73 protein-coding genes and 4 pseudogenes (2 of these 77 only partly in view) are annotated in these 53323 nt (G+C 71.6%); 34 read left to right on the plus strand and 43 right to left on the minus strand.

The window, feature by feature from the left end:
• Window positions 1-402, minus strand: partial view of an MFS transporter gene (locus ACIOHG_RS23805; RefSeq protein WP_400953607.1) — the 5' portion only. It extends 1128 nt beyond the left edge of the window; the window shows 402 of its 1530 coding nt (coding positions 1-402); the start codon lies at window positions 400-402; its stop codon lies off the left edge, out of view.
• Between the two features lie 417 nt (window positions 403-819).
• Between ACIOHG_RS23805 and ACIOHG_RS23810 the strand changes: the two genes are divergently transcribed.
• On the plus strand, window positions 820-1380 hold the full coding sequence (locus ACIOHG_RS23810) for a TetR/AcrR family transcriptional regulator (protein ID WP_400953608.1): 561 nt from the start codon (window positions 820-822) through the stop codon (window positions 1378-1380).
• 44 nt (window positions 1381-1424) lie between these two features.
• On the opposite strand, the gene ACIOHG_RS23815 is transcribed toward ACIOHG_RS23810, so the two are convergent.
• From ACIOHG_RS23815 to ACIOHG_RS23855, 9 genes and pseudogenes are all read right to left on the minus strand, one after another.
• Window positions 1425-2033 (minus strand): TIGR03086 family metal-binding protein, encoded by a 609-nt coding sequence (locus ACIOHG_RS23815; protein ID WP_400953609.1) that lies wholly within the window; start codon window positions 2031-2033, stop codon window positions 1425-1427.
• 89 nt (window positions 2034-2122) lie between these two features.
• Window positions 2123-2536, minus strand: a pseudogene (locus tag ACIOHG_RS23820) (DJ-1/PfpI family protein); the annotation flags it as partial.
• 150 nt (window positions 2537-2686) lie between these two features.
• Window positions 2687-2932, minus strand: coding sequence for a hypothetical protein (locus ACIOHG_RS23825; protein WP_400953610.1), 246 nt, complete (start codon window positions 2930-2932; stop codon window positions 2687-2689).
• 102 nt (window positions 2933-3034) lie between these two features.
• Entirely contained in the window at window positions 3035-3490 is a 456-nt protein-coding gene (locus tag ACIOHG_RS23830; RefSeq protein ID WP_400953611.1) for a GNAT family N-acetyltransferase, read from the minus strand.
• Complete coding sequence (locus ACIOHG_RS23835) at window positions 3487-4350, minus strand: protein kinase (RefSeq protein ID WP_400953612.1); 864 nt, start codon at window positions 4348-4350, stop codon at window positions 3487-3489. The genes ACIOHG_RS23830 and ACIOHG_RS23835 overlap by 4 nt, the downstream gene beginning before the upstream one ends.
• Entirely contained in the window at window positions 4314-4970 is a 657-nt protein-coding gene (locus ACIOHG_RS23840; RefSeq protein ID WP_400953613.1) for a hypothetical protein, read from the minus strand. Before ACIOHG_RS23840 ends, ACIOHG_RS23835 begins: the two co-directional genes overlap by 37 nt.
• The gene (locus ACIOHG_RS23845; RefSeq protein WP_400953614.1) at window positions 4967-5380 is read right to left on the minus strand and encodes a hypothetical protein; all 414 of its coding nucleotides are present in this window, start codon (window positions 5378-5380) and stop codon (window positions 4967-4969) included. The genes ACIOHG_RS23840 and ACIOHG_RS23845 overlap by 4 nt, the downstream gene beginning before the upstream one ends.
• Window positions 5381-5687: 307 nt before the next feature.
• Complete coding sequence (locus ACIOHG_RS23850) at window positions 5688-5948, minus strand: hypothetical protein (RefSeq protein ID WP_400953615.1); 261 nt, start codon at window positions 5946-5948, stop codon at window positions 5688-5690.
• Window positions 5949-6185: 237 nt separating this feature from the next.
• Window positions 6186-6404 (minus strand): hypothetical protein, encoded by a 219-nt coding sequence (locus tag ACIOHG_RS23855; RefSeq protein WP_400953616.1) that lies wholly within the window; start codon window positions 6402-6404, stop codon window positions 6186-6188.
• Between the two features lie 49 nt (window positions 6405-6453).
• On the opposite strand from ACIOHG_RS23855, the gene ACIOHG_RS23860 reads away from it, so the two are divergent.
• Window positions 6454-6696, plus strand: coding sequence for a hypothetical protein (locus ACIOHG_RS23860; RefSeq protein ID WP_400953617.1), 243 nt, complete (start codon window positions 6454-6456; stop codon window positions 6694-6696).
• Here ACIOHG_RS23860 and ACIOHG_RS23865 read toward each other — a convergent pair.
• Entirely contained in the window at window positions 6693-7259 is a 567-nt protein-coding gene (locus ACIOHG_RS23865) for a hypothetical protein (RefSeq protein WP_400953618.1), read from the minus strand. The genes ACIOHG_RS23860 and ACIOHG_RS23865 overlap by 4 nt on opposite strands.
• A gap of 151 nt (window positions 7260-7410) precedes the next feature.
• On the opposite strand from ACIOHG_RS23865, the pseudogene ACIOHG_RS23870 reads away from it, so the two are divergent.
• The 4 genes and pseudogenes from ACIOHG_RS23870 to ACIOHG_RS23885 form a co-directional block, all read left to right on the plus strand.
• Window positions 7411-7590: pseudogene (locus ACIOHG_RS23870) on the plus strand (helix-turn-helix transcriptional regulator); the annotation flags it as partial.
• An 87-nt stretch (window positions 7591-7677) separates the two neighbouring features.
• Complete coding sequence (locus ACIOHG_RS23875; RefSeq protein WP_400953718.1) at window positions 7678-8664, plus strand: transcriptional regulator; 987 nt, start codon at window positions 7678-7680, stop codon at window positions 8662-8664.
• A gap of 14 nt (window positions 8665-8678) precedes the next feature.
• Entirely contained in the window at window positions 8679-9038 is a 360-nt protein-coding gene (locus ACIOHG_RS23880) for a hypothetical protein (RefSeq protein ID WP_400953619.1), read from the plus strand.
• A 64-nt stretch (window positions 9039-9102) separates the two neighbouring features.
• A pseudogene (locus ACIOHG_RS23885) lies at window positions 9103-9394 on the plus strand (transposase family protein); the annotation flags it as partial.
• Between the two features lie 5 nt (window positions 9395-9399).
• Here ACIOHG_RS23885 and ACIOHG_RS23890 read toward each other — a convergent pair.
• Window positions 9400-9726 carry a hypothetical protein gene (locus ACIOHG_RS23890; RefSeq protein ID WP_400953620.1) on the minus strand — a complete coding sequence of 109 codons (327 nt, stop codon included), beginning with the start codon at window positions 9724-9726 and terminating at the stop codon, window positions 9400-9402.
• Between the two features lie 83 nt (window positions 9727-9809).
• Window positions 9810-9974: pseudogene (locus ACIOHG_RS23895) on the minus strand (DJ-1/PfpI family protein); the annotation flags it as partial.
• A gap of 313 nt (window positions 9975-10287) precedes the next feature.
• Here ACIOHG_RS23895 and ACIOHG_RS23900 point away from each other — a divergent pair.
• Window positions 10288-11088 carry a tyrosine-protein phosphatase gene (locus ACIOHG_RS23900; RefSeq protein WP_400953621.1) on the plus strand — a complete coding sequence of 267 codons (801 nt, stop codon included), beginning with the start codon at window positions 10288-10290 and terminating at the stop codon, window positions 11086-11088.
• Window positions 11089-11272: 184 nt separating this feature from the next.
• Here ACIOHG_RS23900 and ACIOHG_RS23905 read toward each other — a convergent pair whose 3' ends face one another.
• Window positions 11273-11947, minus strand: coding sequence for a VOC family protein (locus tag ACIOHG_RS23905; protein WP_400953622.1), 675 nt, complete (start codon window positions 11945-11947; stop codon window positions 11273-11275).
• Window positions 11948-12091: 144 nt separating this feature from the next.
• Here ACIOHG_RS23905 and ACIOHG_RS23910 point away from each other — a divergent pair, with 144 nt between their 5' ends.
• Window positions 12092-13039 carry a diiron oxygenase gene (locus ACIOHG_RS23910; RefSeq protein WP_400953623.1) on the plus strand — a complete coding sequence of 316 codons (948 nt, stop codon included), beginning with the start codon at window positions 12092-12094 and terminating at the stop codon, window positions 13037-13039.
• Between the two features lie 70 nt (window positions 13040-13109).
• Window positions 13110-14633 (plus strand): MFS transporter, encoded by a 1524-nt coding sequence (locus ACIOHG_RS23915; protein ID WP_400953624.1) that lies wholly within the window; start codon window positions 13110-13112, stop codon window positions 14631-14633.
• Window positions 14634-14691: 58 nt separating this feature from the next.
• On the opposite strand, the gene purB is transcribed toward ACIOHG_RS23915, so the two are convergent.
• The gene (purB, locus tag ACIOHG_RS23920) at window positions 14692-16131 is read right to left on the minus strand and encodes an adenylosuccinate lyase (RefSeq protein WP_400953625.1); all 1440 of its coding nucleotides are present in this window, start codon (window positions 16129-16131) and stop codon (window positions 14692-14694) included.
• Between the two features lie 148 nt (window positions 16132-16279).
• Between purB and ACIOHG_RS23925 the strand changes: the two genes are divergently transcribed.
• Window positions 16280-16636, plus strand: coding sequence for a DUF6204 family protein (locus ACIOHG_RS23925; protein WP_400953626.1), 357 nt, complete (start codon window positions 16280-16282; stop codon window positions 16634-16636).
• Between the two features lie 26 nt (window positions 16637-16662).
• On the opposite strand, the gene ACIOHG_RS23930 is transcribed toward ACIOHG_RS23925, so the two are convergent.
• The 4 genes from ACIOHG_RS23930 to ACIOHG_RS23945 form a co-directional block, all read right to left on the minus strand.
• Window positions 16663-17586 carry a DUF2797 domain-containing protein gene (locus ACIOHG_RS23930; protein WP_400953627.1) on the minus strand — a complete coding sequence of 308 codons (924 nt, stop codon included), beginning with the start codon at window positions 17584-17586 and terminating at the stop codon, window positions 16663-16665.
• Between the two features lie 46 nt (window positions 17587-17632).
• Window positions 17633-18088, minus strand: a complete 456-nt coding sequence (locus ACIOHG_RS23935; RefSeq protein ID WP_400953628.1) for a MarR family winged helix-turn-helix transcriptional regulator — start codon at window positions 18086-18088, stop codon at window positions 17633-17635.
• Between the two features lie 115 nt (window positions 18089-18203).
• A complete protein-coding gene (locus ACIOHG_RS23940) occupies window positions 18204-18620 on the minus strand; it encodes a DUF3037 domain-containing protein (protein WP_400953629.1) in 417 nt (138 codons plus the stop codon).
• Complete coding sequence (locus ACIOHG_RS23945; protein WP_400953630.1) at window positions 18620-19375, minus strand: HipA family kinase; 756 nt, start codon at window positions 19373-19375, stop codon at window positions 18620-18622. The genes ACIOHG_RS23940 and ACIOHG_RS23945 overlap by 1 nt, the downstream gene beginning before the upstream one ends.
• Before the next feature lie 207 nt (window positions 19376-19582).
• On the opposite strand from ACIOHG_RS23945, the gene ACIOHG_RS23950 reads away from it, so the two are divergent.
• Entirely contained in the window at window positions 19583-20941 is a 1359-nt protein-coding gene (locus tag ACIOHG_RS23950) for an NAD(P)/FAD-dependent oxidoreductase (protein WP_400953631.1), read from the plus strand.
• Between the two features lie 67 nt (window positions 20942-21008).
• Here ACIOHG_RS23950 and ACIOHG_RS23955 read toward each other — a convergent pair whose 3' ends face one another.
• On the minus strand, window positions 21009-22343 hold the full coding sequence (locus tag ACIOHG_RS23955) for an aminotransferase class I/II-fold pyridoxal phosphate-dependent enzyme (RefSeq protein WP_400953632.1): 1335 nt from the start codon (window positions 22341-22343) through the stop codon (window positions 21009-21011).
• 34 nt (window positions 22344-22377) lie between these two features.
• Here ACIOHG_RS23955 and ACIOHG_RS23960 point away from each other — a divergent pair, with 34 nt between their 5' ends.
• The 5 genes from ACIOHG_RS23960 (at window position 22378) to ACIOHG_RS23980 (ending at window position 26930) form a co-directional block, all read left to right on the plus strand.
• Window positions 22378-23121 (plus strand): pyridoxamine 5'-phosphate oxidase family protein, encoded by a 744-nt coding sequence (locus ACIOHG_RS23960; RefSeq protein ID WP_400953633.1) that lies wholly within the window; start codon window positions 22378-22380, stop codon window positions 23119-23121.
• 122 nt (window positions 23122-23243) lie between these two features.
• Window positions 23244-24647, plus strand: coding sequence for a sugar porter family MFS transporter (locus tag ACIOHG_RS23965; protein ID WP_400953719.1), 1404 nt, complete (start codon window positions 23244-23246; stop codon window positions 24645-24647).
• A gap of 57 nt (window positions 24648-24704) precedes the next feature.
• Window positions 24705-25250, plus strand: coding sequence for a GNAT family N-acetyltransferase (locus ACIOHG_RS23970; protein WP_400953634.1), 546 nt, complete (start codon window positions 24705-24707; stop codon window positions 25248-25250).
• An 81-nt stretch (window positions 25251-25331) separates the two neighbouring features.
• The gene (locus tag ACIOHG_RS23975) at window positions 25332-26594 is read left to right on the plus strand and encodes an MFS transporter (RefSeq protein WP_400953635.1); all 1263 of its coding nucleotides are present in this window, start codon (window positions 25332-25334) and stop codon (window positions 26592-26594) included.
• 81 nt (window positions 26595-26675) lie between these two features.
• The gene (locus ACIOHG_RS23980; protein ID WP_400953636.1) at window positions 26676-26930 is read left to right on the plus strand and encodes an HAD domain-containing protein; all 255 of its coding nucleotides are present in this window, start codon (window positions 26676-26678) and stop codon (window positions 26928-26930) included.
• Between the two features lie 20 nt (window positions 26931-26950).
• Here ACIOHG_RS23980 and ACIOHG_RS23985 read toward each other — a convergent pair whose 3' ends face one another.
• The 9 genes from ACIOHG_RS23985 to ACIOHG_RS24025 form a co-directional block, all read right to left on the minus strand.
• On the minus strand, window positions 26951-27217 hold the full coding sequence (locus ACIOHG_RS23985; protein ID WP_400953637.1) for a hypothetical protein: 267 nt from the start codon (window positions 27215-27217) through the stop codon (window positions 26951-26953).
• Window positions 27218-27219: 2 nt separating this feature from the next.
• Window positions 27220-27579 (minus strand): helix-turn-helix domain-containing protein, encoded by a 360-nt coding sequence (locus tag ACIOHG_RS23990; protein ID WP_400953638.1) that lies wholly within the window; start codon window positions 27577-27579, stop codon window positions 27220-27222.
• A gap of 105 nt (window positions 27580-27684) precedes the next feature.
• Window positions 27685-27870 (minus strand): hypothetical protein, encoded by a 186-nt coding sequence (locus ACIOHG_RS23995; protein ID WP_400953639.1) that lies wholly within the window; start codon window positions 27868-27870, stop codon window positions 27685-27687.
• 39 nt (window positions 27871-27909) lie between these two features.
• Window positions 27910-29184, minus strand: coding sequence for a tetratricopeptide repeat protein (locus tag ACIOHG_RS24000; RefSeq protein ID WP_400953640.1), 1275 nt, complete (start codon window positions 29182-29184; stop codon window positions 27910-27912).
• A 36-nt stretch (window positions 29185-29220) separates the two neighbouring features.
• Window positions 29221-30147, minus strand: a complete 927-nt coding sequence (locus ACIOHG_RS24005; protein ID WP_400953641.1) for a hypothetical protein — start codon at window positions 30145-30147, stop codon at window positions 29221-29223.
• A gap of 114 nt (window positions 30148-30261) precedes the next feature.
• Window positions 30262-30432, minus strand: a complete 171-nt coding sequence (locus tag ACIOHG_RS24010) for a hypothetical protein (protein WP_400953642.1) — start codon at window positions 30430-30432, stop codon at window positions 30262-30264.
• 129 nt (window positions 30433-30561) lie between these two features.
• Complete coding sequence (locus ACIOHG_RS24015) at window positions 30562-30711, minus strand: hypothetical protein (protein WP_158516498.1); 150 nt, start codon at window positions 30709-30711, stop codon at window positions 30562-30564.
• 305 nt (window positions 30712-31016) lie between these two features.
• Window positions 31017-31187 carry a hypothetical protein gene (locus ACIOHG_RS24020; RefSeq protein WP_266301552.1) on the minus strand — a complete coding sequence of 57 codons (171 nt, stop codon included), beginning with the start codon at window positions 31185-31187 and terminating at the stop codon, window positions 31017-31019.
• Window positions 31188-31234: 47 nt separating this feature from the next.
• Window positions 31235-31459, minus strand: coding sequence for a hypothetical protein (locus ACIOHG_RS24025; protein WP_043475196.1), 225 nt, complete (start codon window positions 31457-31459; stop codon window positions 31235-31237).
• A 467-nt stretch (window positions 31460-31926) separates the two neighbouring features.
• Between ACIOHG_RS24025 and ACIOHG_RS24030 the strand changes: the two genes are divergently transcribed.
• The gene (locus ACIOHG_RS24030) at window positions 31927-33168 is read left to right on the plus strand and encodes a hypothetical protein (protein ID WP_400953643.1); all 1242 of its coding nucleotides are present in this window, start codon (window positions 31927-31929) and stop codon (window positions 33166-33168) included.
• Between the two features lie 171 nt (window positions 33169-33339).
• Window positions 33340-33711 carry a GNAT family N-acetyltransferase gene (locus tag ACIOHG_RS24035; RefSeq protein WP_400953720.1) on the plus strand — a complete coding sequence of 124 codons (372 nt, stop codon included), beginning with the start codon at window positions 33340-33342 and terminating at the stop codon, window positions 33709-33711.
• A gap of 1458 nt (window positions 33712-35169) precedes the next feature.
• On the opposite strand, the gene ACIOHG_RS24040 is transcribed toward ACIOHG_RS24035, so the two are convergent.
• From ACIOHG_RS24040 to ACIOHG_RS24105, 14 genes are all read right to left on the minus strand, one after another.
• Complete coding sequence (locus ACIOHG_RS24040) at window positions 35170-35964, minus strand: DNA methylase (protein WP_400953644.1); 795 nt, start codon at window positions 35962-35964, stop codon at window positions 35170-35172.
• Window positions 35965-36026: 62 nt separating this feature from the next.
• Window positions 36027-36395: a hypothetical protein gene (locus ACIOHG_RS24045; protein WP_400953645.1), complete on the minus strand. Its 369-nt coding sequence runs from the start codon at window positions 36393-36395 to the stop codon at window positions 36027-36029.
• A 67-nt stretch (window positions 36396-36462) separates the two neighbouring features.
• Complete coding sequence (locus tag ACIOHG_RS24050; protein ID WP_400953646.1) at window positions 36463-37146, minus strand: hypothetical protein; 684 nt, start codon at window positions 37144-37146, stop codon at window positions 36463-36465.
• Between the two features lie 97 nt (window positions 37147-37243).
• A complete protein-coding gene (locus ACIOHG_RS24055; RefSeq protein WP_400953647.1) occupies window positions 37244-37756 on the minus strand; it encodes a hypothetical protein in 513 nt (170 codons plus the stop codon).
• Window positions 37757-37811: 55 nt separating this feature from the next.
• Entirely contained in the window at window positions 37812-38006 is a 195-nt protein-coding gene (locus ACIOHG_RS24060) for a hypothetical protein (RefSeq protein WP_400953648.1), read from the minus strand.
• Between the two features lie 107 nt (window positions 38007-38113).
• Window positions 38114-38350 carry a hypothetical protein gene (locus ACIOHG_RS24065; RefSeq protein ID WP_400953649.1) on the minus strand — a complete coding sequence of 79 codons (237 nt, stop codon included), beginning with the start codon at window positions 38348-38350 and terminating at the stop codon, window positions 38114-38116.
• Window positions 38347-38589 carry a hypothetical protein gene (locus ACIOHG_RS24070; protein ID WP_400953650.1) on the minus strand — a complete coding sequence of 81 codons (243 nt, stop codon included), beginning with the start codon at window positions 38587-38589 and terminating at the stop codon, window positions 38347-38349. The genes ACIOHG_RS24065 and ACIOHG_RS24070 overlap by 4 nt, the downstream gene beginning before the upstream one ends.
• A gap of 63 nt (window positions 38590-38652) precedes the next feature.
• Entirely contained in the window at window positions 38653-39072 is a 420-nt protein-coding gene (locus ACIOHG_RS24075; protein ID WP_400953651.1) for a hypothetical protein, read from the minus strand.
• 93 nt (window positions 39073-39165) lie between these two features.
• The gene (locus ACIOHG_RS24080) at window positions 39166-39498 is read right to left on the minus strand and encodes a hypothetical protein (RefSeq protein ID WP_400953652.1); all 333 of its coding nucleotides are present in this window, start codon (window positions 39496-39498) and stop codon (window positions 39166-39168) included.
• 109 nt (window positions 39499-39607) lie between these two features.
• Window positions 39608-39916 (minus strand): antirestriction protein ArdA, encoded by a 309-nt coding sequence (locus tag ACIOHG_RS24085; protein ID WP_400953653.1) that lies wholly within the window; start codon window positions 39914-39916, stop codon window positions 39608-39610.
• Between the two features lie 51 nt (window positions 39917-39967).
• Window positions 39968-40150 carry a hypothetical protein gene (locus ACIOHG_RS24090; RefSeq protein WP_400953654.1) on the minus strand — a complete coding sequence of 61 codons (183 nt, stop codon included), beginning with the start codon at window positions 40148-40150 and terminating at the stop codon, window positions 39968-39970.
• Window positions 40151-40203: 53 nt separating this feature from the next.
• Entirely contained in the window at window positions 40204-41037 is an 834-nt protein-coding gene (locus tag ACIOHG_RS24095; protein ID WP_400953655.1) for a hypothetical protein, read from the minus strand.
• A gap of 29 nt (window positions 41038-41066) precedes the next feature.
• Window positions 41067-41462, minus strand: a complete 396-nt coding sequence (locus ACIOHG_RS24100; RefSeq protein ID WP_400953656.1) for a hypothetical protein — start codon at window positions 41460-41462, stop codon at window positions 41067-41069.
• A gap of 31 nt (window positions 41463-41493) precedes the next feature.
• On the minus strand, window positions 41494-41805 hold the full coding sequence (locus ACIOHG_RS24105) for a hypothetical protein (RefSeq protein ID WP_400953657.1): 312 nt from the start codon (window positions 41803-41805) through the stop codon (window positions 41494-41496).
• Window positions 41806-42377: 572 nt separating this feature from the next.
• On the opposite strand from ACIOHG_RS24105, the gene ACIOHG_RS24110 reads away from it, so the two are divergent.
• The 16 genes from ACIOHG_RS24110 to ACIOHG_RS24185 form a co-directional block, all read left to right on the plus strand.
• A complete protein-coding gene (locus tag ACIOHG_RS24110; protein ID WP_400953658.1) occupies window positions 42378-42701 on the plus strand; it encodes an HNH endonuclease in 324 nt (107 codons plus the stop codon).
• Window positions 42698-43048: a hypothetical protein gene (locus tag ACIOHG_RS24115; protein WP_400953659.1), complete on the plus strand. Its 351-nt coding sequence runs from the start codon at window positions 42698-42700 to the stop codon at window positions 43046-43048. The genes ACIOHG_RS24110 and ACIOHG_RS24115 overlap by 4 nt, the downstream gene beginning before the upstream one ends.
• Before the next feature lie 12 nt (window positions 43049-43060).
• Window positions 43061-43291, plus strand: coding sequence for a hypothetical protein (locus ACIOHG_RS24120; protein WP_400953660.1), 231 nt, complete (start codon window positions 43061-43063; stop codon window positions 43289-43291).
• A 106-nt stretch (window positions 43292-43397) separates the two neighbouring features.
• Window positions 43398-45056, plus strand: a complete 1659-nt coding sequence (locus ACIOHG_RS24125) for a terminase (protein ID WP_400953661.1) — start codon at window positions 43398-43400, stop codon at window positions 45054-45056.
• Window positions 45056-46519 (plus strand): phage portal protein, encoded by a 1464-nt coding sequence (locus tag ACIOHG_RS24130; RefSeq protein WP_400953662.1) that lies wholly within the window; start codon window positions 45056-45058, stop codon window positions 46517-46519. The genes ACIOHG_RS24125 and ACIOHG_RS24130 overlap by 1 nt, the downstream gene beginning before the upstream one ends.
• Window positions 46440-47330 (plus strand): hypothetical protein, encoded by an 891-nt coding sequence (locus ACIOHG_RS24135; RefSeq protein ID WP_400953663.1) that lies wholly within the window; start codon window positions 46440-46442, stop codon window positions 47328-47330. The genes ACIOHG_RS24130 and ACIOHG_RS24135 overlap by 80 nt, the downstream gene beginning before the upstream one ends.
• Window positions 47331-47337: 7 nt before the next feature.
• Window positions 47338-47817 carry a hypothetical protein gene (locus ACIOHG_RS24140; protein WP_400953664.1) on the plus strand — a complete coding sequence of 160 codons (480 nt, stop codon included), beginning with the start codon at window positions 47338-47340 and terminating at the stop codon, window positions 47815-47817.
• Between the two features lie 113 nt (window positions 47818-47930).
• Window positions 47931-48908 (plus strand): P22 phage major capsid protein family protein, encoded by a 978-nt coding sequence (locus ACIOHG_RS24145; protein WP_400953721.1) that lies wholly within the window; start codon window positions 47931-47933, stop codon window positions 48906-48908.
• Window positions 48909-48917: 9 nt separating this feature from the next.
• A complete protein-coding gene (locus ACIOHG_RS24150; protein WP_400953665.1) occupies window positions 48918-49346 on the plus strand; it encodes a hypothetical protein in 429 nt (142 codons plus the stop codon).
• Window positions 49343-49726 (plus strand): hypothetical protein, encoded by a 384-nt coding sequence (locus tag ACIOHG_RS24155; RefSeq protein WP_400953666.1) that lies wholly within the window; start codon window positions 49343-49345, stop codon window positions 49724-49726. Before ACIOHG_RS24150 ends, ACIOHG_RS24155 begins: the two co-directional genes overlap by 4 nt.
• Before the next feature lie 10 nt (window positions 49727-49736).
• A complete protein-coding gene (locus ACIOHG_RS24160) occupies window positions 49737-49994 on the plus strand; it encodes a DUF5403 family protein (RefSeq protein ID WP_400953667.1) in 258 nt (85 codons plus the stop codon).
• Complete coding sequence (locus ACIOHG_RS24165) at window positions 49988-50419, plus strand: hypothetical protein (RefSeq protein ID WP_400953668.1); 432 nt, start codon at window positions 49988-49990, stop codon at window positions 50417-50419. Before ACIOHG_RS24160 ends, ACIOHG_RS24165 begins: the two co-directional genes overlap by 7 nt.
• 197 nt (window positions 50420-50616) lie before the next feature.
• Window positions 50617-51036, plus strand: a complete 420-nt coding sequence (locus ACIOHG_RS24170) for a hypothetical protein (RefSeq protein WP_400953669.1) — start codon at window positions 50617-50619, stop codon at window positions 51034-51036.
• Between the two features lie 44 nt (window positions 51037-51080).
• Window positions 51081-51413 carry a hypothetical protein gene (locus ACIOHG_RS24175; RefSeq protein WP_043477156.1) on the plus strand — a complete coding sequence of 111 codons (333 nt, stop codon included), beginning with the start codon at window positions 51081-51083 and terminating at the stop codon, window positions 51411-51413.
• Complete coding sequence (locus ACIOHG_RS24180; protein WP_400953670.1) at window positions 51374-51913, plus strand: hypothetical protein; 540 nt, start codon at window positions 51374-51376, stop codon at window positions 51911-51913. The genes ACIOHG_RS24175 and ACIOHG_RS24180 overlap by 40 nt, the downstream gene beginning before the upstream one ends.
• A 44-nt stretch (window positions 51914-51957) precedes the next feature.
• A protein-coding gene (locus tag ACIOHG_RS24185; protein WP_400953671.1) for a hypothetical protein crosses the window boundary here: on the plus strand, window positions 51958-53323 show its 5' portion. It continues 800 nt past the right edge of the window; the window shows 1366 of its 2166 coding nt (coding positions 1-1366); the start codon lies at window positions 51958-51960; its stop codon lies beyond the right edge, outside the window.

Genomic DNA, 53323 nt, shown 5'->3' on the forward strand with positions numbered 1-53323 from the left:
GCTGATGCCGCCGGGCACCTTCCGGGTCGGGAACTCGTCGCGGATGATGCCGAAGGAGAGCGGGAACAGCGCGCCGCCGATGCCTTGCAGGACGCGGCCGAGGATCAGCACGGTGATGTTCGGGGCGAGCGCGTCGACCAGGCAGCCGAGCAGCAGCGCGACCAGCGCGGCGACCAGGGTGCGCTTCTTGCCGACGAGGTCGCCGATCCGGCCGAGGATCGGGGTGAAGACGGACGCGGAGAGCAGGTAGGCGGTCATCACCCAGGTGACGGTGGACTGCGAGGTGTGCATCGCGTCCTGGACGATCGGCAGCGCGGGGGTGATCAGCGACTGGAGCAGGGCGTAGACGCCCGCGCCGGTGGCGAGCACGCCGAAGGTGCGGCGGGGGGAATGGCGGTTCATCGAACCTTCTCGGGACTCGGGTCGGGGCACGCGGCATCGCGGGCGCGCCCCGGCGGGGCGGTCGGCAGCGGACCAGGCCGGGGACGAACGGCGGTCGGGTCCGGGCCGAACGGCGGCAGGATCGGGGTGGAGCGGCAACGGAACAGCGGCAACGGAACAGCCGCACCGGAACAGCCGCAACAGAACGGCGGTGACGGAACAGCAGTGACGGAGCAGCGACAACGGAACGGCGAGAGGTGCGGCAGTACGGCGGCACGGGAACGGCAGGGGAACAGCCGGCGCATCACGGGCAGGCCGAGGAACGTGCCCCGGTGCTAAAGTCGAGGCATGCCTCCAGATTAGCGGAGGCGCGCCTCCGGTTCAATCCGGACGTGTCGAGAAGAGGTCACCGTGCCGGACCGACCGGATCAGATCGTCGTGAGCGAGTTCGTCGCCGCGCAGCGCCCGCGCCGTGCGGACGCCGCGCGCAACTTCGACGCGCTCCTGCTCGCCGCCCGCGCGGCGTTCGCGGAGCACGGCGCCGAGGCCTCGCTGGAGGACATCGCCCGGCGCGCGGGCGTCGGCATCGGCACCCTGTACCGGAACTTCCCGACCCGCCGCCACCTCTTCGAGACGGTCTACGCCAACGAGGTCGACGACCTGGGCCGGGTCGCCGCCGAGGTCGCCGACCAGCCGCCGTGGCCCGCCCTGACGGCCTGGCTGCGGCGCTTCGTCGAGTACGCGATGACCAAGCGGGCGATCCGCGAGGCGCTGGCGGGCGAGGAGTCGACGGTCTTCCTGGCCTGCCTGCAGTCGATGTACGACGCGGGCACCCCGCTGCTGCTGCGCGCCCAGCAGGCCGGCGAGGTGCGCACCGACATGAGCATCGACGACCTGCTGCGGATGGTCTCCGGCATCACCTCGGTCGCCTACCCGAGCATGGAGCAGCGCGACCGGGTCCTCGGCATCGCCCTGGACGGGGTACGTGTCCACCGCTGACGCCCCCGCTGCCGGAGAGCGCGGCCGGACGGACTGACGACCGGTCAGTGGGCGGCCCCGAAGGGGTGCGCGGGGTCGCGGCCGACCAGGCCGAGCAGCCGGTCCCCGGCGGGGGCGCCGGCAGGTACCGGGACGGGGGCAGCGAACAGGCCGGAGGAGGCCAACGCCTGGGCCTGCGGGGCGAGTTCGGCGAGCGCGAACTCGGCGGCGGCCGGGTCGATCCGGGCGTCGGCGCCGATGCCCTGCGCGAGGTCCCAGGCGTGCACGATCGCGTCCACCGTCATCTCGCGGGCGTACCCGTCGGCGCGGCGCGGGCCGTACGACAGTTGCACGGTGCGCGCCAGGGCGCCGGGCTCGGCGAAGGCGGCGCGGGCCGCCGCGGCGGCGGACGTCCAGGCGGCGACCGGGTCGGCGCCCAGCAGGTCGCCGTCGAAGCGGTCACCGACCTCGGCGACGCTCGCGCCGGACAGCAGCGGGGGCACCCAGAGCTGCTCCGAGACCAGGTGGCCGACCAGCTGACGGACCGTCCAGTCGGCGCAGGGCGTGGGCTGCTGCCAGCCGTCGGCGGGGACGGCGCGGACCAGCTCGCCGAAGTGCTCCAGCGCCCGGGCGTGCAGGGCGAGCAGGTCGGGGCCGTCGAGGTGTGCTGCCATGCGGAACACGCTTTCCCGCCGGTCCCCGGCAGGGCAAGCCGACACCCCGACGTCCGCCGAACCCACCCGCCCCTAACCAACTCCTCCTGCTACTGCTCCACCGGGGCCTTCTCGCGCAGCAGCCGCACGAAGGCACGCATCCAGGTCGGGTGGTCCGGCCAGGCCCGGGCGGAGACCAGGGTGCCGTCGACCACCGCGTCGCCGTCCACGAACTCGGCGCCGCCGGCCGCCACGTCGGGTTCCAGCGCGGGGTAGGCGGCGGTGCGGCGGCCGGTCAGCGCGCCGGCCCGCAGGGTGATCAGCGGGCCGTGGCAGATCTGCGCGAGCGGCTTGTCCTCGGCGGTGAAGTGCGCGACGATCCGCTGCACCTCGGGGTCGTTGCACAGGCACTCGGGGGCGCGGCCGCCGGGCAGCACCAGCGCGACGTACTCGGCGGGGTCGACATCGGCGAACGCCAGGTCGGCGGGCCAGGTGTAGCCAGCCTTCTCGGTGTAGAGCGAGTATACAGTCGTACACGTCGCTTCCTACCCGGGATAGCTCGGGAAGGTCACCGGTTACGCACCCTCGGGGAACGCATCGTTCTCCTGTGAGGCAACACAAGGCGGCAAGCGCTCTAGCCCCTCTTCGTAGAGAGGGCTGGAGGGGGCACAGAGTCAGGGCTCCACACTGCGGCGCGGGCACTCGCTGACCTCCATCCAGACCGTGTGCGTACGGGATGAGAAGCCGAAGGAAGTGCCCATGCACAGGACCGGGATCGTGGCGGCATCTATGAATTGGTCGCCGGTGGCCTGCCAGTGCAACCTGTAGCCGCCCTCATGCAAGCGGGACAGCCGTATCTCTTGCAGGGTGATGCTGCTCAACAGGCTTGCCACCTTGAACGCCCAGAGACGCGTATCCATCAGCCCCTCCGTATAAAGGGCCTCGCCCGGTGGCGGCCTGAGAAGACCACAGGGCGGGGCCTGAGCCCGCCGGAGGGGGAGGCCGGCGGGGGTGCGGGATGGTCAGGGTGTCCTGGCGACGTAGGTTCGGAAGCCGCCGCGTTCACCGGTCGGGACGAATCCCGCCTTGATGAGGACGCGGCCGGAACCCGGGTTGTCCGGGTGGTGCCGAGCGTGCACTCGGGTCACCCCGAGACGCCGGGCCAGGTCGAGCAGGTGGCTGACAGCGAGGGTCGCGTACCCCCGACCCCAGGTATCGGGCCGCAGGAGGTAGCTGACGGCCGCACTCGTGTCGGAGCGCTGGTGGAGCGTGGCGATGCCGACGAGTTCGCCGTCGGCGGTGATGCCCAGCACGTGGTCGCGGGGCAGCCCGGTAGGGGGTGTGAGTGCCTGCCGCGTGCGGAAGAGTGCTTCCGTCGGTCCCATCGGCGGGCGGCCGAGGTAGCGCACTGCCTCGGGGGTGTATATGCCGGTCATCGCCTGGGCGTCGCCGATGACCAGTTCCCGTAGTTCGATCATCGGCGGCCGGCCTCGTGGAGAGCGGTGAGCCGGTCGGCGAGTTCGGTGGCCGGCGGGCGGTCCTTGGCATCGGTCAGCAGCACGTCCTTGAGTACCTGTTGAAGCTCGGGCCATGCCTCGGTGGGGGTGAGCGGTACGGTCCGTTCTCCGATCGCTTCGAGCAGCACGACCGGTCCGGCGGCCTTCCGGTCGATCCCCGCGGCTTCGTAGTCCAGGGGCCAGTCTCCCGTCGCGGCGGTCCACAGGGAGGCGGCGAGGGCGTACACGTCGGACAGGAAGGTGGTCAGCACGGGCTGACCGCCGGCCGTGATGTCGGTGGCCAGCTCGGGCGCGGTGAGGTGCACCATCGTTCCCCGGAACGCCGTCCAGGGCGTTTCTCCGAGCCGGCGGGACCAGGCGAAGTCGATCAGCCGCACCCCGTCCGCGGTGTGGAGCGCGTGGGCGGGCTGGAGGTCGCCGTGAATCCAACCGGGGCCGTGCAGGTCCGCGACGGCCCGGGCGACCTGGACGGCGCTCGCCAGCGCCTCGGGCCGCGCGTCGGCGCGCCCGGCGCGAACGGACCTGAACCGCTGCCAGGTGCTCGGCCCCTCCTCCCAGCGCGTGACGTACCAGACCCCGCCGCCGTCGATCCGGCCGACCAGCACGTCGTACCCGGGAAGCCGCTCCAGCACGGACGCCTCGCGGGCGGTGACCTCGGCGGCCTCCCCGGTGCCGAGCTTGACGGCCACCGCCCCCTCCGAACCGCCGGCCTTCCACACCGCCGAGCCGCGCCGGTCGCTGATCTCCGTCAGCGTGACGGGCCCGCACAGGGACTCCGCGGCCTTCAGCGCCGCTGCGGCCTCGGCAGGGAACTCGCCCATTCTCGAACTGCCTTCCACTCGCAAGGGATGTACTCGAAGACGTCCCGGCCGTCGTCCACGCCCACAGCAAGGGCCGTGGCGAGATCGGGCGTCCCCGTGAGGAACTTCGGGTCCAGCGGTCGCACGCCCGCCCTCACGGGCAGGAACGAGAAGGGCGGCGGCGGGATGCTCCGTCCCCGCCGGCCGGTCTCGACCGCGCCCCGGGCGAACTTGCCGAACATGACCCCGACCGGGGCGTACATGTGCTTCAACGCCCAGTGCGGCCAGGCCAGCAACTCCCGGTGGTCCGCGTCCTCGCAGCGCCCGAGCAGCATCACGTTCTCGCACACCAGCGTGCCGAACGGCCGCGCCATCAATGGACGCACCCACTCCGCGGCCTGGACCCCGGCGTGGAACAACTCGGCCTCCACTGCGTACTGGTGGCTGCCGGGGACGATCTCGTAGACCGTCCATCCGGTCATGCCCCGACGCACGGACGGGCGCAGGAACGGACAGTGCTCGTACAACGCGGTGAGGTAGCCGTGCACGTCGGCGGAGGCCGGGTGCTCCGTCCGGGCCTCGATGAGGCGGAGCGCCCCGGCGGTCGGCCGGGACGCCCCGTCGTGCGGTGCGGGAATCACAGGTAGGACGCCGCCGGGGCCACGTCGCCGTCGTCCGGCACGGGCGAGCAGTCCCACTCCGCCCAGACCTTGCCCGTTTCGCGGTAGTGGCCGAGGAGTTCGGTGTCCAGGGTGCCGTCGGCGTCGGTGAACCAGATCTCCGGCAGCGGGCCGTACGCCTCGGCGTAGGCGGACACCCAGTCGATCCAGCCCTCACCGTTGTTCTCGGCGTGGCCGAGCGTGCGGCCGGCGTGCTCGGTCGTGAAGGCGGTGTGCTCGGCGGGGTTCTCGGTCAGCCGGTGCCACGCCTTGTCGACGGCCCCGGAGAACATCTGCGGGGCGGGGAGGCCGGCGGTGGCGCGGGCACCGGCGATCTTGAAGAACTTGCCCAACTCGGTCAGCGCGGAGTCGGTTTCGTTGACGGGGTTCACGTGCCTCTCCTATCGGGTTGGCGCTGCCCGGTCGGCGGGCCGGGCAGCGGGGTGGTGGTGCCCGGTCGGCGGGCCGGGCAGCGGGGTGGTGGTGCCCCGGTTCGGCAACAGGCGTGCTGCCGCCGAACCGGGAGTTCGTGGGTGCCGGAGGGCGCGGGTGGGCCCCGCCTCGGCCGGATGCGATCAGCAGGGTGACCAGCACCAGCAGCGCCACGGTGTAGGCCACGGCGACCGACTTGGGGGTGGGTACTCCGCGTGAGGTGCGCTCGGTGGCGGTGCGGTACTCGTCCTGCTCGTCCACGGGTACCTACGCCGTCCGCTTCGCGTCGAGCGCGGCCCGCAGGGCGGCCCGACGGCGGGGGGTACGCGCCCGGATGATGCAGTCGTCGCAGATGGGGTGCACGGTGCCCGCGGATTCGTCGGGCGCCTGAAGGGTCACCCCGGCGCAGACCAGCGTGTCCCGCCGGCACACCCAGCAGCACCCCTGGCGGTAGCCGTCGGGGCGGTCGTAGCTGTACTCCTCGCCCACCAGCCGGAAGGGCGGGGCTTGTCCGGGCTCAACTCGCATCCTCCAAGTCGGCCAGGCGGACCAGGTCCGGGTGCTCGGCGGTGGAGCTGTTCCGGTCCACCCAGACGCAGCCGGAGAAGTTGCTCGGCAGGGGGGAGACCACGCCCGTCCACCCTTCGGTACGGTGGCGGACCGGTGCGCCCTGGCCTCCGTCGACCCTCGCGGCCTTCACAGTTGCGCCTCTCCATCAAGTCGTTGAACTGGCCTGTCCACGTACGCGGTTGCTGTCCGCCCGGGCTACGCGGCACCCTGGCGGACCCGGCACGAGGGGCAGGTGCACGAGGACAGCACCGCGGACTTCTGTATCTCGCTGCCGAGCGAGGGTGCCGTGCCCTCGGCCTTCGCCTCCCGGTAGTCGTCCAGCGGCGTCCAGCCCGGCGGGGGCGCGTTCTTCTCGGCCTTGGTCGGCCCGGGGTCGACCTCGCGGTACACCCGGGGAATGGTGCGGCGAGGCATTCGTGAGTCCTCTTGTCTGTCTTGGTGAACTTCTCGCTACTGTGCGTCCATGTCCGCCGCCCCGTTCATCAACGACGACGACGATCACGACGCCTGCTGGATCTGCCCCAGCCTCCGGCTCCCGGCCGGGGAGTTCGATGTGCTCGAACGCCCCAGCCGGGACTACCCGTTCAACCCGGTCGACGGCTTCCGGTACAGCCGGGAGGGAGTCCCGGCCTGCGTGCACGCGGACCGCATCGGGTTGTCTCCCGGCCGGTACGCGAGTGCCGGCCAGGAGTTGCCGGAGGGCTAGAACGCGATGGCGTGCCGGCGCCCACTGCGGCTGAAGCCGATGCTGTCGTACAGCCCCGCGAGGACGGCCAGACGGCGGTCGACCTCGGCCTTGTCGAGCCAGTACCGGGTCGGCGGTTCGGTGCCCCAGGCGGCCACGTACGCGGCGTGGGTGTACTCGCCGCCGGTGTAGTCGGTGTGTTCCTGGTCGGTCTGGTGGATCAGCGTGAAGCCGGTCCGCGCGGCGATCCGGGCGAGGAGCTGCGGCTGCGCGATCATCGCGTGCGTCATCTCGTCCACGGGCACGGGCAGCGCCAGCTCGGCGGCGGTCTCGCTGCCGGTCAGCGCGAAGGCCGCGGCCTTCAACGCGATGGCGCGCAGGCCCTCGGCGAACAGCGGGGCCTTGTCCTTGTCGAGGTCCCACTCACTGATCGTCGGGAACCCGGTGAAGCACTGCCAGTCGGAGCTGTACTCCAGGGTCGCGGCCTCGAACGCCGGGAACTCCGGGTCCGCCTCGATCGCCGTCAGGATTTCGCGGGCTCGCTCGCCGACCTTGCCGGCCGAGGGCATGGTACTGGTGGACATGCTGGTCCTCCTGCTGGTGGTTGATGTCGCTGCACCAAGTGAAAGACCCACGCAGTGTCCGGAACCAGAGCGGAAGTTGAGCGTTGATCAGGCATAATCAACGCGTTGTCAGGCTTGAGCCGGGCCTTCGGACTGAACGGGGGAGGCACACATGCCAACGAAGAGACGGAGGCTTGCGGCCCGCCGGAAGGCGCTCGGTTACAGTCAGGACCGTCTGGCCGAACTGTTGGGGGTAGCAACATCCACCGTTGCTCGCTGGGAGGCCGGCGCTGACCCCCATGGATGGGTTCTTCCCAAGCTCGCCAGGGCCCTCAAGGTCACACCCGAGAATCTTGCTGACCTCTTGGTTCCTGAAGCGGCCCCTCCAGCCCTTCCGGCGGCTTCAACCGCCGCTATTCCCTCTGGGGACACAGACGACATGAAGCGCCGTGATGTTCTGAGCCTGCTGGCCGTAACAGGGGCTCTCATCTCCCTGCCAGAAATCGTTAATTCCCCCCCCCGGAACGGCGTATCCGCGACGCTGTCGGAGTCCGGCCCTGAGCTGAATAAAGCCCTGTGGAAAACGTTCTCGCTTTCCGATTCAAAGCAAGCTGTATATCCCTTGATCCGGCATCAACTCGGGTTGCTCGCCAAGGGGTTGGAAGAGAGCCAGAGCAATGCTTCTCGCCAACTTCTGTGCTCTTTGGTGGGAGACCTCTATCAACTGGCCGGAGAGGTCTTCTTCGATGCCAACAGGTATTCCGATGCCGCTCAGTGCTATGCGTTGGCTGCTCACGCTTGCAGGGAGGCGGGCGCATTCGACATGTGGGCTTGCGCCTTGACGCGGCACGCCTTCGTGGAGCTGTACGAACGCCGCTTCACGGTTGCCGCTCCAATTCTGTCAGCAGCGGCACAGGTGGCTGAACGAGGAGACAGCCAGTTGTCGACGCGCTACTGGGTGGCAGCGGTGCAGGCCGAGGTCTATGCAGGGCTTGGTGACTTTGATGCCGTTGGCCGAGCGCTCGATACTGCCGAGGAAGTGCACAACCTCCCGGGGAAGCCGCACAACGGGGGCTGGCTTCGCTTCGACGGATCGCGGCTCGCAGAGGAGCGAGGAACCTGCTATCTGGCCCTGGGGCGACCCGACTTGGCAGAACAGGCGCTGACTGCGGCACTCGCTCAGCAGCTCTCGCTGCGCCGCAGGGGGGCCGTACTCGCGGAGCTGGCGGCCCTCGGTGCCGAGCGCCGGGACCTCGACCAGGCGGACCACTACATCCGCGCTGCTCTTGATCTAGTAGGGCAGACCGGCTCGGGGTATGTCGGGAAAAAGCTGGAAGCCGTCAAGGCACGCCTGGTTCCGCTCATGCCTGATAGACGCGCCCTGGCGTTGCACCAGAAAATTTCGGCGCTCGACAGCGCCGCCTGACCGAGGAGCAGCACATGTCGACTGACGGGCAGTTTTTCCGCGAAGCATGGATCGCCGGTGTCTCGAAGCACTATCCCGGGGAGCCGAAGCCCGGGTATATCGCTCCGTGGGAAGAAACGCCGGGCTGGGAGCGCGAGTGCGCTGCCGCAGTTTTCGGCCAGGTCCGGGATTTCCTTCAGGTGAGCAACGGGAATGCTTCGAAACTCACCCGGGAGCAGAAAGGCCGGTTCGTGGCACTGTGCTGGATCGCGCAGATCTACAAGCACATCGAGAACCCCAAGCCGGGCTACGTCGCCGACTGGAGCGAACTTCCCTCCTGGCAACAAGAAACCGACTCGGACATCTTTGAGGCCATCGAGCAGGCGCTGACCTGACTCGGACCCTCGCCCCCTAGAGGCTGTCCCATAACTGCTGTCTCAGTTCCGCGTTGGTCATGCCATGGTTGGGGTGATCTCGGCAAGCGATCCGGCGTGGATCGAGCCGTTTTCGGGGCCGAGCGAGTCGCAGTTCCGCAAGCTGGTCGCGCTGGTTTGCCGTCGTGGCGGCGATGTCCAGCGCGGTCGGCCGTGGCGGCTCTGCTTTGGAGGACCGGGTGTTGTTGGTGGCCACGTACTGGCGGACCAACCTGACGTTGCGGCAGGTCGCGCCGCTGTTCGGGATCTCGAAATCGGCCGCGGACCGGGTGCTGGACCACCTCGCACCACTGCTGATGATCTCGCCCGCGCGGCGTACTCGTCAGTCGGCCAGCTGTGCTTGATCAAGAGCGGTCCGGAGCCGCCTGATCTCGTTGACCAGGCGCGGCACGTCCTGACGCGCGCCAGCGATGAACTCGATGTCCGCGTCGGTCTGGGAGTGCCCTCCGCAGACCTCGACGCCGCCCGTGAAGCGAGTCAGGTAGATCTCGTCATCCTCCTCCGCGTCGGCCTGGAGCTGGATAAAACTTGTGCCGCCGATCCCGCGCCGGCTCTCCATCCAGCCGATCCACGGCCCCGGCGTGGCGGCGGCAACGCGCCGCTCGATCGCGGACAGTTCTTCCTCGGGCAACACCTCGTCGGACTCCATGATCGAAACCTTCCCCCGACACCCACGGCGTGTCCAGACCCCTGCGGTGCACAATCCAAGATCTCAATACGGGACAGCCTTTAGGTGTCGTAGCCGGGGACGAAGTCGTGCACCACGAACTGCAGGGTCTTCTTGGTGGGCGCGGCGATGTCGACCTGGTAGCCCTCCTCCAGCAGCCGCTGGTACGGGTAGAACACCTCCAGCGACTCGGCCGCGTCGCCGGTGATGATCAGGATCTTCGCTGCCATCCGGGGTTCCGTCGCTTCGTCACACCTGGTGCGTCCCGGTTCCGGTGGGGCCGGGCGCTGCCCACCCTGCCCGCTGACGGGCCGTCGATCAACGGGGCGCACGCGGCACCGGGCACGGTCGGGGCGTGCGCTCCCCCGGACGCCGCCGTACCACCACCCAGGCACCGCTGTACTACCGCCCGGGCGCCGCCGTACCACCGCCCGGACGCCTGAAGACCCGCCGGAGCACCCGCCCGGGCGGCGGTACTCCGCAGGCGACCCGCCCGGGGCCGCGCCTAGCGTGCTGGCAAGGTCCGTCGGCAGGGAGGCCGTCATGCAGCACTCGCACCCCGTGGAGTCCGTCACCGTCGCCAATCTGCGCGACCTCGGCGGCATCGACCTGCCCGGGGGTGCCCGGGTCCGGCCCGGACTGGCGCTGCGCTCGGGGCAGTTGGACCGGCTCGACCCGGTGGGCGACCCGCTGTTCGCCGCGCTGGAGGTGCGCACCGTGGTGGACCTGCGCACCGCGGCGGAGCGCGCCGCGTTCCCGGACCGGGTGCCGGGCGGGGCGCACCTGCTGGTCGCGGACGTGCTGGCGGGTCCGGAGGGCAGCGGGGCGGCCGGAGCGCTGGCGGCCGCACTGGCCGATCCGGTGGCGGCGGGGCGGGCGCCGGCCGGCGGTCGGGCGGCGGCGGCGCTGCGCGAGGACTACCGGGCCTTCGTCACCTCGCCCGCCGCCCGCCGGGCGTACAAGCAGTTGATCACGTCGCTCGCCCACCGGGGCGGCGGGCCGGTGCTGTTCCACTGCACGGCGGGCAAGGACCGCACCGGCTGGGGCGCCAGCCTGCTGCTGCTCCTGCTGGGCGCGGACGAGGCGACGGTGCGCACCGAGTACCTTTCGGTCGGCCCGGCCGTCCACGAGCACTACGCCCCGCTGCTGGAGCGCTTCACGGCGGCGGGCGGCGACCCCGAGGCGGCGGAGGCCCTGTTCGCGGTCCGCGGCGAATACCTGGACGCCGCGCTGGAGGCGCTGGCCGACCACTGGGGCGACGCGGAGAGCTACGCCCGCGCGGGCCTCGGCCTGAAGGACGAGACCCTGGACAGCCTGCGCGAACGCCTGGTCGAGGCCGCCTGACGTCCGGCCGACTCCGCCCGACTCCGATTGACGTCCGGCCGACTCCGATTGACGTCCGGCCGACTCCGCCCGACTCCGATTGACGTCCGGCCGACTCCGCCCGACTCCGATTGACGTCCGGCCGACTCCGCCCGACTCCGATTGACGTCCGGCCGACTCCGGTTGACGTCCGGCCGACCGGCCGTCAGGCGGTGGCGCCCGCCGCGCCGACGCAGACCTCGTTGCCCTCGGGGTCGGCGAGCACCCACAGCACGGGGGCGTCCGCGTCGTTGACCAGTCGGCCGCCGGCGGCGAGCGCGGCGTCCACCCGGGCCTTCGCCCGGTCGTGCGGGACCCACACGTCGACGTGCACGCAGTTGCGCTCGGGGCGGAGCGCGTCCAGTTGCTGGAAGTAGAACGGGGCGCCGCGGCGGCGCGGGTCGATCAGGTCCTCGGGGCTGCCGGAGCGGTGCTCGTAGCCGAGCAGGGCCTGCCAGAAGGCGGTGACGGCGGGCAGGTCGAGGGCGTCGACCGTCACCTGCACGGTCTGCACGGACTCCGGTTCGGGTGTCGCGCCGGCCTCCCGGGCGGCGGCGGAGAGCAGCCGGGCGAGGGCGACGTGCCGCTCGGTGAGCCCGTAGTAGTCGGGGCCACTGTCGACCAGCCGGACGGTCACGCCGTCGGGGCGCAGGTCGACGGCGGCCTCCCCGTGGCCGGCCAGGGCGGCGCCGAGGGCGGCGACCAGGCGCACGCCGTGCTCGAAGGAGCCGGTGCGGAAGAAGGCGCACGCCCCTTCGCCCAGGACCCGCCAGTCCCCGGTGCCCTCGGCGGCGTGGAACGCCACCGGCCTGATCCGCACGGTCTGGTGATCATCGGTCATCCGCGCAGCATAGCGCCGTCCCCCGACGACTCCCCCGGGCCGGCCGGTCCGGGCGTTGATCTGCCCGAACCCCTTGTTGACACTCTGTCTCATTGGTTTACTGCCTCCAGGAGCACCTGCCGCCCCCACCCTCCGGAGACCTCCGTGCCCGACACCGCCGCCCCCGCCACCGGGGCCGCCCCCGCCACCGGAACGCTCGCCCAGCAGCGCAACGCCGACCGCGAACTGAACGCGGCCCGGCTGCTGCGCGCCTCCGCCAAGCACTCCTACGACCCGCTGACCGAGATCGACTGGGACGCCCCGCTCGACCCCGACCAGTACGCGCTGCCCGCGCACCGGGTCTCGCTCTACGGCACCCCGCTGTGGGAGCGCCTGGACGAGCGGCGGCGGGCGCAGCTGAGCGTCCACCAGTTCGCCTCGACCACCGCGGCGGGCATCTGGTTCGAGCTGGTGCTGATGGAGGGCCTGATCCGGCACGTGTACGCGGGCGACCTGACCACCCGGCACGCCCAGTACGCGCTGACCGAGGTCGCGGACGAGTGCCGGCACTCGACGATGTTCGCCCGCTACATCACCGCCACCGGCTACCCGTCGGCGCGCCCGACCGCGCGGGCGGACCGGCTGGGGCGGCTGCACTTCCTGCTGAACGACACCACGATGACCTTCGCCGGGGCGATCTTCGTGGAGGAGTTCACCGACGCGATGCAGCGCGAGATGGTCCGGGACGAGAGCCTGCAGCCGCTGGCCCGCTCGGTGGCGCGCATCCACGTGATCGAGGAGGCCCGGCACATCGGCTACGCCAAGCCGGAGCTGGAGCGCCGCTGGGCCCGGATGACGCCGGCCCGCCGGGCGGTGTTCCGCCGGGCGCTGGCGCTGCTGTCCCGGCAGGCGGTGGCGGAGCTGGTGCACCCCCGGGTGTACGCGCTGGCGGGCCTGGACCCGGTGGAGGCGCGGCGGGCGGCCGCCGCGAACCCGCACTGGCGGCAGGCCCGGATCGACTGGTCGCGCAAGGCGCTCGACTTCTTCACCGAGATCGGCGTCGTCACCCCGGCCACCGTGCGCGGCTGGCAGCGCGGCGCGCTGCTGCCCTGACGCCCCGTCACCCCTTCCTCCCGCGCGGCGGTGGTGACGGGAGGGCCCCGGGTGGCGGACGATCGTCACTGTGAGCGACGTGAGCGACGTGAACGGCGTGGGTGGCACCGGCGGCGACGGAATCCGGCTCGGCACGGCACGCGGCCGGTGGGTGGTGGCAGCGACGGCCCTCGGGTCGGGCATGGCGCTGCTGGACGGCACGGTGGTGAACGTCGCGCTGCCCCGGATCGGCGCGGACCTCGGCGCGGGGCTGGCGGCGCTGCAGTGGACGGTCAACGCGTACATGCTGACGCTGGCGGCGCTGATCCTGCTGGGCGGGTCGCTGGGCGACCGGTACGGGCGGCGGCGGGTGTTCCTGCTGGGGGTGGTCTGGTTCGCGCTCGCCTCGGCGGGGTGCGCGGCCGCGCCGAACGTCGAACTGCTGGTGCTGGCACGGGCGTTGCAGGGCGTCGGCGGTGCGCTGCTGACGCCGGGGTCGCTGGCGATGCTGCAGGCGGTGTTCGCGGCGGAGGACCGGGCGGGCGCGGTGGGCGCCTGGTCGGGGCTGGGCGGGGTGGCGGCGGCGGTCGGCCCGTTCCTGGGCGGCTGGCTGGTGGACGGGCCGGGCTGGCGGTGGATCTTCCTGCTGAACCTGCCGCTGGCGGCGGTGGTGGTGGCAGTGACGGCCCGGCACGTGCCGGAGAGCCGGGACCCGGACGCGACGGGCCACTTCGACGTGCCGGGCGCGGTCCTGGCGGCGCTCGCCCTGGCGGGGCTCACGTACGCGCTGACCGAGGCCGGTTCCGGCCTGTCCGCGGGCGGGGTGGCGGCGGGCCTGTCGGGTCTCGCGCTGACGGCGGTGTTCGTCGCGGTCGAGCACCGTTCGGCGCACCCGATGCTGCCGCTGTCGCTGTTCCGCTCGCGGCTGTTCAGCTCGGTCAACCTGGTGACGCTGTGCGTGTACGGGGCGTTCAGCGGGGTGTTCCTGCTGCTGACGGTGCAGTTGCAGATCGTCTCCGGGTTCACGCCACTGGTGTCGGGGCTGGCGCTGGTGCCGATCACCGTGCTGATGCTGCTGTTCTCCGGCCGGGCCGGGCGGCTGGGGCGGGCGCTCGGGCCGCGCGTCCCGCTGACGGTGGGGCCGCTGGTGGTGGCGGCGGGCGTGCTGCTGATGCTGCGGATCGGCCCGGACGCGAACTACTGGACGGACGTGCTGCCCGCCGTCACCGTGCAGGGTGCGGGCATGACGCTGTTGGTCGCCCCGCTCACCGCGACGGTGCTGGCCGCCGTCGACGTCCGCCGCGCGGGCATCGCCTCCGGCGTGAACAACGCCGCCGCCCGCGCGGCCGGCCTGTTCGCGGTCGCCGCGATCCCCCCGCTGTCCGGCCTGAGCGGCGACGCCTACCGCGTCCCGGCCGAGGTGGACGCCGCCTTCCGGACCGCGATGCCGATCTGCGCCGGCCTGCTCGCCGCCGGCGCCCTGATCGCCCTGCTCACCATCCGCTCCGACGCCCTCGCCCCGCCCCACCCCGTCGCCGAGCCCGACTGCGGCTGGCACTGCGACCCCACCTCGCCGCAGATCCACCCGGAGAACCGCCCGAACGAGGGCCACTGACGCCGACGGCCCGCCCCGGAGTCGCTCCGGGACGGGCCGCGCGGCTACCGACGGTGCGTCAGAGGATGTCGCCCGGGGCGTACTTGGCGGCCTCCGGGTGGGTGGCGGCGACGGCCTCGATGCGGCGGACGAGTTCGGCGACCTGGGCGGCGGCGGCGCCGGTGAAGGAGAGGCGGTCGGCGAGCAGCGCGTCGATCGCGGCGCGGTCGAGCGGGATGCGCGGGTCGGCGGCCAGCGCCGGGACCAGGCTGTTCTCGCGGGCGCCCTCGCGCATGGCGAGCGCGGCGGCCACCGCGTGCTCCTTGATGACCTCGTGCGCGGTCTCCCGGCCGACGCCGGCCCGGACCGCGGCCATCAGGACCTTGGTGGTGGCCAGGAACGGCAGGTAGCGGTCGAGTTCGGCCTCGACGACGGCCGGGAAGGCGCCGAACTCGTCGAGGACGGTGAGGAAGGTCTCCAGCAGGCCGTCGAAGGCGAAGAACGCGTCCGGCAGCGCGACCCGGCGCACCACCGAGCAGGAGACGTCGCCCTCGTTCCACTGGTCGCCGCCGAGCTCGGCGGTCATCGAGGCGTAGCCGCGCAGGATGACGGCGAGGCCGTTGACGCGCTCGCAGGAGCGGGTGTTCATCTTGTGCGGCATCGCCGAGGAGCCGACCTGGCCGGCCTTGAAGCCCTCGGTGACCAGCTCGTGGCCGGCCATCAGGCGGATGGTCTTGGCCAGGCTGGACGGGCCGGCCGCGAGCTGGACCAGCGCGGAGACCACGTCGTAGTCGAGCGAGCGCGGGTAGACCTGGCCGACCGAGGTGAGGACGTTCTCGAAGCCGAGGTGGCCGGCCACCCGGCGCTCCAGCTCGGCGAGCTTCTCCGTGCCTCGACTGCCCCCTCCCAGCAGGTCGAGCATGTCCTGCGAGGTGCCGACCGGGCCCTTGACGCCGCGCAGCGGGTAGCGGGCGATCAGCTCCTCCAGCCGGACGTAGGCAACCAGCACCTCGTCGGCGGCGGTGGCGAAGCGCTTGCCGAGGGTGGTGGCCTGCGCGGCGACGTTGTGCGAGCGGCCGGCCATGACCAGCTCGCCGTACTGGGCGGCGAGCCGGCCCAGGCGGACCAGGACGGCCACCGTGCGGTCGCGGACGTGCTCCAGCGACTGGCGGATCTGCAGCTGCTCGACGTTCTCGGTGAGGTCGCGCGAGGTCATGCCCTTGTGGATCTGCTCGTGCCCGGCGAGCTCGGAGAACTCCTCGATCCGGGCCTTCACGTCGTGCCGGGTGACCTTCTCGCGCGCGGCGATCGACGCCAGGTCGACCTGGTCGATCACCCGCTCGTAGTCGGCGATCGCGGTGGGCGGCACCTCGATGCCGAGGTCCTGCTGCGCCTTCAGGACGGCCAGCCACAGCTGGCGCTCGAGGACCACCTTGTGCTCGGGGGACCACAGCTGGGCCAGGGTCGCCGAGGCGTACCGGGAGGCCAGGACATTGGGGATCTTGGGCTTCGCGCTCACGCTTCGCAAGCCTAACAGTCGAGGTCAGGCGGAGCCGCAGCGCCTCCGCCGGGCGGCGGGAGGGCGCGGGCGGACGCGGGCGGACGCGGGAGAGCGGGGCGGGAAAACGGGGTGAGCGGCGGCCGGGGCGCGGGTTAGGGTCCGGACCATGACGAAGCGTACTTTTCGGATCACGGTCCGCGGCTCCTTCGACGCGCTGACGGACGATCAGCGGGCCGCGCTGCAGGCGGAGGCCGCCGAGCACGACGTGCTGCAGGCCCGGTTCACCGAGGAGGGGCACCTGTCGTACGACCTGGCGGCGCGCCCGTTCTTCACCTTCCGCTTCCTGGAGTACGGCGAGGCGGAGGAGGACGTGGTGGCCGCCTCGGTCCGGGCCGAGACGGCGGCGGAGCTGTGGCTGACCGACCGCGGCTACGGCTACAAGGGCCTGAAGTCCCAGGCCCAGGACATGGCGCTGGCGGCGGTCGGTCCCCGGCAGAAGCAGGAGGCCCGCAAGAAGGGCTGACCGGGCAGGGCGGGGCGGGCCCGGGCTCAGAACAGGGCGTCCTGTTCGGCGGTGGGGCGGGCCCGGGGCAGCAGGGTGAGCCCGTCGCAGGCCGCGGCGGGCTCGTCGTGCAGCGTCCAGCCGGTGAGCAGGCGGGTGTCGAGGAGCAGCGGGGTGCCGTCGGGCGGGTCGAGGAAGAGGTGGCCGCCGACGGGGCGGCGCAGGGTGCCGGTGAGGCGGGCGCCGTCGGCGACGGCCTTGACCTGCCGGTACTGGTCGGGGGCGCCGTCGGTGAGGCCGTAGAGCTCGACCTGGTCGGTGACGGGGTGGTCGGGCAGCGGGGTGAGCTGCGGGTGGTCGGCGAGCAGCCGCTGCGCGCGGGTGCGGGCGGCGGTGAGTGCGGCGTGCCGTTCGGCGGGGGCGGGGAGGTTCCACCAGCCCGGGTACTTGGCGGCGGCGGGAATCCGCTCGCGGGCCAACTTGCCGCGGGCGACCGCGAGTTCGGCGCGGCGGACGGCGGGCAGCGGGCCCCGGGCGAGGAACGTCCAGGTGAGGGCGGCCTGTTCGAGCAGGCGGACGGTGCCGCGCTCCTCGGCGGTGAGGCCGACCTTGAGCAGGCCGGGGGCGAACCAGGCCAGGTAGAGGCGGTAGGTGCGGCCGTCGTCGAGGATCCGGTCGCGGGCCAACTGGAGCCCGCGATCGGCGTTCTGGCAGCTCGGGCACTGGCCGGCGGTGCCCTCGGGCGGGACGGTGGCGCGGTGCGGGCAGTCCCGATGGCCGTGCTCGGTATGGGCGCCGACGCAGCGCCGGGGCCCGGCGATCCGCCAGGCGACGGGGAGGCCGTCGGTGAGCGGCCGGGCGTGGCGCTGGCGGCCGTCGGTGGCGGTGAGCTGCGGTACGCCGTCCTGCCAGCGCAGCCCGGTGGCGAGCAGTCCGGTGGCGGTCGGCCCGCCCGTCTGGTCCTGGTGCATCCGGTGAGCGTACGGCACGCCACCGACGGTCACCGCCGCCGCCCGTTCAGGGGCGTTGCAGCAGCGGCAGGACCTGGTCGCAGAGCCGGGAGAGGGCGGCGCGCTGCTCGGTGTCGAGGCTGTCGAAGGCGGCGCGGGCGCGGCCCATGTCGGCGCGGATGCGGTCCAGGACGGTGCGGCCCCCGTCGGTGATGGTGACGATCTTGACGCGGCGGTCGGCGGCGGCGGCCTCGCGGCGGGCGTAGCCGAGCGCTTCGAGGCGGTCGACGATGCCGGTGACGTTGGAGGCGTCGCAGCCGAGCCGGCCGGCCAGGGCGCGCATCGGGACGGGTTCGAGGACGGCTTTGAGCGCCTTGGCCTGGGAGGAGTTGAGTCCGTGCCGGGCCGCGGCGGCGGCGAAGTCGTGGAAGTAGGCGGCGCCGACGGCGGCGACCTGTTCCATGAGTTCGGTGGTGGAGGGTGCGGTGCCGGCCGCGGTGCCGGTGCCCGTGCTGCTGCCCATGGCGGTCAGGGTACGCCCATTCGCTTCAGTGCCTCCAGTATTGAACGGGGCAAGTGTTTCGGGGGTGTCGTGCGCAAGACGTGCGGACCCGGGACGGCCGGGGCGCCCGGGGCCCTCAGAGCACCAGCCGGTCGAAGAGGTGGTGCAGTTCCGCCTCGGCGTCGGCGGTGAGGCCGGTGTGCACGGGGCCGGGCTGGACGACGGCGCTGCGCGGGGCGGTGAGCCAGCGGAAGCGCTGTCCGGCGCTGTCCCGGGCGGCCGGTCCGGCGGCCTCGCCGCCGGCGCAGACGGCCTCGATGCCGCGCAGCGCCCGCCGCACCCCGGCGACGTCGGCGACCGGGTCGAGGGCGTGCAGCCGCCCCTGGTCGAGGTGGGTGCGGGCGCCGAGGAAGCCGGCGTGCCGGCAGTACAGCAGCACGCCGACGTTGACGCACTCGCCGCGTTCGACCCGGGGCACGGCGCGGATCAGGGCGTACTCGTAGTCGCGCAGCTCGGCGGGACGGGTGGGGGTGTCGGGCATCGGGTCGGGCATCAGGAGGCCGCCTCGGGGAGCCAGTCGCGGGGCCCGGCGAGGCGGGCAGTGAGCTGTGCGGTGTAGGCGGCGCGGACGTCCTCGGCGGTGGCGAAGCCGGGTTCGTCGTCCAGCCAGACGCCGGGGATCGCCGCGACGGCCGCCGGGAGGGCGGCGGCGGCCAGGCCGGCGAGTTCGGCGTCGACCTGCGGGAGGTGCCCGGCGGCGTGCCGCAGGGCGTGGTCGGAGGCGTCGTAGGGCTTGCGGCGCCACGCCTCGGCGCTCTTCCAGCTGTGGTGGAAGATCAGGCTGGCGCCGTGGTCGATCAGCCGCAGGCCGCCGGCCGCGACCAGCAGGTTCGGGTTGCGCCAGGAGCGGTCGACGTTGCCGATCAGGGCGTCGAACCAGAGCACCCGGGCGGCCAGGTCGAGGTCGGTGTCGAAGCAGAGCGGGTCGAAGTTGAGCGCCCCGGAGACGTACGCCATGCCGAGGTTGGCGCCGCCGCTGGCCCGCATCTGGTCCTGGATCTGCGGCTCGGGCTCGCTGCGGGCGAGCACCGGGTCGAGGTCGAGCAGGGCGAGTTCGGGCACCGGCAGGCCGAGCCGGCGGGCGAGTTCGCCGGCCAGCACCTCGGCCACCAGCGCCTTGCGGCCCTGGGCCGCGCCGACCCACTTCAGGACGTACAGCCGGCGGTCGTCGGCCTCGACCAGGCCGGGCATCGAGCCGCCTTCGCGCAGCGGCGTCACGTAGCGGACGGCCGTCACCTCGGAGAGCATCAGCACAGCGTAGCGGTCCCCTCCCCCGCCGTTTCCGCGGCCCGGCCGCATGGCCCCGCGGGGAGGGGGCATCCGCCGAACAGCCGTTGGAGATGCACCCGCCGGTGCCCCGTGCGAGTGTGGCCAGCAGTCGTCCTCGCCGTTCGGCCTGCCCGGACGGCCTGCCGCTCCACGGACCAGTACACCCAGGACACGTAGGGGATGAAGATGGAACGACCGAGGATCCTGATCGTCGGCGGCGGTTTCGCCGGTCTCGAGTGCGCCCGCCGGCTGGAGCGCAAGCTCGCCCCCTCCGAGGCGGAGATCTCCCTGGTCACCCCGTTCTCGTACCAGCTGTACCTGCCGCTGCTGCCGCACGTCGCGGCGGGCGTGCTGACCCCGCAGTCGGTGGCGATCTCGCTGCGCCGGACGCTGCGCCGCACCAACATCGTGCCGGGCGGGGCGATCGGCATCGACCCGCGGTCGAAGGTCGCGGTGGTCCGCAAGATCACCGACGAGGTGGTCGCGGTGAAGTACGACCTCCTGGTGCTGGCGCCGGGCAGCGTGACCCGGACCTTCGACATCCCGGGCCTGCAGGACTACGCGCGCGGCATGAAGACGCTGGCCGAGGCGACGTACATCCGCGACCACGTGATCGCCCAGCTGGACCTGGCCTCGGCCTCGATGGACGAGAACGAGCGGGCCTCGCGGCTGCAGTTCGTGGTGGTCGGCGGCGGCTACGCGGGCACCGAGACGGCGGCCTGCCTGCAGCGGCTGACCACGGCGGCGGCCAAGCGCTACCCGCGGCTGGACCCGCAGCTGATCAAGTGGCACCTGATCGACATCGCGCCGAAGCTGATGCCCGAGCTGGGCGACAAGCTGGGCACGACGGCGATGGAGATCCTGCGCAAGCGCGGGGTGGACGTGTCGCTGGGCGTGTCGGTGGCGGAGGTCGGCGCGGAGACGGTGAAGTTCACCGACGGCCGGACGCTGCCGTGCCGGACGCTGATCTGGACGGCGGGCGTGGCGGCCTCGCCGCTGGTGGGCACGCTGGACGCGGAGACGGTGCGCGGGCGGCTCGCGGTGACGGCGGAGATGCGGGTGCCGCAGTTCGAGGGCGTGTTCGCGCTGGGCGACGCGGCGGCGGTGCCGGACCTGGCGAAGGGCGACGGCGCGGTCTGCCCGCCGACCGCGCAGCACTCGGCCCGGCAGGGCAAGAAGGTGGCCGACAACCTGGTCGCGGCGCTGCGCAACCAGCCGCTGCAGCCGTACTTCCACAAGGACCTGGGCCTGGTCGTCGACCTCGGCGGCAAGGACGCGGTGTCGAAGCCGCTGGGGATCGAGCTGCACGGCGCCCCGGCCCAGGCGGTGGCGCGCGGCTACCACGTGATGGCGATGCGGACGAACGCGGCGAAGTACCGGACGGCGGCGAACTGGCTGCTGAACGCCACCGCGGGCGACGACTTCGTCCGGACCGGGTTCCTGGCCCGGCAGCCCGCCCGGCTGCGGGACTTCGAGTACACCGACGCGTACCTGAGCCGGGACCAGGTCCGCGAGCACGCGCAGGCGCTGCTGGCCAAGGGCTGACCGGCCCGCCGCACCGACAGGCCCCCGTCCGGCGCTCGCCGGGCGGGGGCTCCGTGCTGCCGGGGCGTCAGGTGAGGCGGGAGCCGCCGGGGGCGGGGCGGTCCAGGGCGGCGAGGACGGCGGCCAGGTCGGCGGCGACCGCGGGGGCGTCGGCGGGGTCGAGGGTGGAGGTGGTGATCCGGACGCCGGGCGGGGAGGCCAGCCGGAACCGGGCGCCGGGGGCGACCACCCAGCCGCGCTGGAGCAGGGCGGCGGCGGTGGCGGTCTCGTCGGCGACCGGCACCCAGACGTTGAGGCCGCTGGCGCCGTGGCCGCGGATGCCGTGCGCGGCGAGCGCGGCCAGCAGGGCGTCGCGGCGGGCCCGGTAGACGGGGGCGGGAGCCGGGGCCGCGGGGTGGCGGCGCAGGTGGAGGACGGCGCGCTGGAGCAGGTGGCTGACCCAGCCGGCGTCCAGGCGCTGGCGGCCGAGCAGCCGGGCGACGGTGTCCGGGTCGCCGACGCAGACGGCGACCCGCAGGTCGGGGGCGAGCGCCTTGGCGGCGGAGCGGATCAGCGTCCAGTGCGTGACGGTGCCGCCGGCCAGCGGGTGGAAGGGCAGGTCGACCATGCCGTGGCCGTGGTCGTCCTCGATCAGCAGGGTGGCGGGGCGTTCGGCCAGCACGGTGCGCAGGGCGGCGGCGCGGTCGGCGGTGAGGGCGGCGCCGGTGGGGTTCTGGGCCCGGCTGGTGACGATCAGGGCGCGGGCGCCGGCGTCCAGGGCGGCGGCGACGGCGTCCGGCAGCGGGCCGTCGTCGTCGACCGGGACGGGGGCGGGGCGCAGGCCGAGGGCGGGCAGCAGGTCGAGCAGGCTGCCCCAGCCCGGGTCCTCGACGGCGACGGCGTCACCGGGGCGCAGCCGGGCGGTGAGGACGCGCGCGATGGCGTCCAACGCGCCGGAGCAGACGGCGAGTTCGCCCTCGGGGACGCCGTCGGCGCGGAACTCGGCGCGGTAGTCGGCGAGCAGTTCGGCCTCGGCGACGGGGTGGCCGTACAGGACGGTGGGGCCGGCCGCGGCGGCGGCGAGGGCGGGGCCGAGCGGGGGCAGCAGGGCCGGGTCGGGGTTGCCGGCGGCGAGGTCGCGGGCGCCGGGCGGGACGGGGAGCCGGGCCAGGTCGCGGGGGGCGGTGGCGGGGCGGGGGCGGATCCGGCTGCCGCGCCGGCCGGCGGTCTCGATGACGCCGCGGTCGCGCAGCAGGCGGTAGGCGGCGGCCACCGTGTTCGGGTTGACGCCGAGCTCGGCGGCCAGGTCGCGCAGCGGCGGCAGGGCGGTGCCGGGCTCCACCCGGCCGGTGGCGAGGGCGTGTTCGACGTCGGCGGCGATCTCGCTGGCACGCCGACCACTGATCCGATATTCTCCTAGCACAAAACACAGTATGCACTAGTACATAGAGGTTGTCATGTCGGACGGTACCTACACCCGCAACGATCGCACCACGCCGACCCGGAGCAAGGAGCGCGCGGCCTGGGACGAGGCCGCGGTGCACGCGATCCTGGACGCCGGCTTCCTCTGCCACCTGGGCTTCGTCCGGGACGGCGCGCCGGTGGTGCTGCCCACGCTGTACGCCCGGGTCGGGAACGTGCTCTACGTGCACGGCTCGACCGGCAGCCGGCCGCTGCGCGGGGCGAAGGACGAGCAGGGGCTGCCGGTGTGCGTGACGGTCACGCACCTGGACGGGCTGGTGCTGGCCAAGTCGGCCTTCCACCACTCCGTCAACTACCGCTCGGTGGTGGCGCACGGCACCGCGCACCAGGTCACCGACCCGGCGGAGCTGCGCGCCGCGCTGGACGCGATCGTCGAGCAGGTGGTGGCGGGGCGCTCGGCCGGCTGCCGGCCCGCGAACGCCAAGGAGCTGGCGGCGACGGCGGTGATCCGGCTGGAGCTGGACGAGGTGTCGGCCAAGACCCGCACCGGCGGCGTCAACGACGAGGAGGAGGACCTCGGCCTGCCGCACTGGGCGGGCGTGGTGCCGGTCGCCCCGGCGTACGGCGCGCCCGAGCCCTCGCCGCACACCGCCGCCGAACTGCCCGCGCACGTGGCGGCGCTGGCCGGCCGGGCCGGGGCCGGGGCGACGGCTGCGGCTGCGGTTGCGGTTGCGGCGAATGGCGTAGGGGCGGTGCGGGCTGACGGGTCGTCGGACTGACGGATGATCGGTTCCGGGCGTGTCGGACGCGCCGGGCGGGGTAGCCGCTGGTCGAATCGGATCCGGAGACTTCCGCCCGGAACCGGACGGATCGTCACGTACTGTCACGTAGGGAGAGACCGCTGGCTACCCAATCCGCCGCCAGGGACGAGCACCTCGGCCATGTGGTGTTCATCTCCGCCGCCGCCGCGATGGGCGGGTTCCTGTTCGGCTACGACAGCGCGGTGATCAACGGCGCGGTCACCGGCATCCAGAAGCACTTCGGGGTCGGCAACGGCGAGACCGCGTTCGTGGTCGCCATCGCCCTGCTCGGCTCGGCCGCCGGCGCGGTGGTGGCCGGCTGGCTGGCCGACCGGTTCGGGCGGGTCCGGACGATGCTGCTGGCCGCGGCGCTGTTCGCGGTCAGCGGCGTCGGGTCGATGTTCCCGCCGAGCATCGGGGTGCTGGGCCTGTGGCGGGTGCTGGGCGGCATCGCCATCGGCATCGCCTCGGTGATCGCGCCGACGTACATCGCCGAGGTCGCGCCGACCGCCTACCGGGGCCGGCTGGCGTCCTTCCAGCAGATGGCGATCGTGCTCGGCATCACCGTCTCGCAGCTCGCCAACTGGGGCCTCAACCAGGCCGCGGGCGGCGAGTCGACCAACCACCTCGGCGGGGTGCAGGCCTGGCAGTGGATGCTCGGCGTGGAGACGGCGCCCGCGCTGGTCTACGGGCTGATGGCGCTGTCGATCCCCGAGTCGCCGCGCTACCTGATCGCGGTCGGCCGGGAGGCGCAGGCCCGCAAGGTGCTGGCCGAGGTCGAGGGCGCCGGCGTCGACCTGGACGCCCGGACCGCCGAGATCCGGCAGGTGCTGCACAGCGAGCACAAGCCGAGCCTGAAGGACCTGCTGGGCGGCCGGTTCGGGCTGCTGCCGATCGTCTGGATCGGCATCGGCGCCTCGGTGTTCCAGCAGTTCGTCGGCATCAACGTGATCTTCTACTACTCGTCGTTCCTGTGGCAGTCGGTGGGCATCGACGAGTCCAACTCGCTGCTGATCTCGCTCTCCACCTCGATCGTCAACGTGGTCGGCACCGTGGTGGCGATGCTGCTGGTGGACCGGATCGGCCGCAAGCCGCTGGCGCTGGCCGGCTCGGCCGGCATGGCGCTCGCGCTCGGCCTGGCCGCCTGGGCGTTCTCGTTCCGGCACGGCACCGGCGACAGCGCGACGCTGGACGACACCCACGCCACGGTGGCGCTGGTGGCCGCGCACGTGTTCGTGTTCTGCTTCGCCTTCTCCTGGGGCGTGGTGGTCTGGGTGCTGCTCGGCGAGATGTTCCCCAACAAGATCCGGGCGCTCGCCCTGTCGGTGGCCGCCTCCGCGCAGTGGATCGCCAACTGGGCGATCACCGTCACCTTCCCCAACCTGTCCGACTGGAACCTGTCGGCGACGTACGTCATCTACGCCTGCTTCGCGCTGCTGTCGATCCCGTTCGTGGCCTTCTGCATCAAGGAGACCAAGGGCAAGGCGCTGGAGGAGATGGGCTGACGCCCCGCGGCGGGAAATCGGTGGCCCACTCCCCCGGCCGACTGCTAGCAATGTCACATGCTATTGGGTGAGCGGGTCGCGCTGCGGGCGCGGATCGAGAGCGACGTGCCGGTGCTGCACGAGGAGCTGTACGGGGACGTGGCCACCAGGTCGCGTTCCGACAGCCGGCCCTGGCGGCCGGTGCCGCTGGAGTCCGGGCAGTCCCCGTACCGGGTCCGGCCGCCGGAGGACGGGTTCGCCGAGTTCTCGGTGCTGGAGCGGGCCGGCGGGGCGGCCACCGGTGGCGAGTTGGCCGGCGAGGCGCTGCTGTGGGGCATCGACGCGCACCACCGGATGGCGCACATCGGCCTCTCGCTGCGGCCGTCCTTCCGCGGGCGCGGCCTGGCGGCCGACGTGGTCGCGGTGCTGTGCCGGTACGGGTTCGAGACCCTCGGGCTGCACCGGCTCCAGATCGAGACGCTGGCCGACAACGCGGCGATGATCGCCACCGCCCGCCGCAACGGCTTCGCGGTGGAGGGCACGCTGCGCGAGGCCGCCTGGGTCTCGGGCCGGTTCGTGGACGAGGTGGTGCTCGGGCTGCTGTCCCCCGGCCGGCTGGGCTGAGCGCCCGAGCGGCGGGGCTGAGCGCCCGAGCGGCGCGAAAACCCTTGGACAGCGGGGGTGCGGCGGGGGGATCGTCGGGCGGTGCGCCTCTTCGATCCCGCCTGGGCGGGCCGCAACTACCGGATCCAGACCGCCGCCAACGTGGTGAGCGGGCTGGGCAACGCGGCCGCGCCGATCGCCACCACCTTCGCCGTGCTGCAACTGAACTCCGACTGGGGTGCCACCGAGATCGGCTGGGTGATGTCCGCCCGGATGGCGCCGCTGATGGTGCTGCTGCTGATCGGCGGCGCGCTGGCGGACCGGCTCCCCCGGCACCTGGTGATGGTCGGCGCGAACCTGTTCAACGCCGCCTCCCAGGCCGTCCTGGCGGCGCTGGTGCTGATGGGGCACCCGAGCCTGTGGGCGCTGATGCTGCTGTCCGCGGCGGGCGGCGTCGGCCAGGCGTTCTACGCGCCCGCCGCCGAGGGCGTGATCCTGCAGGCGGTGCCGGCGGAGCACGCGGCGAAGGCGTTCTCGGTGTTCAAGATGGCGCTGAACGGCGCGCAGATCGGCGGCGCCGCGCTCGGCGGCGCGCTGACCGCGGTGGTCGGGCCCGGCTGGGTGCTGGCCGGGGACGCCGCCTGCTTCGCGGTCGCGGCGCTGCTCCGCACCGGCCTGGAGGACGTCTCCGAGCGCGACGCCGCCGGCCCCGGGCTGGTGCGCGAACTGGTGGTCGGCTGGCGGGAGTTCCGCTCCCGGCAGTGGCTGTGGGCGGTGGTGCTGCAGTTCGGCGTGCTGAACGCCTGTGTGCTCGCGGTGGAGGCGGTGTACGGGCCGAAGGCCGCCGCGGAGCGGATGGGCGGCGCCGGGGCCTGGGGCCTGGCGATGGCCGCGCTCAGCGTCGGCATGGTCTCCAGCGGTCTGCTGATGGCCCGGTGGCAGCCGCGCCGGGTGCTGCTGGTCGGCAACGGCGGGGTGTTCCTGTTCGGGCTGCCCGCGCTGGCGCTGGCGCTGCACCTGCCGCTGGCGGCGGTCGCGGCGGCGATGTTCCTGGCGGGCGTCGGCACCTCGGTGTTCGTCGTCAACTGGATGGTGACGCTGCAGCAGGAGATCCCGGAGGAACTGCTCTCCCGGGTCTCGGCCTACGACTCGCTGGGCTCCTTCGCGCTGCTGCCGGCCGGCACCGCGCTGGCCGGTCCGGTCGCGGGGGCGCTGGGGCTGACGGGCGCGCTCTGGGCCTGCGCGCTGCTCTGCCTGGCACTGGCGGCCGCCGCGCTGCTGGTGCCCGACATCCGGCGGCTGGAGCGCCGCCCCGCGCCCGCCGCCGCGGCCGACCGCGAACCGGAGCCCGTCACGTCCGGGTGACAGCCGCTGACAGTATGCAACCTCCCGGGGCCGGGGCACGTCCGACCAAGTGACCGGCCACCGACCCGGGGAGGAAGCCGAATGGACAAACCACTGCTGTTCCTTGACGTCGACGGGGTGCTGAACCCGGTGTTCCCGCACCCCGACGACGACTTCGACACGCACGAGCTGCTGGGCTACTCCGTCCTGCTGTCGCCCCGGCACGGCGACTGGCTGCGCGAACTCGCCGACCGGTACGAGATCGTCTGGGCCACCACCTGGAAGAACGCCCCGACCTTGCACCTTGTTCCCGACCTGCGGAAACGGCCTGAGGTGCAAGGGGCCACGGCGTATTGAAGGCCCCTTCCAGCGAGGGACTAGGGCATCGTCTTGCGACCCGGCAGCTGTATGGGGGTCCAAGGCAGCGGGGCCGTGGGGCGCATTCCGGTGGCTTCGTCCAGCGGCCGAACACGGTGGCCGGCCTGGAGCATCTGGTCGCGGAGCCAGTTCGGATCGCAGCCGTACATCGTGCCGATGACCCGCATGCCCACCCCTGAGTCGTAGCGGCGGGCGATGGCGGGGAGAGCAGCGAGCACAAGCCCTTTGATCATGGCTTGCCGCTCGGGCTCGGTGTTGGCCCACATGGCTACTCCCGCTGTTGGGAAGGCCCCTCGCCGTGGTGCTCGGCCTGGCAGCCGTGGGCGAGTGCGACTACGGCGGCGGCGAACGGGCGACGCCAGCGGGGTGGTACGCCCAGTCTTGTGGCTACTTCGATCAGGTCGAGGGGGTTTTCAGGGTCTTCGGGGAGGTAATCGAACTCGGCGGGGGCGACCTTCAGCTGGCTGGTAACCCACGCGAGCACGTTCGGGGTCGGGGAGCGGAGTCCTGTTTCGATCCGCGACATGTGCGCCTGAGAGTACCTGTCGCCTGCCAACTGGAGGACCGTCATGCCGCGCTCCCGCCGTAGCTGCCGCAGCCTGCGCCCGAAGTCTGGCTGCTCAAGCATCAGACCTCCTAGGTAGATGGGCCCCCGTCCTGCGACAGCGGGGGCAGCCGCAGGCCGGGGGCGTGCCCGCCGCTGGGGGTCGAGGGCGGCGGGGGTGCGAGATGGTCAGTGCTGGTCGATCACGCGGACGTCGATGGAGAGGCCGCGCCGCCAGATCTCCACGGTTCGACGCTCGGTGATGCGGGCGTATACGAGCTTGCCGGGGTCGCTCTCGTCTAGGGGCGTTCGGTAGTACCGGACGCCGGTCACCATGTAGACGATCAGGACGAGGATCAAAGCGGCGCGTTCCATGTGGTGCTCCGGGTGTACGGGGAGGGGCTGGCGGGGTGCTCAGCTGTGGCTGAGCACCCCCGATGACAGAGTCGGAAGGAGGCTCGTAGCGGTGCGCGCAGCCGCGTCACGCGCCCGGAAACCGAAGCTCACGAGGATGACGCTCTCCCCGGCTCCGAGGGGCGTCCGACCGTGGGGGGTGAGCGCGCCGTCGAACACGACGCAGTCGCCTGCCGCGAGGTCGCATTCAAGGAAGCTGTCGGGAGTGATGAAGACCGTGCTGCTGGCCCTGTGCGGGGCCGCCGGGCGTTCGTGCCTCAGGCACAGGATCAGGTTCGCCTCACCGAAGCCGGGCTCGTCCAGGTGGAAGTCGAGGAACTGCCCGTCCTCCCGGTAGGCGATGTAGACGCCAGTGTGCGGCTGCTCCACGGCCAGGCCGGTGGACCGCGCCACGACTGCGGCGAGATCGACCTGTCCGGCGAAGTGCTCCGCCGCGTCGCCGACACCCGCGTTCAACTTGCCGTTGTGGAGGTACCCGTTGGCAGCGACGGCCTTCTCGGCCTCCTCCGCCATCGCGGCGAGCAGTTCGACGGGGAACGACTGCTCACGCTGGTGGCGCAGGTGGCAGGGGCGCACCCGCTGGTGCGCGGCGAGGTCGCTCACCGCCTTCTGGAGCGTGGGGAAGTCCTCCGCCCACCGTGCCGGCGTCCGTGCCGTGGTGCGGGACTGGAACCAGGACGTCCACCCGCTGCTCCACTGGCTCGGTGTCAGGTCCGGGGCCGGAGATGCGGCGGCCTTGGCGAGTAGCAGCTCTACCCGGTCGAGTGCAGCCTGCGTGGACTCGACCAGCTCCGTGTCTCCCTTGGCAATCCGCAGCCGCAATGCCTCTTGCAGATGGGTCTGCGCACCGGCGAGGTCGCCGCAGTCCATGAGGTGCTTGCCAGTGTGCTGAAGCGCGTAGTCCACGAGTTCCGGGTGCTGGCTTCGTGCGGTGCCCAGCGCGCTGCGGTAGAGCGCTTCCGCCGCCTGCATGTCCCCGGCGTAGCGGTGTGCGTCGGCCAGGTTGAGCCCGGTGGCGACAACGGCCTTGGTGTTGCCGAGAGTCGCCGCCAGGTCGAGCGACTGCCGGAGGAAGGTGAGGGCATCGTCGTAGTTCCCCAGGCTCAACTGGCCGATGCCGATCCAGCGCGTCAGGACCCGGGCTCGGCCGGCGTCGGCCCCGTCGGGCAGGGCCCGCAGTTCCTCGTGGAGTTGGCCGACCGCAGTGGTCAGCTCAAGGGGGTCGGTGGGGACCATCCGCAGGTTGTCGTCGTGTGTGATGAGGTGCCCGAGCACTTGACCCTCCGTCGTTCGGTTCAGCTCAGCGTGTCACTACAGCTGGTCGGTCTGGTGGCGCAGGTCGGCCAGCAGGTCCACCCCGTGGGGGGTGAAGTGCTCACGCAGGAGTTCGAGTTCGCGCATGAGGTAGCGCACGGCCGGCAGCCCCTCGTCGTAGGCGCTCTGGAAGCAGGCGCGCTCGTTGGGCGTGAGGTCGATGCGGGCCAGTTCGGTCTGGCGGAAGCGCAGCAGCTGGTTGTAGACGCAGGTCGCGTGGAAGGCCCTGTCGATCTCCCAGTACTGGTTGCGGTCATCTCCCTGTCCCGCCCGCCACTTGATCTCAATCTTGGGAGAGGTCTGGGAGGAGTACCCGTCGGCGAAGACCTGGTGCTGGAGGACGTGGAAGCTGATCGACTGGTGCGTGCCCTCGTGCAGGATGTTCTCCGCCAGGAAGAGACCGGAGGGCCGCTCGCTGACGGTGTTCGGCGGGATGTGGCGGGACGCCTTGTCGGAGAACACGATGACGTACGGCAACGCCGGGTCGCTGGAGCTGGTCAGCGAGGAGGCGCGGACGCCGGGCTTGAGGCCCACCCACAGCAGCCCCCGAACGAACTCGCGCACGCGGGCGAAGCCGTCGGGGTGGACCCGCGACAGGCGGTCCAGGGCCCCGGTCAGCGCCGCCCGGCGCTCGTCGGTGTGCTCGGCGATCTCATAGTCCTTCAGGTTGATCTCGTCGGCGATCTCGGCAGGAAGCTCAGCGTCGAACCAGTCGAAGGTCGCCCCGGCCACGGACACGGTCTCGCTGCGCAGGGAGCGGGCGTGCTCCGCGTAGGGGGTGCCCGACTTCACCAGGCGCTCCATCAGGGCGAACGGGAGCGCCGATTCGGCCCCCTGCTCGCGCAGCCGGGTCAGGTCCGGGTCCTTTCGGTCCAGGTCGAAGAAGGAGCCGGCGGGGACGCGGGTGGCGATGGCGGTCTTCAATGCGGACTCTCCTTGGTTGCGGTGTGTGCGACGCCGGGTGGCGGGTCGGCCCGGATCTGACCCGAGCCGACCCGCCTGTGCCGTCAACTAACTGGCATCAGTTGGGGACTGCGGTCAGACCTCGGTGCCCACCGGGGCGAAGTCGCCGTCCGGGACCTTGTGGTCCAGGCGGCGGGTCAGGGCGGTGACCTCCGGGGCGAAGTCGCCGTCCGGGACGCTGTGGTCCAGGCGGCGGGTCAGGGCGGTGACCTCCGGGTCACCGGACTTGGTGGTGGCGGTGCTCATGTGCCTCTCCAATCGGGTTGGCTCTGCCCGCCTGGGTTGTGCGGGCAGTCGTGCGTTGGTGCCCCGGCCCCGTCAGACGCTTCACGATGGGGCCGGGAGTTCGGGGCGCCCGAAGGCGCGGGGTCACGGTCAGAAGCGGCCGGAGGCGATGAGCGCGGCCACCACCGCCGCCAGCAGGACCATCGCTACCGTCTGGGCGATGGCGACCGGCAGCGGCGTCGGGAGCCCACGGGCCTCCCGGTCGGCGGCCTCGCGGTACTCCTCCTGTCCGTCGTCCACGGCGGCCTACGCCGGGCGCTGGTCGAGTGCAGCGCGCAGCGCGGCGCGGCGGTGGGGCCGCCGGGCACGGGCAATGCAGTCGTCGCAGATCGCGTGGCAGGTCGCCTGGTCCTCGCCGGGGGCCTGGAGCGTGCTTCCGGCACAGACCAGCGTCTCTTGGTGGCAGACCCAGCAGGTTCCCTGCCGATAGCCGTCGGGGCGGTCCACGACCATCCCCTCACCCGCGGATCGGACCGGCGTCGGCGGCGGGGTGTCCGCTCGGACTGGCAGCGGCGCGGTCACTCGGACGGGTAGCAGCGGGTTGCTCACTCCGCGGGCTCCAAGTCGGTCAGGAGGACCATCTCCGGGTACGTGTCGCTGGAGCTATCCCGGCTTACCCAGGCGTGGTTGGCCAGCTTGCTCGGGGTCTCCGCGACGGTGCCCGTCCAGCCGTCCGTGCGGTGCCGGACCGGGGCTCCCTGGATCACACTGTTCACAGTTGCGCCTCTCCATCGGGTCGGGGCGTGCGATGTGGTGGTGCTAGTCAGGCCGAGAGGCCGGCGCGGCGGGTTCGACAGTCCGAGCAGGAGCAGGTGGCGCGAACGGCGTCGATCTGGAGCTTCGTGCCCACCGAGGGGGCCTGCCCGGCGGCGTTGGCCTTCCGGTAGTCGTCAAGCGGGTTCCAACCGGCGGGAGCCCGGCTCAACTCGTACTTGCTCGGGCCGGTTCCGGTCTCGCGGTACTCACGCTTGGGGGTGCGTCTCGCCATCGCTCTGCCCTCCTCTCTTCAAGGGGCCGGGGGAGGCCGGCGAATCTGGTGGTGGGCTACGTCACCGGGGGCCGCCCGCCCGAAAGGAGGAGTCGGACGGGCGGCCGATCGGACAGCTCCGGCTACTCGCTCTTCGGCTTGTCGCCGTTGTGGTCGCCGTTGCTGGTGCCGTTGTGGTCGCCGTTGCTGGTGCCGTTCTTGTCGTCCATGTCGTTCACTCCTTCCGATTCGAACCCGCTTGGAGACGCGGGCGTGGAGCTGCCGACAGGCCAGTGCAAGCGCCAGAGGAACCCCCAATGAGGCAGCTGACCTGCGCGACAGCGAGTAGTTGCACCGTCACTCCGACGGGCAGGGACTAGTTGACCCCCACCGCAAGATCAACGGCGGAGAACGGGCGGACTTTTCGGCAGACTTTTTGTCACGCGGACCTATGCGCGGCTAGCGGGCGACGGGCTACCGTCTGCGGTGTGGAGACACAATTCACTCGCCTGTGTACAGAGTTCGGATGGCAAAGCCCGGCCCGGTTCAGACAGGTGTACGCCGCGACTGCGCGCAAGCTCGGTGAGGATGAAGAGCTGAGCAGTCGCCAGTACCAGCGCTGGCGCCAGCCGTTACCACCGTGCCCTCACCCAGCGCGCCAACGGGTGCTCGAAGCGATGCTGGGTATCCCCTTGGAGCAGGCGGGTTTTACCGTGCCGCTGCACCGTCGATCAGGCCCACCACCCGCGCCCCGAGAAGAGCAGGAAGACGTGAACCGCCGATCCTTCATCGCCCTAGCCGGTGGTGCCGCCATGTCCACCAAACTGCCCCCGCCGCCGCGCGCCGGTACCGAGACCGTCATGGACCTGCGCGCCGGACTTACTTCGCTGTACGGGCTGGACGACCGGTTCGGCGGTGCGACAGTGGGGCCGCTGGCACAGGCCCACCTTGCTCGTGTCGAGCGGCTGATCAAAACCACCACTTACCCGGGCACCATCGGCCGCCAGCTCCGCCTGATTGCCGGGGAGACCGCGGAGCACGTGGCGTGGCTGGCCTTCGACGCTGGCGACAACGAAAAGGCGAAGAAGCACTGGAAGCACGCGCTCACCCGAGCCGAGGAACTGCAAGACAACTCGCTCGCCGTGGTGGTGATGGCGTCCATGGCGCTGATGAGCCTTCGAGAACGCGAGCCTACTGACGCACTCGATCTCGCTCGCAAGGCACAGGCGAAGGCCGCGTCCTGGGCGCCCCCCTCACTGATGTCCATCCTGATGACTCGGGAGGCCCGCGCGCTGGCCATAATGGGCGATCCGGTGGGGGCCCGCTCCACCTTGGCGAAGGCGACTCGCGCATTCGAGCAGGAGCGCAACGAACGGCCTGTGCCCGACTGGGCGGTGTTCCACGGGCCCGCAGAGTTGGCGTTGGCGCAGGCATCCCTCTTCACCGAGGAGGGTCACCACAAGGCGGCGGTGGACTGGTTGCGGCGCTCGCTCCGACACCAGGAGACCAACTACGCGCGGAACGAGGCGCTGGTGCGGTTCAGTCTTGCTGGATCGCTCGCGCAAGCGGGTGAAGCGGAGGAGTCAGCCCACGAACTCACCTCGGGAGCCGTCCTGCTGACCGAGGTGTCGTCCGGCCGTGCGCGCACGTCGATGCAGGAGGCACACTCCTACCTGGAGCTGTTGAATCCCTCCCTGGCCGCTGCGAGCACCGCCCACCTGATCGCTTAAAGGAGAACCGTGCAGACGCCCGTCTTCGAGACCTTCACAGATCCGGATGCCGCTGCCCGCATGCTGGACGACATAGCCCCACTGTACGAGCAGGTGTTCGCAGAACCGCCCTACTTCGAGGGCCCCCGCGACCTGGCCGGGTTTTTGGAAGGCTACGAAGCTTTCCGGACCATGCCCGGCTTCCGACTGGTGCTGGCGCGTTCAGGTGCTGACCTGGTCGGATTCGCTTTCGGTCTCCTCCTCCAGTCGGACAGCCGTTGGTGGAACGGTCTCGGCCTAGACGAGGGCTTCACCCGTGAAGACGGACACCGAACGTTCGTGATTCGGGAGATCGCTGTCTCTCCAGATCAGCGTCGGAGGGGGCTAGGGCGAGAGCTACACGCAGCCGTCCTCGAAGGGGTCCAGGTGGAGCGGATCACGCTTGCGGTCCGGCCCGACGCCCAGGCCGCGATGAAGATGTACGAGGCGCTTGGTTACCGGGATTTGGGTGACAAGGAGCCCGCCTGGGAAGGCGCTCCGGTTTACCGCTACATGGTCCGCTAGCCTGCCGCTCTACCTGACCCCCCGGGCACCCCTGCTTCCAATGGAGGCGGGGGTGCTGTGCGTTTCTGGCTGTGGCGGTCGGCCACTCACGGCGTCCGGGTGGGGCCTGGTGCCATCGGCCGACGGGGCCGGTGCTGCACCGGTGGAAGGTGGGGGCGCGGTGGACGGGGGTGGAGCCTGGTGCCCGTTCGCCGATCTCGACGCCGTCGGCGAGCAGCTGCTGCACGGCGGCCTCGGTCTGGTGCCGGTAGGTGTGGCGGGAGATGAAGTGGCCGTTCTCCCGGATCTCGTACATGTCCGTGGCGAAGTCGTTCTCGTTGAGGGTGACGTCGAGGCGGCGGTCGTGGCCGGCACCGGTGACGGACCAGCGGCCGGCACTCACCGCGGACCACGTGAGGTCGATGTCGGCCCCGGTGCGGGCCCGCTCGGCGCGCTGGCGCTCGGCCTGCTCGTCTTCGCGGCGCTGGCGGGCGGCTTCCAGCTCGGCCTGGTGCCGCTGCTCGGCCTCCTCGCGGCGGCGCAGGAACTCGGTGCGGGACCGGGCGGCCTGGCGCTCCAGCTCGATGGTCCGCAGGCGAGCGGCCTCGCGGCGGCGGGCGGCTTCCTGGCCGCCGGGGAGCGGGGGCAGGGCCTGGGGCTCGTGGCGGGCGGGCCAGGGCTCGGCGAGGTCGGTGCGGTGGTGCCGCCAGATGGTGAGCATGGAGTGGCCGTCGGCGGTGGCGACGAGGTCGCCACCGGCTTCCTCCTGGAGGAACCCGGCGGCGAGGGCCAGTTCCACCACCTTGCGGCGTATGCGGCGGCCCTTGGCCCTGTAGCGGGCTCCGGCGGGGATGAGGCGGTAGCCGGAGCCGTCCCACCACACCCCGCCTTCGCAACCGGGCAGGGTGGCCGCCGCGACGAGGGCGTACACGCGGGTCGTCCACCCGGACTTCTCGCGGATCTCGGCGTACCGCGCGGCGTTGAGGAAGCGGCGGATCTCGCCTTCGTGGTCGTCCGCATGGAGGCGGGCGGCGTGGTGGGCGTCGTCCTGGTGGTGGTGGCGCTCGCCGATCTCGGCGGGGTGGCCGTTGTACTGGTCGCCGCAGCTCAGGCACCAGACGGTCCAGTACTGGCCCCGGGGGTGGTTGTAGGGGGCGACCGCGACGGGGCACGGGTTGCGCAACCCCCACTCCAGGACGGTTCCGCAGCCGGGAACCCAAAGCGGCAGGTCGGGGGTGGTCACTGGTGGCTCTCCTGCGTTCGGCTGGCGGGGTGGGGCCTGGCACCCTGCCAGCCTGGTTACTCAGAGTGGCAGGGGTGGTTACTCGGCGTAGGGGTCTATGTCAGAATGTCTTTTTTATTGACATTTCTAAAAAAACATAGAGACATAGGCTCTGGTGGTGGGTTCAACCCGATTCGGGGTCCGGCACTCGGCACTTCGACACGGGCCGGGGTGGGGCCTGGTGCCACGGCCCTGCGTCAGGCGGCGGGGATGTAGCGCAGGCGGCCGGCGTTGTCGTGGGTGAGGTAGGGGCGCATGATCTCGGGGATGGGCATCGTGTCGGGCTCTCCCCGGAGGGCCGCGCCCCAGTCGGCCAGGAAGGCGTGGCCGATGTACTGGGTGTAGGCCGGGGGGATCGCCTCGGTCAGTTCCTCGTGGACGTCGGTCCAGTGGATGTCCATGGCGGCCTGCATCTCGGCGACGGTCCCTTTGCCCCCGCCCTTGCCGTAGGCGGCTATGTACGGGCCGTCCTTCCAGACGCCATGGCGTATTCCCCGGACAGGGCCCCGGTGCTTGGGGTGGGGCATCTGCTCGGGCTCCCCGCCCCACCACTCGATCTCGAAGTAGCGGTGGCGGATCACCCCGAGGCCGAAGCTCTCCCCGCAGAGGGTGAGGTCTCGCCGGATGCTGGAGCCGGGGACGTTCTCGATCACCCACGGCACTCCGTACCAGCGGCACAGCTCGCGCACCTCGGGGATCAGGTCGACGTAGGTGCGGCGGCCCTTGTTGGTGCCCTTGGTGAGGGTGCAACTGGACTGGCAGGGCGGGGAGGCGTGGACCAGGTCGAAGTCCTGGCACATCTCGCGGAGGGCGTCGAGGGCGTCGCCCTCTATGAACTCGAACGGGTAGTTCGACCGGGGCACGATGTCCACACCAACCACGTCGAAGCCCGCACGCGAGTAACCCGCCCCGGCTCCGCCAGCGCAGCAGAAGAGGTCGAGTACACGGGGGCGGCGGCCCTCTCGGGGGGCTGCGGTGGGGCGGGCGGTCAAGGCTTGCTCTCCTGCGGGTGGTGCGGCGGGGTGGGGGTGGGGCCTGGTGTCAGCGGGGCTGGTCAGCCGGTGCCGACGGCTTCGAGCCACTGGCCGGCGTCCATCCCGTCGAGGGTCGGGCAGCCGTCGCGGAAGCGGATGTCCCGGGGCTCCAGCTCCAGGCCGAGCAGCTGCGCGAGGTGCAGGCACTCGCGTACGACGAGTCCTCGGTAGGCGGCTTCGGCGCGGGCCTGGGCCTCGTCTCCGAAGTACCGGCGGGGCTGGTCCCCGGTGAGCATCCGACCGGCCGCACCGTAGGGCTGTCGTTCGACGGTCCAGGTGCCCTTGTTATCGGGGGACACGGTGAAGCGGACGGCCATCGGCGGCTGATCGGGGCGTGCCTGCGGGTAGGTGAGGGTGTAGTGGGTGGCGGGAGTGGCGGGGGCGGGCACTTGTGTCTCCGAGGGGGTGGGGCCTGGTGCCAGCGGCCGGCCGCTGGCGGGGGGTGGGGCCTGGTGCCTACGCGGCCTGCGCGGGCGCGGCGGCCGCCAGCGAGGCGGTCAGGGCCAGCAGCACGGCCTCGGCCATGTCGGGGGTCAGGTGCGAGCACGTGATCTCGATGCCGCTGAACTTGGCGCGGCTGACCTTGACGTCCGCGTGTGGCGACGTCCAGGAGGTTCCGGGGCCCTGGTTCCACCGCAGGGTGCGGGTGGTGTCCTCGCCGTTGCGCCGGTTCGTCTCGCCGGGCGGCTGGCCGGTGGTCAGCGGCACGGCCTTCAACCGGCGGGCCACGGTGGTGACCTCGTGCACGTCGGTGAGGTGCCGGTGCTGCCTGGCGCTCATCTCGGCGACTGCCGCGTCCAGGGTGGGCAGCAGCCGCCGCTGGACGTCCTGGGCGATTTGGGCGGGGGTCTTGGCCCGGGTGACGGTGATGTCCCCGGACTCGATGTCGTGGCGGTAGTAGTAGGTGCTGGTGTCGGGCAGGACGCCGTGCACCCACCACCGGCCGGAGCGCAGCCGTTCCTGCTGGATCAGGATGCGGGCCCCGTCTTCGGTGCGGACGAGTTCGGCGGCCGGGTGCCAGTCGACTATCCGGCGCGGTTCGACGGTCCACTCGTCGGGACCGAGGGCCTGGGCGAGCCCTTCGGCCAGCGCCAGCAGTTCGGCGCGCAGCGGGGCGAGTTCGTCACGGAGGTAGGTCACGGTGGCGCTGTTCCTTCGGTCGTGCCTGGGGGTGGGGCCTGGTCTCTGACCGGCCTCGGCACGGTCCGGACGGGTGTCCGGGCCGCACCGAGGCGGGTCAGGCCGCCAGTTCGGTGCCGCTGACGAGCAGGCCGGGCAGGCAGTCCTGGAGCAGCGCGGGGCGCATCGGTATGCCGTCGCCCTCGCGGGCCCAGTCCGAGCTGTTGCCACTGCCGGTGCGGAAGATGGCGAACAGGGTCCCGCCGTCGGCGGGGACGACTACCCGGGCCCCGTTCGCGCTCCATCCAGCTCCGGCTTCCCACGGGCTGGCCTCGCTGGCGACGCCGTACCGCACGGTGCCGTCCTTCTCGGTCCAACGCTGCCAGCCCTTGCCCTTGCTACGTGTCTTGCTGGGCTTCGGAGTGCGGCGCGGGTCTGCCCCGATCTTCACCGCGTTGCCTGGGCCGCTAGCCGTCGGCAGGTTGAGGGCGAGCTGTACGGCCTTGGTGTGCTTGTTCTGTGCGCCGCGCTGGTCGGCCGGGGTGGTGACGGTCACGGTGCGGTGCTTCTTCTTGCCCTTCGCCTCGGTGGGCAGGTGGAGCGTGGTGGTCAGGGTGGCGGGGGTGGGCACTGGTGTCTCCTGCTGCGGTGGGGCGGGGGTGGGGCCTGGTGTCAGCGGCGGGTGGTCACGCCGCGAGTGCGTGCGAGACCACCAACTGGGCGTCGCGGACCTCGGGTTCGTGGCCGTGGCTGTAGCCGTCTTCGCGCTCGTCGCTCTCGAAGATGTCCAGCGCTTCGGCCTCGGCCTCTTCGGGGCTGTCGGCTTCGACCTCGTACTCGTAGGTCTCGGTGTTGTCGATGCGGACGGTGTAGCGGGGCACAGCTGTCTCCTCCGGGTGGTGGGGGGCGGGGTCTGGGCCCGGCCGGCCTCGGGGCTTCCCTGTGGCCGCCCGGGGTGGGGCCTGGTGCCACCCCGGGCGGGGGCCGGTCAGTCGAGGGGGATACCGCCGACGCGTCGGCCGACGGGGTGGGCCCTGGTGTACTCGGCGCGGGCGGCCTGCCCGGCCCGGGTGACCCGCCACATGCCGTCTGCGACCCCGGGGGTGAGGTATCCGGCCTCTGCGAGCCGGGCCGTCTCGGTGCCGTCGGGGTCGGCGACGTCGGCCCCGATGCGGTCGAGGAACGACCAGTGCGAGAGAAGGGCGAAGTCCTGGGCGCTGATCACCGGCCACCCTCCATCTCGCGGATGAGCGCTTCGAGTTCGGCGGTGAGGTCGAGCAGCAGGTTTCGGGAGTCGTAGGCCCGCTCGGTGTCCATCTCGTCGTATCGGCCCATGTGCTCGTTGTCGGCGGGCTGGTCGGGGCAGCCGGGGTCATAGGTCGGGACGTTCGCCCGGAAGGCGGCTTCCCAGGCGCGTTCGTTCTCGTGGACGCGGTCAACGAGGGTCTGGAGCTGTGCGGACATGGCGCTGTTCCTTCGGTTCGGGTGGGGGTGGGGCCTGGTGTCAGTGGCGGGCGCGGGCCGTCGTCACCGCTGCCACTTCAGCTCGTCCAGGTCGGGGCTGTAGCCGACCAGCCGGACGTTGGCGTAGATCCGGGCGGACTCCACGGCCCCCATGGCGTCGCGGGGGTGCGGGTAGCTCCGGCAGTACCGGCGGCCGGTGTCCAGGTCTTCCCACGCGACCACGTACGTCCCGCCGTTCGCCGTGTCGGCAACCAGCGCGACCGGTTCGCCGTCCTGCCACGTGACCAGGGCGTAGGGGGTGGTGGTGAGGTCCCGGGCCAGGGTGTAGACCACGGCGGCCCGGTCGCTGCCTTCCAGTTCCTCCAGGACGTCCCACGCGGCACCGCGTGCGGCGTGGTGGACGGTGCCTCTGCCGCTCCGCATGTGCCCGGCCCAGTCTCCGGCGGGCTCCAGCAGGTCAAGGGTGTAGGTCGTGGTGTTCACGGTGGCGCTGTTCCTTCGGTTCGGGTGAGGGGTGGAGCCTGGTGCCTGAGCGGCTACGGCAGGGGCCGGGGGTCCGGCCGCCACCGAAGTGGCTCAGACCTCCATGCCCTTGAGTGCCGCGTCGAACGGGCACATGGCGTCGGTGATCAGCCGGTTGAGGTGGTCCCCGGCGTCCCGGCCGCAGTCGGCACAGCTGACCGTGGACGCCTCCACACCGACGCCGTACACGTCCACACCGGGGGTTCCGTCGGGACGGCGGAAGACGTTGAACCACAGGGGCGCGGCCGCTTCGAGCGTCCCGCCGCACTCCTCACAGCCGAACTCGTCATCAGTGGCGGTGACTTCGTGGTCCGGGAGGTCGGCGACGATCGCGGCGAACTGCTCGGCGGTCTCGGCGGCGGTGGGCTTCGGAGTGTTTTCGGGCATGGCTGTGCCTCCGTGCTGGCGGTGGGGGGTGAGGGGGTGGGGTCTGGTGTCTGTGCACCCTTGGCGGGGGCCCGGCGGGAGCGCTGGGCACTCACCAAGGGGGCACAGCTCAGATGGACCGGAAGACGTGCCCGCTGGCGGCGTGGGAGTAGTCGCACTCCCACGCGATCATGTCGAGGGAGGGACGCCAGCCCCGGCAACTCTCCATCGCGGCGCGGTACTCGTCGTCCGTCTCCATGAGCTGGTCATGGGCGAAGTCCTCCAGGCTGTCCCACTCGCCCGCGTAGGCGTCTTCGAAGGTCTCGACGGCGTACTCGGCGTTGCCGACGAGTGCGGCGTAGGCGGTGAGGGCTTCCAGCTCTGCAACGACTCCGGCGTCTTCGGCAAGCGCGGTCAGGTAGTCGGCGGTGCGGCTCACGGTGGTTCTCTCTCGGGTCGGTGCGGGTGCGGGTGCGGGGGCGGGGGCGGGTTAGAAGCTGTCGGGGTCGGCGAACATCTCGTCCAGCAGGAGGTCAAGGCCGACCGATCCCTGTTCCGCGCGTATGTCGCGGAAGGCGTCGAACATCGCGTGCACGTCCTCGGGGTGGTCCATGCCGAGCTTGGCCAGGTTGGGCCAGTAGCCGGACAGGCGGATCATGTCGAGACGGGTCATGGTGGTACTTCCGTTCTGTGGTGCGGGAGTTGGGAGGGGGTGGGGCCTGTTGCCTACGCGGCCCGGCCGTACACGGCGCGGTAGCCAGCGCGGGAGCCGCGCACGATGGCGCGCACGTCCTCGCGGTACGCGGCCCCCTGCTGAGCGGCGTAGCCGTCGAGGTAGGGCGCCAGGACGGCGGTCAGGGGCTTTCCGTGGCCGTAGACGGTACGGGCCTGCCACTGCTCAGCCCCGGGCATCAGGAAGTTGGACGTCTCCACGGGGCGCGACTCCTCCAACGCGCAGTCACGGCAAAGGGGTTCACCGCTCCGGGCGGTCATCACGGTCAGCCACTCGTCACAGTCGGAGCAGGCTGTGTACCCCATGCCCGACAGGGCTTCCTCCACCATGGTCATGGTGATCTCGCCCAGGGACGGGAAGTCGAGTTCGCACAGCACGTCCTCACCATCGACCCCGTCCGGCAGGGTGAGGGGTGACCCTTCGATCTCTTCGACCATGGCCGCGCGCTCCCGCTCGCCGTGGTCGGTCTCGTCCAACAGCGGGTATCCGTGCAGGCAGCCGGTTACGCGCTCCGCCACCGCCACAGCGGCCGGATCGTCCGCGTTGTACATGAGCCACCCCGTGTCATCCCACGTGCCGCCGATCGGGCCGCACTCGGCTTCGAACCAGGCTTTGGCGGTGGCGTAGTTGGACGCTGCGCGGACCTGTTCCGCCTCGGTGGCGTACCAGTGGTCTCCGTCCTCCAGGAACCCGGTCACGTCCATCACCAGGGCTATCCGGGACCAGTCATGGGCGGAGCACTCGTTGATCAGGTTCTGTGCGGTGTCGTACCGCGCACCGAACTGGTCGACAGCGGCGCAGAGTTCGGGGGCGAGAGTGGCGTTCACGGCATGTTCCTTGCGTGGTGCGGTGGTGGTCAGCGGGTGGTGGTGGCGAGCCAGTTGCAGGCGTACGCGCTGCCCTGGTCGCAGGCGTCCTGCATTCCGGTCGCCCACCCGTCGTTGAAGGCCCGGGTGTACGCGTCCTCGCTGGCCGGATCGCTGCCTGTGAGCGACCACGAGCCGTCTTCCCAGAAGCTCACCGAGCGTCCGGCCAGCGCCATGCCCTGCGAGCCCTTCAGGGCCGCCTCACAGGCTTCGTGGCCGCGTCCGCAGGCTGCTGCGACAGTCTGCCCTTCGCCGAGTACGGCGTAGACGTCGTTCGCGGTGACGGACGGGGGCGCGGGGGTCGGTGTCGAGTGGCCAACCAGCCACCCGCCGAACGCGGTTGCGGCGGACAGGGTGAGCACGGCCAGGGTGCGGCGGGGGTTCATCGCGGGTTCTCCCGTGGTTGAGCCGGGGCGGTTAACGGCGGCGGTTGCGGCGGCGGGTGGGGATCTCGGCGCGGTCGCGGTCATAGGCGCTGACCGGGGCGGGAGCGGGAGCGGGGGCGACGGCCTCCGGCTCCGGCTCGATGGTCAGGGGCTCCGGCTCGGCGGCCTGGGCCGGGCCGTACATGGCCCGCTTGACCAGTCCGGGTACCTGCCTGGCCCAGTGGGCGGCGAGGGCCGCCAGGATGCCCGCCGCGACCCCTCCGCCCCAGTTGTGCGTCTGCCACGGCGACCCCGCCAGCAGCATGGCCAGCCCCAGGGCGGCGGGGGTGATGTGGTTACGCATCGTGATCTCGTTTCGCTCAGTCGGTTCGTTCTGGGGGCAACACTGCCCGGCAGTCACCATGCAAGTCAAATGGTGCTTGCGTGACCTGCATCACACATAGCGAACTGCTCATTCTCGCCAGAGTCGAAGACGCGCGCTCGCGCGAAGGCAAGCCAATTCCGCTGCAGTAGAAGGGAATTGAAAGGGTCTTCGCGCCCGTCGGGCGGTGTCGGCGAGGGTGCCCGGGGGGTGCCTCCCGCGCGCGTTCCTTTATTGCCCGGAGCGTCATAGCAGCCGAGATCCGATACGAACGCCGGCCAATCCCTTCTTCTGGATCATCTACACAGCGTGACCAGCGGAGATGAACTCTCTGCCATGTACTGACTGCGGAGAGTGAGGCCGCAGGCGTCGGCGGTGTTAACCGCCCCGGCTTAATACATGTGGAGGCGGCTCCGCGCGCGTGCGTGCACCTGTTGCTGCGGCACCCCGGCCGGCCTCCTTCGTAGCCCCGCCAGGACACCGCTCCCCGACTGGCCCTCTCTCCCCGGTCGTGGTCGAGCACCTGGCGGGGCCCTGCGCTCAAGGAGGCTGCCGTGGCCGCGAGTTCGCGCCGCACGACCCCGCTTCCCCCGCACTGGGCCCGCCTTCGCCGCGCGGTGATGAACCGCGACGCCTGGCGCTGCCAGAACATCCGGTACGACACCGGCGAACTGTGCGGCGAACCCGCGCGCCACTGCGACCACCTCGTCCCCGCCTCCGAAGGCGGCTCCGACGACCCCACCAACCTGCGCGCCCTGTGCGACTGGCACGTCCTGCGCAAGGACGCGGCCGACGCCGGCCGAGCCCGCCGACGGGCCGCCGCGGACCGCTGGCAGCCCATCCGCAACCGCCGCTCGCACCCCGGGGAGGTCCGTTGAACGTTGACCCGACCGAGAAGAACCCGGCGGTGATTCGCGCCGCGCTGGTCGAGCTGTACGAGACCGAACTCGACCTTGAGCCGACCGACCTCGCGCTGATCGACGTAGCCGCGCCGATGCTCGCCCGCGCGGCCCAGCTCGACGCCGTGGTGCGCCGCGAAGGCCAGATGATCCCCGGCGGCAACCGCGCCGGGATGATGGTCCTGCACCCGGGCATCGCACAGGCCCAGCTCAGCCGCACACAGGCCGCCGGCCACCTCGCCCGAATCCGTGGTGAGGGTGACGGCCCGAAGCGCGGCCATAACGCCCGCGACGCTATCGGCGCTCGCTGGGGAAACCGAGTCTGAGAGGGGGCCGCCGTGGCACGCCGCAAGGCAGCACGGGCCGTCGGCCCCTCGGACGAGTCCCTGCGCATCGCCCGGACGATCACCTACTACCAGACCTGCCTGGACGCCGCCGTGCCGCACGAGGCGGCCCGGGAGCTGTGGGCCCACGACATGAACCGCCCGTTCGAGGCTGGTGAGCACGTCTCCGCCGCGATGGCGCGCGCCCTGGAGCTGCGCGCCCGCCAAGAGGCAGCCCAGCCGTAGGCCGCCGGAGAGCAATAGGAGCCACAGCCTGTGGTTCATATTTGGCGGGACAGCCTGTCCCTCCAAAACTGGAAGCGGCCCGTCGAGCTTTGCGAGGGGGTGACCAGTGAGTCCCCTCATCACCTACGAGCCGGTCCGCACCATCGCGGACACCGTCCCGCACCCGCACCGCACCCTCGCGGGCGAGCTGCTGCGCTGGTCGGCGCACGCCTTCCGGCCGGACTGGAAGTACAGCCCCGAGCAGTGCCGCATCCTGGCGCGCTGGTACGAGCTGAGCGACGACGCCGTACCCGAGGACCCGAACGACCCCGAGACCTGGGGCCGGGCCTTCCGCTGGGAGTCCGGCACCTTGCGCCGCCTGAAGGGCTGGGGCAAGGACCCGATGATGGCCAGCGTCTGCGCGATGGAGTTCGTCGGCCCGTGCCGCCTGGTGGGCTTCCGCGACGACGGCTCGCCGATCGGCGGACCGCCCCAAGAAGCCTGGGTCCAGATCTTCGCCACGGCCGCCGGCCAAAACGTCAACACGATGTCGGCGTTCTCCACGATCTTCAGCCAGGCCGCGATCGACCGGTACGCGATCAAGCTCGGCCAAGAGGTCTGCTACGCGAGCCAGACCGACACCGACGGCCGCCAGTGCCGACTGGAGGCGAAGGCATCCAGCTTCCGCGCTGCGGAGGGCGGGCGCCCATCTCTGGCACTGCTCAACGAAACGTGGCACTGGGTGCAAGCCACCGGGGGCCCACGCCTGGCATCAACCATTCGGCCCAACGCCACCAAAGTTGGTGGGCGAACGATGGAGATCACCAACGCCCCGGTGATCGGCGAGGAGTCGGTGGCCGAAGGCACCTGGTACGCCTTCCAGAAGCAGCGCGACGGCGTGAACAGGGACGCCGGCATCTACTACGACTCGGTGGAGGCCCCGCCCGGGGTCGACCTCGCCGACGAGGATCAGCTGCGTGCCGCGATCCTGTGCGCCCGGGGCGACTCGGTGTGGATCAACCCCGACCGCGTGATGAAGGACATCTGGTCCGCGTCCACCTCGGAGGACGAGTCCCGCCGGAAGTACCTCAACCAGCTCAGCTCACACGATGACGCGCTGGTCGACCGCGACACCTGGGACCTGGCCACGGTCGAGCCCGCCGACGGCATCCGCCCCGGCGAGCGGATCGTACTCGCCTTCGACGGCGGCAAGACCGACGACTCAACCGGCCTGCTGGCCATGCGCGTTCGGGACAAGCTGGTCCAGAAGCTCGCGCTGTGGGAGAAGCCCGACGGCCCGGCCGGCAAGAACTGGGAAGTCGACGGCACCGAGGTCAACGACATGGTGGCCCACGTCTTCAAGCGGTACACCGTGGTCGGCTTCTTCGCCGACGTCGCCGGGTGGGAGTCCTACGTCGCCGACTGGTCGGAGAAGTACGGCAAGCACCTGCTGATCAAGGCGTCCGGTAAGTCGACGGTCGGCTTCGACATGCGCGCCAACCAGCGCGAAATCACGACCGAGCACATGGCGCTGGTCGGGGCGATAGAGACGGTGGCCCTGCCGCACGTGCGCGACTACTCGCTGACCCGCCACACCCTCAACGCCCGCAAGCGCCCGAACCAGTACGGCATCAGCTTCGGCAAGGAAAGCCGCGAGTCGCGGTTGAAGGTCGACCTCTACGCGGCCATGGTCCTGGCCTGGATCGCCCACCGCCGCCTCACCGAGAGCGGCAAGCTCAAGCCCCAGAAGCAGCCCGGAACGCTACAGACCCGAGGAGGGTTCTGATGTCCCTCCCCGTCGTACTCAAGCGTGCCCGTCACGCCAAGGAGCTGATCGACCGCGACTACGACCGGCTCAACGTGGTCGACCGCTACGCACGCGGCCTGCACCGGGCCCCGTGGATGCCAAGCAAGGCGAACGCGGAGTTCAAGGACCTGGTGAAGCGCTCGATCGTGAACGTGAGCGGCCTGGCGGTCGAGGCTCCCCTGAACGCCCTGCGCGTCCAGGGCTTCCGCAAGCCGGGCAGCGGCGAGAACGCTTACGAGTGGAAGTACTGGCAGAAGAACCGGCTGGACGAGCGGCAGAACGCCGTCCACCGCGCCGCGCTGACCTCCGGAGCTGCCTACGTCGTGGTCACTCCCGACCCCCGCAAGGGCCGCCGCGAGCCGCTGATCCGGGGCTACGACGCGATCACCACCGTGGCCGTCTACACCGATCCGGCCTGGGACGAGTTCCCGGTGTACGCGCTGCACGTGCCCGAGCAGCAGCCCGACGAGGACCGCACCGTCGGCTTCCTGTGGGACGACGTGGCGAAGTACACCGTCGACCTGGACGCCGAGCCCGATTCCGCGGTGCTGGCCTCCGAGCCGCACGGCCTGAACGTGTGCCCGGTGGTGCGGTTCTCCCCGTCGGTGGACCTTCGGGGCCGCACCCGGGGTGTGGTCGAGCCGCTGATTACCCCGCAGGACCGCCTCAACCAGCACTCGCTGTCGCTGCTGCTGACCGAGCACTGGGGCGCCCACGCCATCCGGTACGCCACCGGCCTCGCCCCGAGCGAGCGCCTGGACCCGGAGACCGGTGACCCGCTGCGCGACCCCGAGACCGGCGAACCGGTCTACGACGTCCCCTCGCTGGACCCGTCCACCCTGCTCATGGCGCCCAACAGCGACGCCAAGTTCGGGCAGTTGCCTGCGATGGGGACCAGCGATCTGCTGGCCTCCCGCCGCCAGACCATCGAAGAGATGATGGGCCTGGCCGACGTGCCGCCGCACTACCTCGCCGGGTCGAACCTGGTGAACCTGAGCGCGGACGCCCTGGCCGCCGCCGAGACCTCGTTCAAGAGGTTCCTGTCCACCCTCCAGGACTCGCTGGGCGAGTCGTGGGAGTCGGTGTTCCGGCTGTGCGCCGTCGCAGCCGGCCGAGGCGAGATCGAGCAGGACGAGAGCCAGGTCGAGTGGGCCGAGAAGGCAACGCGCTCGCTGGCCCAGGCCGCCGACGCGATGGTCAAGCTCATGCAGCAGGGCGTCCCGCTCGCGGTCGCGCTGCGCAAGGTGCCGGGCTTCAGCCAGGCCGACATTGATGAGGCGGTGAAGGCCGCCGAGGAGGCCGCCCGCAAGGCGGAGGCCGCCGAAGCCGAGGCCCTGAAGCAACAGAAGGAGGCGGGCAGCCGTGGCGTGGACTCCCAGAACCGCCGAGATCCTGCGGGCGGTGGCCGCGTACCAGCTCGCGCAGGAAGCGCTGGCCGCTGAGTTCGCCGCCCGCTGGGCGGAGGCCCTGGCCGCCGTCGAGGCCCGTGAGCTCGCGGGGTCGCTGAGCGAGCTGGAAGCCGAGTACGCGGCGGCGATCCGCGAATCCGCGGCGGCCTCCTACGGCTTGTCGGTCGCCTTCTACCGGCTGGTGCGGGCACTGGAGACCGGTCGCGTGATCGGCGGTCCCGGCTACCGGCCGGGTGCTTCGCTCGGCTCCCTGTGGGCCGACTTCAACCGCGCCACCGGCAAGCGCACCAGCAGCGGCCCCCGCGAACGGTTGGATGAAGACACCCGCAACCCCTTCCCCGCCGACGCGGTGGAGAGGCAAGCCCGCAGGGTCGCAGAAACGTTCCGCCAGCAGGTCGCCGACCGGGTGGCCGCGCGCGAGCGCGAGCGCCCGGCCCGCCAGGGCTCGGCCGCTCTGGACGACCCGGCCCTGATCGCCTGGGAGCGCGAGTTCGCCGAGTCGCTGAAGACCGGCAGCTCCGGGGCGGGCGGGATGCTCGTCCAGGACGCCGGCCGCGACGCCGTCCATACCGCGCTCCAGGACGACCCGGGGGCGATCGGCTACTACCGGGCCACCGACGCGAGCCCCTGCTACTTCTGCGCGCTGATGGCCGCACGAGGCGCGGTCTACAAGTCCAAGCGGACGGCCGCGTTCGGCGCACACCCGCACTGCCACTGCCAGGCCGTCCCGATCTTCTCCCGCCGCTACCAGCTCCCCGACGCCAACGCGCGGTTCGCGCGGATGTGGCGGGAGTTCGGCGGGGGCTCGCTGGCCGACTGGCGCACCCACTACACCACGACGTAGGAGAGACATGTCCGAGCAGCAGTCCGAGACCCCGACCCCGGCCGAGGCGATCCCGGGTGGTGTGGTCAACCCGGCCACCCCGCCCGCGCCCCCGGAGCCTGAGACCCCCGCCGAGGAGAGCGTCGCGCCGAAGCCGGTGGAGCCGGACTACCGCGCGCTGTACGAAAAGATGCAGGCCGACCTGGACGCCACCCGCGAGCGCTCCACCGAGGCCGGTGTCGAGGCGGACGAGCTGCGCGCCCAGGTCGCGCAGCTCCAGGAGCAGGCCCTTCGGGACCGGATCGCCGCCGAGTACGCCCTGCCGCCGGTCCTCGCGGCCCTGGTCCAGGGCGGTGACGAGGACACCGTCCGCGCGCACGCCGAGCAGCTGGCCGCAGTCGCCGCGCCGAAGCCGCTGCTGGGCGCGGGCGGGCTGACCCCGCACTCCGAGCCCGACCCGTACAAGGGCCTGGCCGAGAAGCTGCGCCTTCGCCGCTTCGGCATCTGAGACCCCGTACCGCATGAGGCCGTCCCGCCCCGGGGCGGCCTTCCGTCTTCCCGAGGAACAGCGCTATCTCTCTCAACCCCGCACGTGCCAATGCCTTCCAGAACCCGGACAAGCTGGTCGCCCAGGCCATCGCCAACCTGAAGGACTCCGTCCTCCTGGCCCACAAGTTCGACCGCCGGGCCGCCGAGGAGTTCGTCAACGCCACCGGCCAGGTGCTCTCTATCCGCCGCCCCGCCCGCCTGAAGGGTGCCGAGGAGCGGATCGACGCCAAGCGCAAGTTCAACGACACCGCCACGTGGATTCAGTCGGAGAACCTGAACGAGGGCCTGCTGACGGTCAAGTTCGACACCCACGCCTACTCGGCGGTGGACCTGTCCGACGCTGAACTCTCGCTCGACCTCCTGTCGTTCGGCGAGCAGGTCATGGTGCCGCAGGTGGACAGCATCACCGAGCGCCTTGAGGACAAGGTCGCCAGCGCGATGACCGAGTTCCCCGACGTGGCGGCCACCGCGAAGATCCCGGTGGACCTGACCAAGGCCACCAGCGACGAGCAGGCCGGCCAGATGATCCGCAAGAGCCTCGCGCGCCTGCGCGTGCAGCTCAACAAGGAGAACGTCCCCGCCGAGGGCCGCACCGCCGTACTCGGCTCCGAGGCCGCGTACTACGTGCTCAACGACCCGAACATCTCCCGGGCCAACGAGTCCGCCAACGGCGGCGCGGCGATCCGTCAGGCCACCATCGGCAACCTGTACGGCTTCGACATCGTGGAGTCCACGAACGACGTCCTGGCCCCGCTGGGTGTCTACGCCTTCCACCGCTCCGCGATCCAGCTCGTCTCGGGTGCGCCGTCGGTCCCGGAGTCCGCGAAGGGCGGACGGCAGGCCGCTGACGGCTTCGCGCTTCGCTGGATCAAGGACTACAACTCCGGTGCCGCGATGGAGCGCTCGTTCCTCTCCTCGTACTGGGGCGCCACCCTGGTCACCGACCTGAAGAAGAACGAGACGAACTGGCAGGACCCGAAGAACCTGGTCAAGGTCCGGGGCATCCGCGTCACCTTCACCGGCGAGCCGACCGCCGTCCCCGCGAAGTAAGGGGGGCCCGTGGCGCTGGACGTCGCCGACCTCTTCAAGCGCCTGGGCAAGCCCGCTCCCGTGACCGGCACGCCGGACTGGGAGCGGGCGAACGCCGCGCTGGAGGACGCCTTCTGGGTGATCGCCGCCGCTGGGCACCCCGGGTGGACCCCGCAGCGCCACCCTCCGGTGATCCGCACGCTGGCCCTGGCCGTGGCGGACCGGCGCTTCCGCAACCCCGAGGGGTACGTGCAGGAGCAGGCCGGAGAGGTGTCCTACCGGATGCCGGACGGCTCGCCGATGGGCCTGGCCCTCACCCGGGGCGAGCAGGCGCTGATCGAGCGGGTAGCAGGCCGCGGTGGGCTCAAGTCCGTGAACGGCCGGCGCACCGTGCTCTCGCGTGGCCTGCGAACCGGCTACCCGTTCCCCGACCCCGAAGACTCCTGGGGGCTCGCGTGAGCCTGCTGGAGCGCGGCCGAACCCGGGTGACCGTCCACACGGTCCGCATGATCGATGACGGCTACGGCGACTGTCGGCCGGCACCTGGGCCACCCGCTGTCTACTCGGCGTGGGTCGCCCCGGTCGGCGACGCCGCCGGTTGGCGTGCCCCCGTCGGCGCTCAGGTCGGCTGGTCGCCGCCCGTGCGCCGCAAGGTGCTCTTCCCACCGGACGTGGTGATCGACAAGTGGTCGTCGCTGGAGTTCGCCGACGAAGGCGACCCCGGCACCCGCTGGGCCGTGGTGGACGCCCCGCGCGCCCACCACGGCGCTTCCGACCGCATGAGATTCGTGACCGTGATCGTGGAAGGCGGTGGCCAGAGTGGCGGAGATCCGTCCTGACCTGGACGCCGTGATCGCTGGGCTTCCCGGTGTGATGGGCGTGCTCAAGCTCGAAGCCGAGGAGCGCAAGGCCCGCATCACCGCGAAGGCCGCGCTCCACGTCGAGACCGGCGAGTTCATCGCCGGGCTGAAGGTCAAACGGCACGCCAAGGGCTACGCCATCGTCAACGAGGACCCGCTGGCCGCCCACAAGAACTGGGGCGGCTTCAACCACCGCGCCAACCGCCACGTGGACGGCATCCACGCGATGGAGGCCGCCCTGTGGTGACCCGCGAGCCGTACCTGATGCCCGACTCCGAGCGCATCGTCCTGGAAGCCCTGCGCACCGTCCTCCCGGAACACCGCTGCGCGGTCTACCTGCCCACCGACTGGCAGCTCGCGCTGCGCAAGACGGGCGGGCTGGTGATCGCCCGCCGGGTGGGCGGGGTGATGAAGGACAAGCGCTTCATAGACGAGGGCATGTTCACCGTCCAGACCTACGCCACCTCGCGCGCGGACGCCTCCCTGCTCGCCCGCCGCGCCCGCGCCGGCCTGGTCCGCCTGACCTTCGAGCAGTTCGGCAACGCGGACGGTTACCTGTCCCGCTTCCGCGAGGCGACGGGGCCGTTCATGACCACCGACCCGATGACCGAGGCCCAGACCGGCTTCTATCGCTTCTCGGCCAACTACATGATCGCTACAAGGCCCCGCTGACGGGCCGGAAGGGAGTCAGCATCGCTGACGACACCCCGGTCCTGGTACCGGGTACCGGATACATCTACGTCGCCCCGCCGGGCACCGCGCTGCCGGACCTGAGCAAGGGCTTCGACCCGAAGGACTCGACCAAGTGGGGCCCCGGCGGCCTGACGTGGAAGTCCATCGGCAACACCTCGCTGGACAACGGGATCGAGATGAGCGTCGACGGCGACGAGCCCGAGGTGCTGGGGTCCTGGCAGAACAAGTCCCTGAAGACGACCGACCCGGGCAAGACCTACGCGGTGACGATCAACCTGTCCGACTTCACCGCCGAGTCGTACAAGCTCTACTACGGCACCGACAAGGGACTCGACGCCAAGGGCCTGTTCTCGATCCCGACCAGCCCCACCGCCCAGAACCGGGCGCTGCTGATCGCGGCCGTGGACGGCGGCAAGGCCGTCGTGTGGCACTATCCGAAGACCTCCATCATCGGCGCGGACGCGGTGACCATGGACCCTGCCGCACTCGGCGAGATGCCGGTCAAGGCCACCGTCGTGGCCCTCAACCAGAGCACGCCGCTCGGCTCCGTCACCCCCGTGTTCGACCTGGCAGCCGGCCTGCCCGCCGGAACCTGATCCACCCCACCCCCAGCTAGGAGAGATCCACCCTGAGCACCACCTTGGACTTCGCCGACCTCGCCGCCGAGGCCGAGCGCAAGCACACTGGCAAGGGCCTGAAGTTCGTCGCCAAGAACGGCAAGAAGGTCCGGCTGCGCCGCATCGAGGCCCTGCCCGGCGGTGACCTGAAGACCGCGCTGTCCCTGCTGGACGCGGTGCAGTCGAAGAAGGTGTCCAACGAGCGCCGGATCGAGGCGATGACCGGTCTGCTGGTCGCGGTCGCCTCCGACAAGAAGGCCATGCGCGAGAGCGTGGACGCCCTGCCGCTGGAGCAGGCCATGACCGTGGTCGAGGCGTGGATGGAGCAGGCCGCGCCGGGGGAAGCCGCAGCCTGATCAGGCTGCTGGACGAGCACGGGGCGCAGATCACCGCCGACCTGCGCCGCTACTGCGGGGTGAACGTCCTGGACTGGGTCCGGGGCCGCCACTCCGCCCGCTACGTCCTCGCCCTGATCGGGACTCTCCCCGACGACTCCGCGACGATGGCCGCAGTGCGCGGCGGCCGTGAAGCGTTGGGCTGGGACGCCAGGACGTACGTCCTGGCGGATCTCGTGGACGCCGTCCAGGCGCTCACCCACGTCCAGGTCGCCAAGAGCGCGAAGAACCCCCGCACCGTCGAGCGCCCGAAGCCCTACCCGCGCCCGTACGCGAAGAAGGCCCGCAAGGCGGCCGGCACCAGCCCCTTCGCCGCCGCCCTCCAGCGTGAGGTCGGCGAGGGTGGGGGTCCTGTCCTCGCCGAGGCGTCAACCCCCCTTGCAGAAACGTTCCGCCTACCGGCGGCCGTCCTCGCGCGCTCCGCCGTGCCGGGCAGGCCCGCACCGGTCCGACTCACGTAGGAGGTGAGCCGATGGCCGGTCCCGGCGGCAAAGAGGCCGGGCGCGTGCACGTACGCGTCCTGCCCGACACCTCGGACTTCCGCCAGCGCCTCAAGCAGTACTTGGAGATGCTGGAGAAGTACACCAAGCTCAAGGTCAAGCTGGACCTTGACACCACGGGCGTCAACGCCCGGCTGCGGGAGCTGACCCACGACCGCAACGTCCGGGTCAACGTCTTCGCCGACACGGCGGAGGCCGCAGCGCGGATCGCCGCGCTCACCCGCGAGCGACGAGTCCGCATCCGGGCCGAGGTCGACACGGTCCCGGCGGACGGGCAGATCCGCCGCTTCACCGGCCGCCGCTGGCGGCTGGGCATCAACGTCCACCTCGCCCGGGGCGGGTTCGAGCGGGCCAAGTCGGGCCTTGCCACCCTGGGCTCGGGGGTCGCGGAGATCGGCCGCAACTTCGGCCGGCTCTTCACCCTCTCGATCGAGCAGACCGCCTCAGCCCTCCAGGGCATCGGGTCGGGCATCAGCTCGGCAGCCCAGGGCACCCTGGGCATGGCGGCCGGGTTCGCCCAGTCCGCCGCTGCTGCGCTTCCCCTGCTGGTCGCGGTCACCGCCATCGCCACATGGGTGACGGTGGTCGCCTCCGGGCTGATCGCAGTCATCGCACTGGCCGCGCTGCCAGTGCTGCCGATCGGGCTCGCGGCCGTCGCGGCAGCGGGCGACATGAAGGCCCTCGGCAAGAAGACCGAGGAGGCGATGCAGGCAGCGTCCGAGGCGCTGAAACCTGCAACTGCCGCTATACGTACCGAGTTTGGCGGTGCGGTACGCGATGTAACGGCCTGGTTCAAGCAGGCCGAGCCGCAGATCAAGGCGTTCTTCGACGCCGGGGCGCAGTTCGTACGTCCCATGGTGAAGTCGATCACCGACTTCACGGACGTCCTGTTCCCCAAGCTCACCGAGGCGATGAACTCGCCGGGGATGAAGGCGTTCACCGAGCAACTGCCGGTGGCGCTCGTCGCCCTGGGTGCTGCCCTGGGGGACTTCTTCCTCACCCTGTCCAACGGGGGCGCCCAACTCCAGCTCATCCTGGGCCCGTTGGTCGGCCTGCTCGATGCCTTCCTTCAGGGGATCGCCTCCCTGGCGGTTGCCTTCGCCCCTGAGATCGCCGCGTCGATCAGCTGGTTCGCGGACACGCTGCGCCAGTTCTTCGACGTCTTCAAGGAGAACGCGCAGGCAACTGCCGCCCTGATGCGGCTAGTTGACCTCGGGCTCCGCGCCCTGGTGATCGGCTTCTCGGTCACGATGCAAGCCTGGGACATGCTGGCGACCGCCGCCGTGGCTGCCTGGCACGCTGTGCAGGCAGCCTGGGACGGGCTGACGTCCGCCACGGCCTCCGCTTGGGCGTCCGTGTCCTCCTGGACGT

The sequence above is a fragment of the Kitasatospora sp. NPDC088134 genome, assembly GCF_044741705.1.
Taxonomy (GTDB): Bacteria; Actinomycetota; Actinomycetes; order Streptomycetales; family Streptomycetaceae; genus Kitasatospora.

Coding starts and splice junctions, on each gene's coding strand:
- ACIOHG_RS23815 (WP_400953609.1), bottom strand. CDS start 2,033: ATGGCAGCACACCTCGACGGCCCCGACCTGCTCGCCCTGCACGCCCGG.
- ACIOHG_RS23825 (WP_400953610.1), bottom strand. CDS start 2,932: ATGGATACGCGTCTCTGGGCGTTCAAGGTGGCAAGCCTGTTGAGCAGC.
- ACIOHG_RS23830 (WP_400953611.1), bottom strand. CDS start 3,490: ATGATCGAACTACGGGAACTGGTCATCGGCGACGCCCAGGCGATGACC.
- ACIOHG_RS23835 (WP_400953612.1), bottom strand. CDS start 4,350: ATGGGCGAGTTCCCTGCCGAGGCCGCAGCGGCGCTGAAGGCCGCGGAG.
- ACIOHG_RS23850 (WP_400953615.1), bottom strand. CDS start 5,948: ATGCGAGTTGAGCCCGGACAAGCCCCGCCCTTCCGGCTGGTGGGCGAG.
- ACIOHG_RS23855 (WP_400953616.1), bottom strand. CDS start 6,404: ATGCCTCGCCGCACCATTCCCCGGGTGTACCGCGAGGTCGACCCCGGG.
- ACIOHG_RS23860 (WP_400953617.1), top strand. CDS start 6,454: ATGTCCGCCGCCCCGTTCATCAACGACGACGACGATCACGACGCCTGC.
- ACIOHG_RS23865 (WP_400953618.1), bottom strand. CDS start 7,259: ATGTCCACCAGTACCATGCCCTCGGCCGGCAAGGTCGGCGAGCGAGCC.
- ACIOHG_RS23875 (WP_400953718.1), top strand. CDS start 7,678: ATGAAGCGCCGTGATGTTCTGAGCCTGCTGGCCGTAACAGGGGCTCTC.
- ACIOHG_RS23880 (WP_400953619.1), top strand. CDS start 8,679: ATGTCGACTGACGGGCAGTTTTTCCGCGAAGCATGGATCGCCGGTGTC.
- ACIOHG_RS23890 (WP_400953620.1), bottom strand. CDS start 9,726: ATGGAGTCCGACGAGGTGTTGCCCGAGGAAGAACTGTCCGCGATCGAG.
- ACIOHG_RS23900 (WP_400953621.1), top strand. CDS start 10,288: ATGCAGCACTCGCACCCCGTGGAGTCCGTCACCGTCGCCAATCTGCGC.
- ACIOHG_RS23905 (WP_400953622.1), bottom strand. CDS start 11,947: ATGACCGATGATCACCAGACCGTGCGGATCAGGCCGGTGGCGTTCCAC.
- ACIOHG_RS23925 (WP_400953626.1), top strand. CDS start 16,280: ATGACGAAGCGTACTTTTCGGATCACGGTCCGCGGCTCCTTCGACGCG.
- ACIOHG_RS23930 (WP_400953627.1), bottom strand. CDS start 17,586: ATGCACCAGGACCAGACGGGCGGGCCGACCGCCACCGGACTGCTCGCC.
- ACIOHG_RS23935 (WP_400953628.1), bottom strand. CDS start 18,088: ATGGGCAGCAGCACGGGCACCGGCACCGCGGCCGGCACCGCACCCTCC.
- ACIOHG_RS23940 (WP_400953629.1), bottom strand. CDS start 18,620: ATGCCCGACCCGATGCCCGACACCCCCACCCGTCCCGCCGAGCTGCGC.
- ACIOHG_RS23945 (WP_400953630.1), bottom strand. CDS start 19,375: ATGCTCTCCGAGGTGACGGCCGTCCGCTACGTGACGCCGCTGCGCGAA.
- ACIOHG_RS23950 (WP_400953631.1), top strand. CDS start 19,583: ATGGAACGACCGAGGATCCTGATCGTCGGCGGCGGTTTCGCCGGTCTC.
- ACIOHG_RS23960 (WP_400953633.1), top strand. CDS start 22,378: ATGTCGGACGGTACCTACACCCGCAACGATCGCACCACGCCGACCCGG.
- ACIOHG_RS23970 (WP_400953634.1), top strand. CDS start 24,705: ATGCTATTGGGTGAGCGGGTCGCGCTGCGGGCGCGGATCGAGAGCGAC.
- ACIOHG_RS23980 (WP_400953636.1), top strand. CDS start 26,676: ATGGACAAACCACTGCTGTTCCTTGACGTCGACGGGGTGCTGAACCCG.
- ACIOHG_RS23985 (WP_400953637.1), bottom strand. CDS start 27,217: ATGTGGGCCAACACCGAGCCCGAGCGGCAAGCCATGATCAAAGGGCTT.
- ACIOHG_RS23990 (WP_400953638.1), bottom strand. CDS start 27,579: ATGCTTGAGCAGCCAGACTTCGGGCGCAGGCTGCGGCAGCTACGGCGG.
- ACIOHG_RS23995 (WP_400953639.1), bottom strand. CDS start 27,870: ATGGAACGCGCCGCTTTGATCCTCGTCCTGATCGTCTACATGGTGACC.
- ACIOHG_RS24010 (WP_400953642.1), bottom strand. CDS start 30,432: ATGAGCACCGCCACCACCAAGTCCGGTGACCCGGAGGTCACCGCCCTG.
- ACIOHG_RS24025 (WP_043475196.1), bottom strand. CDS start 31,459: ATGGCGAGACGCACCCCCAAGCGTGAGTACCGCGAGACCGGAACCGGC.
- ACIOHG_RS24035 (WP_400953720.1), top strand. CDS start 33,340: ATGCCCGGCTTCCGACTGGTGCTGGCGCGTTCAGGTGCTGACCTGGTC.
- ACIOHG_RS24070 (WP_400953650.1), bottom strand. CDS start 38,589: ATGTCCGCACAGCTCCAGACCCTCGTTGACCGCGTCCACGAGAACGAA.
- ACIOHG_RS24080 (WP_400953652.1), bottom strand. CDS start 39,498: ATGCCCGAAAACACTCCGAAGCCCACCGCCGCCGAGACCGCCGAGCAG.
- ACIOHG_RS24090 (WP_400953654.1), bottom strand. CDS start 40,150: ATGACCCGTCTCGACATGATCCGCCTGTCCGGCTACTGGCCCAACCTG.
- ACIOHG_RS24100 (WP_400953656.1), bottom strand. CDS start 41,462: ATGAACCCCCGCCGCACCCTGGCCGTGCTCACCCTGTCCGCCGCAACC.
- ACIOHG_RS24105 (WP_400953657.1), bottom strand. CDS start 41,805: ATGCGTAACCACATCACCCCCGCCGCCCTGGGGCTGGCCATGCTGCTG.
- ACIOHG_RS24130 (WP_400953662.1), top strand. CDS start 45,056: ATGTCCCTCCCCGTCGTACTCAAGCGTGCCCGTCACGCCAAGGAGCTG.
- ACIOHG_RS24140 (WP_400953664.1), top strand. CDS start 47,338: ATGTCCGAGCAGCAGTCCGAGACCCCGACCCCGGCCGAGGCGATCCCG.
- ACIOHG_RS24170 (WP_400953669.1), top strand. CDS start 50,617: ATGAGCGTCGACGGCGACGAGCCCGAGGTGCTGGGGTCCTGGCAGAAC.